The sequence below is a fragment of the Pantoea sp. Taur genome (assembly GCF_009830025.1).
Lineage (GTDB): Bacteria > Pseudomonadota > Gammaproteobacteria > Enterobacterales > Enterobacteriaceae > Pantoea > Pantoea communis.
Genome location: NZ_SZZZ01000021.1, coordinates 1 through 57,513, shown reverse-complemented (window position 1 = coordinate 57,513; position 57,513 = coordinate 1). Strand labels below are relative to the sequence as shown.

The following is a 57,513-nucleotide window of genomic DNA, read 5'->3' as shown; positions in this document are numbered from 1 at the left end:
AATGCGACTATGCCGCAGCAGATGTCGCTTATCTTCTGCCGATTGCCCATCAGTTAGTTGAGCAGACGCAAGCCGCAGGCAACATGGCTGCCGCGCTGAGCGAATGCGATAATCTTTGCCAGCGTCGTCTTGACGTTTTACAGCCAGAGGATGCATGGCGCGACATCACCAACGCATGGCAGTTGCGACCGCGCCAGTTGGCAGCGCTGCAACGCCTGGCGGCATGGCGTTTGAACATCGCCCGTCAGAAAGACATGGCCGTGAATTTTGTGGTGCGTGAAGAGAATCTTTGGAAAGTGGCGCGCTTTATGCCGGGTAGCCTGGGGGAACTCGATCATCTGGGTCTGAACGGTCACGAGATTCGCTTCCACGGGAAAGCGATGGTGGCGCTGGTGGCGGAAGCGCAGGCACAGGATGAAGCGACCTTGCCACAACCGTTGCCCAATCTGATTGACCATCCGCATTACAAACAGGCATTTAAAGCAATCAAAGCGCTGGTGTTACAGGTAAGCGAAGAGACGGGTTTCAGTCAGGAGCTATTGGCTTCACGTCGCCAAATCAATCAGGTGTTAAGCGTATACTGGGGCTTGAAAAGCGGATGCCGTACACCAGAATTACTGACTGGCTGGCGTGGTGAATTGCTGCAAAAGCGAATCGACGAGATCCTGCAGGCGCTATAAGCGGAATGTTTTCCCCTGCGCACAACGCAGGGGAAAATCAGGAACCCGCTACAATCATTTAGGAACGTCTTCCGTCTCCGTCTCCGGCAGTGTGACGTTGAGTTCCAGGATGGAGATATCGTCCCCTTTCTGATCCAGCTGAACGGTCACCATATCCGGGTCAATTTTCACGTACTTACAGATCACTTCCAAAATATCGCGCTTCAGTTGCGGCAGATAATGGGGCTCACTGTCGCCCCTTCTGCGCTCGGCTACGATAATTTGCAGCCTTTCCTTGGCTATGTTGGCTGTGTTCTTCTTACGGGATAAAAAGAAATCTAATAATGCCATTGGTTATCCCCCGAACAGGCGTTTCAGGAAACCCTTCTTCTCTTCTTCAATAAAGCGGAAGGGGCGTTCTTCGCCAAGCAGGCGATCTACGGTATCAGCGTAAGCTTTACCGGCGTCAGAGTTAGCGTCGAGAATGACCGGCTCACCCTGGTTAGAAGCACGAAGTACTGACTGATCTTCCGGGATCACACCCACCAGTGGTATACGCAGAATCTCCAGCACGTCTTCCATGCTCAGCATGTCGCCACGCGTCACGCGGCCTGGATTGTAACGTGTCAGCAGCAGATGCTCTTTCACCGGGTCCTGGCTATTTTCAGCACGACGCGATTTAGAAGAGATAATGCCGAGGATGCGGTCGGAGTCACGCACGGAAGAGACTTCCGGGTTGGTGGTGATAATCGCTTCATCCGCAAAGTACAGTGCCATCAACGCACCGGTTTCGATCCCCGCAGGGGAATCGCATACGATGAAGTCGAACTCCATCGCGGCCAGGTCGTTTAATACTTTTTCCACGCCTTCGCGGGTCAGCGCATCTTTATCACGTGTTTGTGAAGCAGGCAGGATATAGAGTTGCTCCGTGCGCTTGTCACGAATCAGTGCCTGGTTCAAGGTTGCATCGCCCTGGATGACGTTGACGAAGTCATAAACCACACGGCGTTCACAGCCCATGATCAGGTCGAGGTTACGCAGACCGATATCAAAATCGATCACGACAGTTTTTTTGCCTTTCTGCGCTAGACCGGTTGCGATGGCCGCGCTTGACGTGGTCTTGCCAACGCCCCCTTTACCCGATGTAACTACAATGATGCGTGCCATAAATGTTGATTTCCTTAACGAAAGAAAAGGGGCCTAATAAAGTGTCTGAATGGTGAGCGCGCCCTCTTTAAGGCACAGGCGCGCGGCTTTACCAAAGAATTCCGCCGGAATCTGATCCATGATCCAGTATTCCCCGGCAATAGAGACCAACTCGGCTGCGAGGTTGGTACAAAAAATCTGGCTGTCACGTTCGCCACTGGCACCCGCCAGCGCACGACCGCGCATCATGCCGTAAATATGAATATTGCCGTCCGCCACCAGTTCGGCACCGGCGCTGACGCTGTTGGTGACGATAAGGTCGGCATTCCGTGCGTAAATTTGTTGGCCTGAGCGCACTGGCGTATTGATGATGCGGGTTTTGCTGGCGGTTTCAGCGACCGGCGCCAGAATAGGCGGGGCTTCTTCAACCACTGGCGCTTCCGCACGCTTGCGATTCTCTTTGCCTTCTGACAACACCGGCAAGCCTGCACGGGCAATCATCTTTTTCAGGGCTTCATCTTTACAACCGCTGACACCGACAATGCGTAAACCGGTGGCGATGACCGCCTGCTGCATCTGTTTCCAGTTGATGTCACCGTTCAGCGCTGACACGTTGAGCACCACCGGCGCATTCTGCAAAAACGCAGGTGCCTGGTCGATTTTGTCCTGCAGCGCCTGACGAATCACCTCGGGTTGTGAATGGTGCAGATGAACCACTGACAGGGTAAAACTGCTTCCCTTGAATTCGATTGGCGTTTGCGACATCTGTCCTGACTCAGTCCTGTTTTACGACCCTAAGATGTACGCCGATAAAATCGTCATTAACATCAAACGGTCAATATTCGAAGTTCTGCAAGCATGTTATAGTTACTGCTATATTCAGGCAAGTGACGCCACAGGTTAATTCGAGTAAAAAATATGTTTTGTGTGATCTATAGAAGCCCGCAACGTGAACAAACTTATCTTTATGTTGAAAAAAAAGACGATTTTTCGCGCGTTCCGGAAGAACTGCTGCGTGGCTTTGGTAAACCCCAGCTAGCAATGGTGCTATCACTGGACAAACGCGACAAACTGGCTAATGCAGATATCAATAAAGTTAAGCAAGGTTTGAGCGATCAAGGCTATTATTTACAGATCCCACCACCGGTTGAAAGTCTGCTCAACATTCATCTTGATAAGAGTAAAAAAGTTTAATTCGGATTCATCTGTAAATATTCCCTGTAGAAATCCTCAGTGTTATTTGCATTAATTATTCGCCCGCTTTAAAGCATTATTGCGGGCAATAATTCCAGGTTGTGATCCTGTTTGTTGCGTATGATTAACGACTTTTGACAATTTCCGCCACGTCTGCTGCCATAAAACCGCTAATATAATCCTCCTCAGCTTGCCGCGTTCCGGCACTGAACCTGACCTATCCGCCAGTCAGACTGGCATCAAACACAACTAATGCAGGGGAACAGCATGTATCAGCATCGTAACTGGCAGGGCGCTTTGTTGGATTATCCCGTCAGCAAAGTGGTTTGCGTGGGCAGCAACTATGCGAAGCACATCAAGGAAATGGGCAGTGCCACGCCGACAGAACCGGTGGTGTTTATCAAACCGGAAACGGCGGTGTGCGATCTGCATCAGCCGCTTTCAATTCCAGCCAACTTCGGCGAAGTGCATCACGAAGTGGAACTGGCGGTGTTGATTGGCTCAACGCTGAAACAGGCAACGGAAGAGCATGTGGTCAAAGCGATTGCCGGATATGGTGTGGCCCTGGACCTGACGCTGCGTGATGTGCAGGCGGGGCTGAAAAAAGCCGGTCAGCCGTGGGAAAAATCCAAAGGGTTCGATAACTCTTGCCCGCTGTCAGGTTTCATTCCAGTTTCTGAATTCAGCGGCGACCCGCAGGATACTGAACTGAAGCTGGTGGTGAATGGCGAAGTGCGCCAGCATGGCAGCACGGCGGATATGATTCACAAAATCCTGCCGCTGATTGCTTACATGAGCCAGTACTTTACGCTGCGCGCCGGTGACGTGATCCTGACGGGCACCCCGGAAGGTGTCGGGCCAATGCGATCTGGCGATAGACTCGAAATCTCGCTGGCCGGTCACGGAATTACCACCCGCGTACTGTAAAACTTGCATCACCGCACCTAACCCTTTATAAGGTGCGGTCTTATTGCACAACCCGGACCGCGATCATGACTGAACAACCTTTCTGGCAGACAAAACGCCTTGACCAAATGGACGATGCAGAGTGGGAATCACTGTGCGACGGCTGCGGCCAGTGCTGCCTGAATAAGTTGCAGGATGCGGACACCGACGAAATCTACTTCACCAATGTGGCTTGCAATCAGCTGAACATCAAAACCTGCCAGTGCCGTAACTACGAGCGCCGGTTTGAATTTGAAGAGGACTGTATCAAGCTCACGCGTGAAAACCTCACCACCTTTAACTGGTTGCCGCGCACCTGCGCCTATCGTCTGTTAGGCGAAGGCGGCACATTGCCTGCCTGGCATCCATTGGTGGCTGGTTCGAAAAAAGCGATGCATGCGCAGCGTATCTCGGTGCGTTATATCGCGGTACGGGAAAGCGAAGTGCGCGACTGGGAAGATCACATTATCGACCGGCCCGATCGTAACGGTTGACGTGATAACAGGCAGCGAGAGCTGCCTGTTTCGTTTTGATTAGCGGCTAAACAGATCGCGGCGTTTTGGCTTAAACGGCTGGGCAATCAGCACCAGTGCTCCAACCAGCAGATACGCGGCAAAGATGACGATCATCCATTGCGGCATACTCCAGGTCAGGAATGTCCAGCTGCGTTCGGCACAATCACCGCTGGCGACAAATACCGATGGCAGCCATTTATCCAACGGCAGCCAGGTCGGGAAGCGTGCGGCAAAGTCACAAGTGACAAACGGATTCGGGTGCAGCTGAATATTCGTATGTTCAATCGAAAGCATTAATCCCTTATAAGCGCTGTAAAGCCAAATCAGGATAGAGGCCCAGCGCAGTGGCAGGGATTTCGGGGCGAACGCGCCAACGATACCTGCGCCCATGACGCCAAACAGCGCACAACGTTCGTAGATACACATCACGCAGGGCTTCAGTCCCATGATGTGTTGAAAAAAGAGTGCAGTCAGTTCAAAAGCCAGTGCCGTCAGAGCCAGCAATAACCATGCCCCGCGTCCTCGTGAGCATTGATTCAAATATCGCAACATATTGCTTATCCTGTAACCATTAATGCTTCGCAGTGTAAACCAAAAGCGTAACCGTGCCAGCCAGGTAAGGGGAAAAAATCATGTACAAAAATGACTTAAGCCTGATCCAGGCCATATAAAGCGCATTTACTGATCAAGCGGAGGTGGCAGAAGGTCCATACCACGCAAACGAGTGCGTTGCCGTCTGACCGGTTAAAAACACCGCTGAATTTTGCGCCAGCGCGCGCTTTTAATCGGTTGTCAGTCTATTTCCGCTATAGCCGCTCTGGTATGATGAGTGCCATTACGACTAAGAAAGCAATGAGAAATAAATGCTATGGTGATTAAGGCGCAAAGCCCCGCAGGATTTGCTGAAGAGTATATTATTGAAAGCATCTGGAACAGTCGCTTTCCGCCGGGGTCTATTCTGCCTGCTGAACGTGAGCTTTCTGAACTGATTGGTGTCACGCGCACCACGCTGCGTGAAGTTTTACAGCGTCTGGCACGCGATGGATGGTTAACCATTCAACATGGTAAACCCACGCGCGTGAATGATTTCTGGGAAACCTCCGGTCTAAACATTCTCGAAACGCTTGCCCGCCTCGATCACGATAGCGTACCGCAGTTGATTGATAATCTGCTGTCGGTGCGTACCAATATCGCGTCGATTTTTATCAGCCGCGCACTGCGCCATCATCCGGACAAAGCGCGCGAGGTGCTGGAAACTGCACTGAGCGAAGAGGATAAAGCAGAAGCCTACACCGAACTGGATTATCGCGTGTTCCGTGGTTTGGCCTTTGCCTCCGGTAACCCGATTTATGGTTTGATCCTGAACGGTTTAAAAGGGCTGTACACCCGCGTGGGGCGCCACTACTTCTCTAATCCCGAGGCGCGTCAGCAGGCTCGTAGCTTCTATCGTCAACTGGCGGATTTGTGCAGTGCGAATCCCACGCAGGACCAGATTGTCGATACGGTACGTGAGTATGGTCGTCGCAGTGGCGAGATCTGGCATAGCATGCAAAAAAGCATGCCCGATGATTTAGCCAGCAAGCGCTAAAAGAAAACCGGACTTTAACAGTCCGGTTTTTTTATGTTTACAGTGCGGGTCCACGTGAAGGCGACCGGTCCAGCAGCTCAACGCTGCCATCTTCGTTCTGTTGTTCCAGAATCACATCGAAACCCCACAACCGATGCACATGCTTCAGCACTTCGCGGCGGCTTTTATCCAGCGGCGCACGTTGCTGTGGCACGTAGCGTAAGGTCAGCGAACGGTCACCGCGCAGATCCACATTATAGACCTGAATGTTAGGCTCCAGATTACTCAGGTTGTACTGTGCTGACAATTGCTGGCGGATGGCGCGATAGCCTGCCTCATCGTGGATCGCGGCAATTTCCAGGAAGTTATTGCGATCGTCATCCATTACCGTAAACAGGCGGAAGTCTCGCATCACTTTGGGTGACAGGAACTGGCTGATGAAACTCTCATCTTTAAACTCGCGCATGGCAAAGTGCAGCGTTTTCAGCCAGTCGGAACCCGCAATATCCGGGAACCAGTAGCGATCCTCTTCCGTCGGTGACTGGCAGATACGCTTGATATCCTGGAACATGGCGAAACCCAAAGCATAAGGGTTTATGCCGTTATACCACTGGCTGTTATACGGTGGTTGATACACCACATTGGTGTGGCTGTGCAGGAACTCCATCATAAAGCGTTCCGACACTTTCCCTTCGTCGTAGAGATGGTTGAGGATGGTGTAATGCCAGAACGTCGCCCATCCTTCGTTCATCACCTGTGTCTGTTTCTGCGGGTAGAAATACTGGCTGACCTTACGCACGATGCGCAGCACCTCACGTTGCCAGGACTCCAGCAGCGGGGCGTTTTTTTCCATAAAGTAGAGTAGGTTTTCCTGCGGTTCTGAAGGATAGCGCGCCGCTTCCACGTGCACAGACTCCTTCTCTTTACGCGGCAGGGTGCGCCATAGGGTGTTTACCTGGCTCTGCAGGTACTCTTCACGGCTTTTTTGCCGCGCTTTCTCTTCCTGCAGCGAGATCTTTTGCGGACGTTTATAGCGATCCACACCGTAGTTCATCAGTGCATGACAAGAGTCGAGCAGGCGTTCCACTTCTTCCACGCCATAACGCTCTTCACAATCGGTGATGTAATTACGCGCGAATAACAGGTAATCGACGATGGAGCTGGCATCGGTCCAACTGCGGAATAAATAGTTATTTTTAAAGAAAGAGTTGTGCCCATAGCACGCGTGCGCCATCACCAGCGCCTGCATGGTCATGGTGTTCTCTTCCATTAGATAGGCAATACAAGGATTGGAGTTGATGACGATCTCGTACGCTAAGCCCTGCTGGCCATGTTTATAGCGTTGTTCGGTTTCAATGAATTTTTTACCGAACGACCAGTGGGCATAGTTAATCGGCATACCCACGCTGGAGTAGGCATCCATCATTTGTTCGGAGGTGATGACTTCGATTTGATGCGGATAGGTATCAAGCCCGTAGCTTTTCGCTACACGGTCAATTTCTGCCAGATAAACATCAAGCAGTTCAAAGGTCCAGTCGGGTCCATCACTGAGTCGTTTACTGCTCCGGGTTGGCTCGTCAAAGATTGTCGTCATAGCGCACCTCTGTTTTGCAAGCGGCAGGCAACGGAGTGTCACCTGTCACGATCGTTTAAGGCTTCATCCTGAGAAAGACAGCCCAATAAAACTGAGCGAACACTTCAATGATAGTCCACTGTCGCTTATCCGAAACCGGAACTCAATCGAATTCTTTTGGCAGAAAATCATTCAAAAATCGTCGCTTAAGTCATTACTGATGACAACTGTTGGTTTTTATCTAAGTTACAGAATAAAGTTCTGTTTATAAGTGCATTGTATGACTGCGGCGCTTTCTCCTGAAAAAAGAGGAAAGCACTCCCTTGCGCATAATAAATTGCTGATTAATGGTTTTATGGCATAAAAAATCCTGATTTTTGCACTACCTCATGATTTCTGTGTGCAGGAAGGTGAAAAACATGTGAAATATGTCTGTCGAATGTAAGATAAGAAGTGCTGTCTGGTTATGCTGATTCGGGCAGCATTCATAGTTGATTATGCTTTTGCCGCGGCGAGGGGCTTATGCGCGTAGTGATTCTTGGAAGTGGTGTCGTGGGAGTGGCGAGTGCCTGGTATTTGGCGCAAGCTGGACATGAGGTGACGGTCATCGATCGCCAGCCGGGGGCCGCGCTGGAAACCAGTGCCGGTAACGCTGGCCAGATCTCTCCAGGTTATGCGGCGCCCTGGGCGGCACCGGGCGTGCCACTGAAAGCGATAAAATGGATGTTCCAGCGTCACGCGCCATTGGCCGTTCGCCTCGACGGCAGCAAATTCCAGCTGGAGTGGATGTGGAACATGCTGCGTAACTGCGACATGCGCCATTATCAGGAAAACAAAGGGCGCATGGTGCGTATTGCGGAATACAGCCGTGATTGCCTGAAAGTATTGCGCGCCTCGACCGGTATTGCCTATGAAGGCCGTCAGGGCGGTACTTTGCAACTGTTCCGTACCCAGCAGCAGTTTGAGAGCGCCAGCAAAGATATCGCCGTGCTGAAAGAAGCAGGCGTGCCTTATGAACTGCTTGAAGCACATCAGCTTCACAGCGTTGAACCGGCGCTGGCCACGACCGCGCACAAGCTGACGGGCGGGCTGCGTTTACCGAACGATGAGACCGGAGACTGCCAGCTGTTTACTCAACGTCTGGCTGAGATGGCGGCGGCTGCGGGCGTCACCTTCCGCTATGACACTCAGGTTGATCAACTGCTGCGTGAAGGCAATCGCATTTACGGTGTGAAGTGTGGTGATGAGGTGGTTAAAGCGGATGCCTATGTGGTGGCCTTTGGTTCCTACTCGACCGCGTTGCTGAAAGATATCGTCTCAATTCCGGTTTATCCGCTAAAAGGCTATTCCCTCACCATTCCGATTAAGAATCCCGACGCTGCGCCGGTGTCCACCATCCTCGATGAGACCTACAAAGTGGCGGTCACGCGCTTTGACGATCGCATTCGCGTGGGAGGCATGGCGGAAATTGTTGGTTTTAACTCCAAACTGACACCTGCACGACGTGAAACGCTGGAGATGGTGGTCAGCGATCTCTATCCTGAAGGCGGTTTTGTTGAACAGGCCACGTTCTGGACAGGATTGCGTCCGATGACGCCGGACGGCACGCCGATTGTCGGGCGTACGCCGCTGTCCAATCTCTATCTCAACACCGGTCACGGAACGCTGGGATGGACCATGGCCTGTGGTTCCGGTCAGCTATTGGCTGATTTGATTTCCGGTCAGAAACCGGCGATTGCCGCAGACGATTTGTCAGTACTGCGCTACCTGCCGGGTTTCGAACCCCATTCGTCGCCGTTGCGTAACGCTAACGCGGCGCGTTGAGACCTCAGGGAGAGCACAAGCATGTCACGTCCTACTGGCGCCACCATTAACCAACAGGCGCTGCGCCACAATCTGGCGATTGTACGGCAGGCGGCACCGCAGTCGCGGGTTTGGTCAGTGGTCAAAGCCAATGCATACGGGCACGGTATCGCGCGTGTCTGGCAAAGTCTGGCAGAGACCGATGGTTTCGCGCTGTTGAATATGGAAGAAGCGATTCTGTTGCGTGAGCAGGGTTGGAAAAAACCGATTCTGTTGCTGGAAGGTTTCTTCCATGCTGAAGATTTAACGTTGATCGATCGTTATCGCTTGACCACCAGCGTGCACAGCAACTGGCAGATTCAGGCGCTGGCCAAAGCTTCACTTTCTGCACCGGTTGATATCTATGTGAAGATGAACAGCGGCATGAATCGGCTGGGTTTCCGTCCTAAACAGGTTCAGGCGGCGTGGCAGAAACTGCGTGCGCTCCCTAACGTCGGTGAGATGACGCTGATGGCGCATTTTGCGGACGCGGAAAACCCGGCAGGACTTATCGAACCGATGAAGCGTGTTGAACTGGCCGCCGAGGGTTTGGATTGCCCACGCTCGCTCTCCAACTCTGCTGCCACCTTGTGGCATCCGGAAGCGCACTTTGACTGGGTGCGTCCGGGGATCATTCTCTATGGCGCATCGCCGAGTGGGAATTGGCAGGATATTGCCAGCAGCGGCTTGCAGCCTGTGATGACGCTGAACAGTGAAATCATTGGTGTGCAGCAGCTCAGTGCCGGTGACGGTGTGGGCTATGGCTATCGCTATCATGCATCAGGCGCACAGCGCATTGGTATTGTGGCCTGCGGCTATGCCGACGGCTATCCGCGTCATGCGCCAACCGGCACGCCAGTGAGCGTCGACGGCATTCGCACCCAGACGCTGGGCGCGATCTCCATGGATATGATGATGATTGACCTCGAACCTTGTCCGCAGGCCGGGATTGGTTCCAAAGTGGAACTGTGGGGCAATCAAGTGAAAATCGATGAGGTGGCGAAAGCCGCCGGCACGGTGGGCTACGAGCTGATGTGTGCACTCGCGCCCCGCGTACCGGTTGAGATTATTTAAGCGCGGTCACGCTGCCGTGCATCTTCTTACTGCAGCGCCAGGCAATCAGGGCCAGCGCTGCACCTAAAAGCATCATCAAAGCCAGTGCTGATTTTTCTGCAACCGGCAATGCCACAATCATCAGGCTGCCACCCGCGCCGCACGCCATCTGAATAAACCCCTGCAATGCCGCGGCAACGCCTGCCTGCTGCTGATACGGTTCTAACGCGTAGCTGGTGGCCGGGCCAACGGTAAAGGCCAGCCCTGCAACCGATACCGCCACCGGAATCATATATAGCGCCCAGTGTGTCTGCCATACGGCAGGCAACAGCGTCATTCCCGCCAGCAGCAGAATGGCACCTAACAGCATAGTGACAAAGCCCATCGCCAGGCAGAAAGGGCGTCCGGCTTTACGGATAGTCTTATTCACAAACGCACTGACCAGCATGATCCAAAAGCCGTTGGCACCAAAGGCAAATGAGAATTGCAGAGGCGTCAGACCCCCTTCCGTCATCAGCACGTGGGGTGCCAGTGACACATAAGTCAGCACCATGCCGAGCGCACCCGCATTGGCAAAGGCGAAGGCAAGAAAACGCGGTTCACGTGCAATCGCCGCGTACTGCGCCAGCGGCAATCCTTTAACTCGCAGCGTATCGGCAGGACGGGTTTCCGGCAGGCAGAACACCACAATCAAACCAATCACGGCAGCATAGCCACACAGGAACCAGAAGGGCGCACGCCAGCCGTAGGCTTCAGCAAGGATACCGCCAAGCAGTGGCGCCAGTGCCGGCACAATATTCAGTGCACCATTCAGGAAACCATAGGCGCGTGCGGCTTCATCACCGCTTAAACGATCGCGCACGCCACTGAAGGCCACCACAGCACTGCAACAGACCGCGCAGCCCTGAATCAAACGGGCGAGGAAGAACACCGGCCATACGGTGGCGGTCGCAGCCACAGCGCTACCAACGATGTAGAGTGCCAGGCCAATCAGCGCAATCGGCTTACGGCCAAAATTATCCACCAATGGTCCGGTCACCAGCTGGCCGATGCCCATCACCAGTAAGAACAACGGAATGGTGATCTGAATCAAACTGACCGGGCTGTTCAGGCCTTCAGCGATTTGCGGCAGAGTGGGAAGGTAAAGATCGATGCCGAGCGGTGCCAGCAGCACCAGGCTTAAAAGCAGCAGGGTAAATTTTTGCATCTGAAACCAGAAACGTCCTGTTAAACAAGCGGGAAGGGTAATGACTTAGCCGGGAAAAAGAAAGGAATAAAAAAGCGATGTCTGCTGGACCAACACAGACATCGCGTCGAGGGTAGGATTAGTAAGCGCCGTCACGGCGTAACACTACGCCTGCGGTTTTGAACAGAATGGCAATATCGGTCCACAACGCCCAGTTCTTCACATACCAGGAATCGAAATAGACGCGGGTGTCGTAGTCGATGTCGTTACGACCACTCACCTGCCAAAGACCCGTCATGCCCGGTTTGGCCATCAGGTAATAATCGACATCCCCTGCGTAGCGTTCCAGCTCAGCTTCGATAACCGGACGTGGTCCCACCAGACTCATCTCACCACGAATCACATTCCACAACTGCGGCAATTCGTCGAGACTGGTTTTACGCAGGAAGCCGCCAATTTTGGTGATGCGTGGATCGTTCTTCAGTTTGAAATCACGATCCCACTCGGCACGCGCTTCTTCACTGGTAGCCAGCAGGTTTTGCAACACTTCCTGCGAGTTAGTGACCATCGAACGGAACTTCAGGCATTTAAACTTCACACCGTCTTGCCCAACGCGTTCATGTCCATAAATGGCATTGCCGCCATCACGTTTCACCATCGCACACAGCAGACCAAATACCGGGGCAAGGAACAGCAGCAACAGTGATGCCACCACGATATCGAAAGTACGCTTGAGGAAGCGGGATGAGCGTTTCGCCAGATTGTTGCTGACGCGCAGGATCATCACTTCGTGGCTGAAGATGAATGACATATCCGTACCGTAAAGCGGCACGCCGCGCAGGGTTGGGATCACGGAGATCGAGCGGCACTTCATTTTGGACAGGAACTTCAGCCATTTATCGCGCACCACCTGCTGTTCAAACTCAGTGGCGACGATAAATTGCGTGTTGTCGCGATCCATCGTTTGCCAGTTGATGTCTTTCCAGGTGATCACGGGTACACCATTCACGTTCTCAGGGTGGTGCTCATCTTCCAGTGAGATAAAAGCCTGGACGTTGTAGCCGAGGATTTCCTCACTCTGCAGGGCTGCATAAGCTTCCATGGCATTCTTGCCTGAACCAATGATGATGGTCTCTTTCTGCCACTGACCTGCGCGGTTAATGGCACGCTTGACCACCGCACGCATCAGCGGCAGCAGTAGCAGTGCGTAAGTCCAGCTAAACACCCAAACCATGCGCGAAAAATCCCACTTGGAGAAGGCAATCAGCGCCAAATCCAGCAGCGAGAAGACGAACAGGGTTTTAACAATCTCTTTTAACTCGAACCAGAACGGTTTGCGGTAAGTGTAATGACGCATGCGCACCCAAAACCACGCGGTGCAAAGTACAGAAAGCCCTAATTGAGCGATGAAGCGGTACTCAATCTGCTGCGGCGGAATAAAGGTGTCCAGTTCTCCCCAAATACCCTGAACGGTTGCTGCAGATAAAAACAAAGCCAGATTCAGAGCAATTAAATCCGAAAAGCTTAAAGCGACTTTTGCGATGAGATTTTTACGCAATCCGCTCCACGAGCGGGTTGCATCATTCATTACCAATGTACTTGCCATAAAACCTGCTCTCTTTTCTTAAGTAAAAGATGGCCTGACCAGAATCAAGTACGCGCTCAGGAGTTGTCCACCGAAAATAAAAAGAAATGATTTTTCAGTGCGATATAAGTCAATGCTGCCATAAGCGCTGCATGGAAAGGGCCGTTTGAGACGTGATGTACGTCACGAAAAGCTGCAGCAACGTTTAAGAGTATGCAGGAGTTATTTGACAGAGTTAATATGGAAATAGTCTTAAAAGGAAATAAATGCTGCGTGAAATAGTGAGTTAGCTAATTGAAATGCAAGGTTAAAACCAAAAAAAACACAGATAGAACGCTTTATTTTAAGACTGCTTTTAGGAATGACCGCCATACGAAGCGGATGGCGGCGGGGGTACATCAGGCGGGTTTTTTTAATACCCAGCGGTCTTGTTGCTTGTCATAATGTCCGATCTGCAGATCGACGGGCTCGCCATCAATCCACGCCGGCACGCTGGTTTCATGATCCCAGCCATCGAGTTGGTAACTCAGGCCGGGGTTGGTATTGCAGGGAATGCTGATGGTATCGAGCTTTTCAGCATTCAGTTCTGCATCAACGATCTCGTAACGACCAATCTTTACCACGTGTCCCATGCGCTTCTCCCGTTTGTGCTGGGTGGAACAGTGATCATAGTCGCTCACGCGCAGTTTTGGCGTATTCGCGGTTAGGATTACTCCTTGTCTTCCATGACACGTACGCCAATTTTAACGATTTGGTTGTCCTCTTTCTCTGCCACGGTCCAGGTCAATTGGTTCCACTCCACCTGATCGCCCACCACCGGTGTACTGCCCAGCAGGCCCATCACCAGTTGACCGAGGGATTGCTGATCGTTGGTGGTTTCATCGAGTTCCAGCCCATAAATTTGCGCCACATCGCGTAAACGTGCCTCGGCATCCAGAATGAAGTCACCAAAGAAGCGTTGATCGAGCGCGACGGGTGGAGACTGACTGAACATTTTACCCAAAGCGGGCAAATCACGTTCACGTCCAATCACACATAGCACATCGCCCTCTTTAAGGCGCGTGCTACCGTTGGGATGCATCAGCGCGTTATCGCGGAACAGGGCCGCGATGCGCGTTTCGCGTGGCATCTGCAAATCACGCAGCGCGGCTCCGATACACCATTTATCAGCACTAAGTTGGTAAACAAACTGCTCCCAGGGGTTTTCAGGGTGGATGTCCAGTCCGACGCGGCTGATAGGTGATGCAGTAGGGGGAACCACAACTTTGGCGCGTTTGGCCGCATAGCCCAGTGAGGTGCCCTGCAGCATCAACGACACGAGAACCACGAAGAAGGCGATGTTGAAGTAGAGCTTGGCGTTTTCCAGCCCGGCCATCATCGGGAATACCGCGAGGATGATGGGTACTGCGCCACGCAGGCCAACCCAACTGATAAAGATGCGTTCGCGGCCGGTAAAACCTTTAAATGGCAACAGGCCCACCAGAATTGAAAGCGGACGCGCCACCAAAATCAGCCAGAGAGATAAAATCATGGCAGGAACGGCGATATGCCACAAATCAGATGGCGTCACCAGTAAGCCGAGCACGATAAACATGCCGATCTGACTCAACCACGCCATACCATCGAAGGTTTGCAGAATACCGTGACGGTTGCGGATCGGGCTGTTACCCAGCAGATAACCACATAGGTAAACGGCCAGTATGCCGCTGCCTTCCATCACCGTGGTCAGTGCAAACACAATGATGCCGCCGCTTAACGCTAACAGGGGATAGAGACCTTGCGCCAGATTGATACGGTTAATCAGTTGCTGTAGTGCCCAGCCGCCGCCCAGCCCCAGTACAATACCGAGACCGAACTGTTGCACCAGATGTACCACAAACATCCAGCTTAAGCCTGACTGGCCTTGCTGGATCATGTCAATCAGCGTGATGGTCAGGAATACCGCCATGGGATCGTTACTGCCGGATTCAATTTCCAGCGTGGAGCTGACACGTTCGTTAAGCCCTTTATCCCCCAACAGCGAGAATACGGCGGCGGCATCGGTGGAACCGATAATAGCGCCAATCAGGAAACCTTGCATCAAATCGAGTTTAAAGAGCCAGGCCGCAGCCAAACCGGTCAAACCGGCGGTTATCATCACACCGACCGTGGCGAGTGATAATGCGGGCCCCAGTGCCACCTTGAATGAGCTGGCTTTGGTGCGCATGCCGCCATCCAGCAAAATAATCGCCAGCGCGAGGTTAGAAACCAGATACGCCACCGGGTAGTTGTCAAAAGCGATGCCGCCAATCCCATCAACGCCGGTCAACATGCCTAACGCAAGGAAGATTACCAGAATAGGGATGCCAAGCCGTGACGAGAATGAACTCAGAAGAATACTTGCTGCGACCAGCACGGAACCAATAATAAACAAACTGTAAATCATGCTGGCATTCAACGGCGTTCTCCTGCGGTACGAGCGAAAATGACAAACTGCGGGGAATTCACACAGACAAGGTGAAAAGATAATGCCTTATCAATAGCTTGTCAGCGCTTAATTGCATATTTTTTCAATCTGCGGAGCGCTATCCCATAGATCGTTAAAATTGTGTGAAAAATCAGCGGGAATTTCAGGCGAATGAGCGGTGGCGCGGAAAAGAAAAAGCCGGTCAATGACCGGCTTGATGTTCAGGCTTCTGCTACCTGTTTGTGGAAAAGTTCTCTAAATACCGGATAAATGTCTTCTGGCTCGCGGATGTGCTGAATCGCGAAGTTATCAAACATAGCCTGCAGATGTTCATACTCACGCCACAGCGTCTGGTGCGCACGGCGCGTGATTTCGATGTAGCTGTAATAACGTACAACCGGCAAAATATGTTTGGCCAGAATTTCGTGACACAACGGGGAGTCATCCGCCCAGTTGTCGCCATCAGAGGCTTGTGCCGCATAAATATTCCACTGCGCAGGGTCATAGCGCTCTTTAACCACTTCATCCATTAACTTCAATGCGCTAGACACAATGGTGCCGCCGGTTTCCTGCGAGTAGAAGAACTCCTGCTCATCGACTTCTTTCGCCTGCGTATGGTGACGGATATACACCACCTCCACATTTTTATAGGTCCGGCTCAGGAACAGATAGAGCAGAATATAAAAACGCTTCGCCATGTCTTTCGTGGCTTGATCCATGGAACCAGACACATCCATCAGGCAGAACATCACCGCCTGGCTGGAAGGCTCAGGGCGCTTCTCAAAGTTTTTGTAGCGTAAGTCGAAGGTATCAATAAAGGGTACGCGTTCGATGCGTGCCCGCAGTTCGGCAATCTCTTTGCGCAGCCGCTCTTCTTCCAGCAACTGAGCCGGTTCACTGTTCTCCACTTCCGTCAGCGTGGCTTCCAGTTCGTGCAGCATACGGCGCTTGCCAGCGGTCATGGCAGTACGACGCGCCAGTGAATTTTGTAGCGAACGCACCACACTGATGTTGGCCGGCACCCCATTAGAGGTAAAGCCCGCACGGTGCGTTTTATATTCGTTCAATTGTCGATGCTGATTTTTACGCAGATTTGGCAGGGCAAGATCTTCAAACAGCAAATCAAGATATTCATCTTTCGATATCTGGAAGACAAACTCATCCTGACCTTCACCGTCCTGACTGGCGTTGCCCTGACCGCTGCCACCGCCACCACCGCCCCCTTGTGGGCGCTCAATGCGGTCGTTCTGGACGAAATGATCGTTCCCCGGATGCACGCGATGGCGACTGCCGCCGCGTCCCTGATGGAAAATGGGCTCATTGATGTCATCGATAGGAATCGAGACAGATTCTCCGCTCTCCACGTCGGTGACCGAACGCTTATTGATGGCCTCGGAGATCGACTGCTTGATTTGCGACTTGTAACGGCGCAGGAAACGCTGCCGATTGACCGCGCTCTTGTTTTTACCGTTCAGACGCCGATCGATAAAATAGGCCATACATATCCCCCAAACTACAGTGCAAGCCAGGCCGGAACCACTCCGGCCTCCTGTTGCGGCGTCGCGGCGCCGCGTAGCTTACAGGTAACGATTAAGACGATTTACGCACGCGCAGATACCATTCGCACAACAGGCGCACCTGTTTGCGGGTATAGCCTTTCTCCATCATGCGATCGACAAAATCATCGTGTTTTTTCTGTTCGTCCGTTGAGGTCTTGGTATTAAACGAAATCACCGGCAGCAACTCCTCGGTATTGGAGAACATTTTCTTCTCAATGACCGTGCGCAGTTTTTCGTAGCTGGTCCAGTTAGGATTACGTCCGCTATTTTGCGCCCGGGCACGCAGCACAAAGTTGACGATCTCGTTACGGAAATCTTTCGGGTTACTGATCCCGGCAGGTTTCTCGATTTTTTCCAGCTCGGCATTCAGTGATTCGCGATCAAACAGCTGTCCGGTATCCGGGTCGCGGTATTCCTGATCCTGAATCCAGAAGTCGGCGTAAGTAACATAGCGGTCGAAGATGTTCTGACCGTATTCTGAATAAGATTCCAGATAGGCGGTCTGAATCTCTTTGCCAATAAACTCCGCGTATTTCGGAATCAGATAGCCTTTCAGGTGCTCAAGGTATTTCTCTGCCAGATCCTGCGGGAACTGTTCGCGTTCAATTTGTTGCTCCAGTACGTAGAACAGATGTACCGGGTTGGCCGCCACTTCGGCATGGTCAAAGTTGAACACGCGCGACAGAATCTTGAACGCGAAGCGGGTCGAAAGGCCGTTCATGCCCTCATCCACGCCAGCGTAGTCATGATACTCCTGCCATGATTTCGCTTTTGGATCGGTATCTTTCAGGCTTTCACCATCATAGACGCGCATTTTTGAATAGATGCTGGAGTTTTCCGGCTCTTTCAAACGCGACAGGATAGAGAAGCGCGCTAAGGTTTCCAGCGTGCCTGGTGCACATGGCGCCGTCGTCAGCTCACTGTGATTAAGCAGTTTGTCGTAGATTTTGATCTCTTCCGACACTCGCAGGCAGTAAGGCACTTTGACGATGTAAACACGGTCCAGGAACGCTTCGTTGTTCTTATTGTTACGGAAAGTCACCCATTCTGACTCGTTGGAGTGCGCCAGAATGATGCCGTTAAACGGCAGGGCAGAGATCCCTTCAGTACCGTTGTAGTTACCTTCCTGAGTGGCGGTCAGCAATGGATGCAGCACTTTAATCGGTGCCTTAAACATCTCGACGAATTCCATGATGCCCTGGTTCGCGCGGCAGAGTGCGCCCGAGTAACCGTAAGCGTCGGGATCGTTCTGCGCGTGGTTTTCCAGTTTGCGGATATCCACCTTACCGACCAATGCAGAGATATCCTGGTTGTTCTCATCACCCGGTTCCGTTTTGGCGATGGCCACTTGCTCCAGGATGGAAGGCCAGACTTTAACCACTTTAAAGCGGGTAATATCGCCGCCGAAGTCATGCAGGCGTTTTGCTGCCCACGGCGACATGATGGTGCCCAGGTAACGCCGCGGCACGCCATACTCTTTCTCAAGAATGTTGGCGTCTTCCTGCGGGTTGAACAGGCACAGAGGATGATCGTTGACCGGGCTGCGTTCGCCATCAGCGCTCAGCACGTAGATCGGTACGCGTTGCATCAGGGCTTTCAAACGCTCAGCAAGTGACGATTTACCGCCACCGACCGGCCCCAGCAAGTAGAGAATCTGTTTCTTCTCTTCCAGGCCTTGCGCAGCGTGTTTCAGGTAGGAGACGATCTGCTCAATCGCTTCCTCCATACCATAAAACTCTTCGAAGGCGGGATAGCGTCCCATGACGCGGTTAGAGAAGATTCTGGAAAGGCGTGGCTCCTGCGCCGTGTCAACCATCACCGGCTCACCGATAGCCATCAATAGTCGCTCTGCAGCGTTGGCGTATGCACTGCGATCCTGCTTACAGATTGCGAGAAATTCCTGCAGTGTGAACTCTTCGTCCTTGGCAGCTTCATAACGCTGACGATAGTGATCGAATATATTCATAGCGATGCCCGTCCTTTCGTTTTTAGCACAGGTAAAGGAGCGAAATTAGATACGTTTGCAGCTCCCGGAAGATATTCTTTATTGAGTACAGCAACCCTTATGCCAACCTGACGTTTTTTTATCGGGATACACAATTCTTATGGTTACTCTGCTCGTACAAAAAGTCTCGGCTTACTTTTAACTGTAGAAGGCATTCAGAAAATCTGCAGCCACTTTTCTCCTTATTTAGCGATATATCAATAACAAAGTCTCATAAGCACTAAGGCATTCCGTTTGCATGTCTACCACTGCAACCTGCTTCAGACTATTCCGCATGGGTGATAAACATCCCTGATTTAACGTTAACCCAGCGCGAAAATTTAGTTAGACTCTGCGTGTGATTGTTATATTAATGGACTGATTAAATTGTGAACCAATTCAAACTTAAAGCGCTTGCTTGTGTTGTTCCTTGTTATTTTGCGGCGTTCAGCACTCATGCAGAACCCTTATCTCTCGGGGCTTCGGTTATTTATGCCCAGTCACTTTATCGCGGCGGACAGGACCGATACATCCCCATCCCGGTCATCAATTATGAAGGCGAAAACTTCTGGTTCCGTAGCTTGCAAGGCGGCTACTACCTGTGGAAAGACCAGCAGGATCAACTGTCATTAACCTTGCTGGGTTCACCGCAACAGTATGATCCCAAGGATAACGATCTGGGTGACATGAAGGCACTGGATAAGCGCCGGATGACCCTGATGGCCGGTGCAACCTACCGCCATGTTGCGGATTGGGGTATCGTGCGTACCGCTCTGCTAGGCGATGTGCTCAACAACAGTAATGGCATCATCTGGGATCTTACCTATCTGTATCGCTTCGATTTTGGCGCGTTCAGCCTGACGCCAGGCATCGGTGCAATGTGGAACAGCGCCAATCAAAACCGCTACTACTATGGCGTGTCTTCGCACGAAAGCGCGCGGACAGGTATTGCTGAATATCAACCGGACGACAGCTGGTCTCCTTATGTGGAAATGAATGCCAGCTACCAGATTAGCGATAGCTGGAACGCCAGTTTGTCCGGGCGTTACACCCGCTTTGATAGCGAAATCAAAGACAGTCCGATGGTGGACAAAAGTGGTCAGTTCACCCTCTGGACCGGCATCAGCTACAGCTTCTAATGGTTTTACATGGCGCCTCGTAATGGGGCGTTTTTATTACATTGCACCAATAACGCGCCCCATCATGGCGCATCAGGAGGCGTAATGAAGACGATTCAATTCCGTGGAGAATCAGCTTTACCCGCTATTGGGCAAGGAACCTGGTATATGGGGGAGAATGCAGCGCTGCGTCGTCAGGAAGTCTCGGCGTTACAGGCTGGATTGGATCTGGGGCTGAGACTGATTGATACCGCAGAAATGTACGCCGAAGGCGGGGCGGAAGAGGTGGTGGGCGAAGCACTACGCGGACGCCGCCATCAGGCCTGGCTGGTGTCAAAAGTCTATCCGTGGAATGCCGGGGAAGTGGATGCGATAGAGGCCTGCGAGCGCAGCTTACAGCGCTTAGAGACCGATTATCTTGATCTTTATTTACTGCACTGGCGTGGCAATGTGCCACTGGAAGAGACCATTCGCGCCATGGAAACCTTACAGCAGCAGGGAAAAATTCGGCATTGGGGGGTATCCAATTTCGACACGGACGATCTGCATGAACTGTGGAGTGAGACGGGCGGTGAAAACTGCGCTACCAATCAGGTGCTGTATCACCTGGCATCACGAGGAATCGAATACGATTTGTTAGCGGCATGCCAGCAACGTGATATGCCGATCATGGCGTATTGCCCTCTGGCGCAGGCGGGACGTTTACGTCAGTCACTGTTTGAAGATCCCCATTTGCACCAAATTGCACAACAGAAGAGCATCAGCGTGGCGCAATTGCTGCTCGCGTGGGTGATTCGTCGGCCAGGCGTGATCGCCATTCCCAAGGCCAGCAGCCAAAAACACGTGGCGGAAAATGCGGCTGCGTTAGACCTGCATTTGAGTGTTGAAGAGTTGGCGGTCATTGACCGGGCGTTTCCAGCACCGCAACATAAAACGGGCTTAGACGTGGTATAGCGGCGCATCTGCGCCGCAAACCTACTTATTGCGCACGCGCAGGGTGGTACCGAGGCGAGCAGGGGATTCACCGGCACTTTTCATCGGCTTGTTGATGCGAGCCGTTTCCACGCAGACCATAGTTTTGTAACCCTCATTAGGCATATCCGCCATGCTGCAGGACAATTCTGGACCTGGATTCCATGTGACAACGTCACTTTGATAGTGATGGTACACTTCAATCTGACGTTTTCCTGCGATGTCGTGAATCACGCTGCAATCTTCGGCAGCGGTGTGAATCCGATCGACGCGGTCAGGGTAGGTTTGTTTGCCATCAGCCGAACTGCCCACCGCGTTCGCATTCACCTTATCGATATAGCTGTTACCTAACCCACTCACTTCAACCTGTGCAATATCGGCGATCTGGAAGTAGGTGTGTAAGGCAGCGGTAGCTTCATAATCGCCCCAGGCTTCGAGCTCAATTTCACAATGCTCGGCGATACGGAAACGGGCAAGCAGGGTGAAATCATGTGGCCACAGCTTCTTCGTTTGTGCGTTGCTTTCCAGTGTGAACGTCAGCATCACTGCATCTTCGTTCTCATCGTGTGCGGTCAGTGTCCAGGGCTGATTACGGGCGAAACCATGCGCGGGTTCACCTGCAGGTCCAAACCATGGCCAGCAAATCGGCACACCACCACGAATCGCTTTACCTGTGGCAAACGGCGTTTTATCGCTCAACCAGATCACCGGCTGCTGGCCGCTGGGTTGCCAGGAGAGCAGATGCGCGCCTTGCAGCGCGATCGCCGCACGAACTTTAGGGTGGCTCACAACCACGATTGGCAAATCGCCCATCTGGCGCTGAGACAGGTAAGGGGTGATCTGATTCACCACCGGTAAACTATAAAGCGTATCTTGCATCGTCAGACCTTCTCTTCTTCCAAATGAAAAAAAGGGGCGACCGAAGTCACCCCTTGTCTGTTTCGCCAGTCGCTTACTTAGAAGCAACCAGTGCAATCAGATCCAGAACTTTGTGTGAGTAGCCAGTTTCGTTGTCGTACCATGAAACCAGTTTCACGAAGTTGTCGTTCAGTGCGATACCGGCTTTAGCATCGAATACTGAAGTCAGGGTTTCGCCATTGAAGTCGGTTGATACAACGTCGTCTTCGATGTAGCCCAGAACGCCTTTCATCTTGCCTTCAGATTCAGCTTTGATCACGGCACAGATTTCTTTGTAAGTGGCTGGTTTTTCCAGACGTACAGTCAGGTCAACAACAGACACGTTCGGGGTAGGAACGCGGAACGCCATACCGGTCAGTTTACCGTTCAGCTCTGGCAGAACCACGCCCACTGCTTTAGCAGCACCGGTAGAAGATGGGATGATGTTCTGAGCTGCGCCGCGGCCGCCGCGCCAGTCTTTGTGAGACGGGCCATCAACGGTTTTCTGCGTAGCGGTGGTGGCGTGAACAGTGGTCATCAGACCTTCAACGATACCGAAGTGGTCGTTGATCACTTTAGCCAGTGGTGCCAGGCAGTTAGTGGTGCAAGAGGCGTTAGAAACGATATCCTGGCCAGCATATTTTTCAAAGTTAGCGCCACGAACGAACATTGGGGTCGCATCTTTAGAAGGACCGGTCAGAACCACTTTCTTCGCACCAGCCTGAATGTGTTTGCGAGCGGTTTCGTCGGTCAGGAAGATACCGGTTGCTTCTGCAACAACGTCAACACCCACTTCGTCCCATTTCAGGTTAGCCGGGTCTTTCTCAGCGGTAACACGGATTTTCTTACCGTTAACAATCAGCGCGCCGTCTTTCACTTCTACGGTGCCGTCGAAACGACCGTGCGTAGAGTCATACTTCAGCATGTAAGCCATGTAATCGGCGTCGAGCAGGTCGTTGATCGCGACGATTTCGATGTCAGAACGCTGCTGTGCAGCACGGAAAACGATGCGACCGATACGGCCAAAACCGTTGATACCTACTTTGATAGTCATATATTCCACCAGCTATTTGTTAGTGAATAAAAGGTTGGCTGTAAAATTACAAAAACCTTACCAGGCGTCAAGCGGAATCGTGTCAATTGTTGCGACAGGTCAATTCCAACGCCAGGAATAATTGGTTGCGCAATCGCTTACGCAGCACCCTTATTGCGCGCCTATGTTACGCCGAATACCGACCGAAAAGGGATGACTTTTGCAAAGGGTGATCGACGTCACAATTTTGCGCTGTGGCAGTCGTGGCGAACGGGTTCGCACGAAAAAAGACCATGAAGATGTTGTTCGTTTGTTAGAATACTAGTCGATTTTTACAGAATGACACTCCGGAACTCAAAATGGCTAAAGACACCGCACCCGAGGCAAAAATCGCGCAGCTTTCTGAGATGCAGCGCTATGTCACACAGCATCGCGGCACGGAACCTCCTTTCAGTGGCGCACTACTGCACAACAAGCAGGAGGGCATCTACCACTGTTTAGTGTGCAATTCACCGCTGTTCCTCTCCGACTCTAAATATGATTCAGGCTGCGGCTGGCCGAGCTTTTACCAGCCTTTCAGCGACGAAGCGATTCGTTATCTGGAAGATGATTCCCACGGCATGCACCGCGTGGAAATTCGCTGTGGCAATTGCGATGCGCATCTCGGCCACGTCTTCCCGGATGGCCCGCAGCCTACCGGTGAGCGCTACTGCGTTAACTCTGCCTCATTGAGCTTTACCGATGAGCAGGGCAAGCAACAAGAGGGCTGAGCATGAAGCAAGAACTCGAAGCCATGCTGGCGGCGATGACGCCGGAAGTCTACGAGCGGCTCGCCACCGCAGTGGAAATCGGTAAATGGCCGGACGGTGTCGCGCTGACTCAAGAGCAGCGCGATAATTGCCTGCAGCTGGTGATGCTGTGGCAGGCGCGTCACAACGACGACCCGCAGCATATGACCATTGGCAAAGGAGGGGAGATGGTGATGAAGTCGAAAAAGCAGCTTAAGGAAGAGTTCGGTATCGAGCCGGACATCACGCGCATTAACCTGCACTAAAACGCAAAAGGGCTGGTTTTCACCAGCCCTCATTTTCAGATTATTACCGCACCCTGAGCTTGCATCTGTTCGATGGCAATATCACTATCATCAGGATTCAGGTTGACGCCGCGGCAACCCTCTTTCACCACTTCAACGTTGTAGCCCAACTCCAGCGCATCCAGCACGCTGTATTTGACGCAATAGTCGGTAGCGAGCCCCAGCATCACCAGGTCGCTGATGTCGCGTTCACGCAGCCAACTGTCTAGCTCCGTTTTGCGGCGATGGCCGTTATCGAAGAAAGCACTGTAGCTGTCCACATCCGCGTCGCCCCCCTTATGGAACACCGCATCAATCAGTGTGCGGTCCAGTTCTGGGTGGAAATCCGCCCCCACTGAGTTCTCGACTCCATGATCGGGCCACCAAATCTGCGCCAGACCGTTCAATTCACCCAGGGTATATACTGGTTCGCCAGAAACGGAGGCGAAGCTGCCATGATCTGCCGGATGCCAGTCTTGCAATGCCACTACACATTCTCCCCGATCGCGGAACTCGCGTGCGTAGCGATTGGCAACGGCAACCGTTTGGTCGCCTTCGCGCACCGCCATTGGGCCGCCGGGGCAAAAATCGTTCTGAATATCGATGATTATCAATGCCCGCTTCATTACATCTCGCTCCGTATCAGTCGTCGGTCAGTTCGCCGCGTAAATTCTGTTGCATTCTGGCACGAATTTCCGGGTTGGTGAGGTTTTGGCTCAACAAAAAGTGCAGTTTTGTTAATGTAGCCTCAACGGTAAGGTCAAAACCGCTGATCACCCCCGCATGCTCCAGCGCATTACCGGTGGCATAGCCCCCCATATTCACTTTTCCGGACATGCATTGCGTCAGATTCACCACCACAATCCCACGTTCGCTCGCCTGCTGCAGTTCAGCCAGGAATTCTGCATTTTGCGGCGCGTTGCCGACACCATAAGAGCGCAGAATCAGTGCTTTCACCGGCTGGCGCAAGAAGTTACGCACCACATCGGCAGAGATCCCGGGGTAAATGGTAACCACGCCAATCGGTTGTGGGGTAATCGGATGCACAATCAACTCGCCGCGGCCCTGTGGTGCCGGCGGCGTATTGAGTTTACGAATGTGAATACCGGCTTCCAGCAAAGGAGGGAGATTCGGTGAAGCGAAGGCGTTGAAGCCGTCGGCATGTGCTTTGGTGGTGCGATTGCCACGGAACAGCGTGTTGTTAAAGAACAACGCCACTTCATTGATCGGATAATTAGCGGCCACGTACAACGAATTGAGTAAATTCTGCTGACCATCTGAGCGCAATTCTGCCAAAGGAATTTGCGAGCCGGTTACGATGACAGGCTTCGCCAGGTTTTCCAGCATGAATGACAGCGCCGAGGCAGTGAATGCCATGGTGTCGGTGCCGTGCAGAATGACAAAACCATCATAGCTGTCGTAATTCTGTTTAATGTCATCAGCAATCGATTGCCAATCCAATGGCGTCATGTCTGACGAATCCATCAGAGGCTGATATTCGTGGATGGTGAAATTCGGCATCTCAGGCCGATGGAACTCTGGCATGTTGGCCAGTTGCTGCTGCAGGTGGCCGGAAACCGGAATGTAGCCGTGCGCGGAGCGCTGCATACCGATGGTACCGCCCGTGTAGGCTACATAGATATTTTTCTTTTGCATGGAAGAACTCAGACTTGCCGTAAAACGCGCAGTATAAGGGGATTAACAGCGAAAAGCAGCCCGACCAGCGGCCGGGCTGTAAAGATTAGCGTACGTTGCCGCAGTTCAGGCAGAAGGCGTAGCGATTTTGCGGATCATTAAGATTGTTCATCAGGCCAGGCTGATCTTTCACTGCACTCATTACGTCCAGCATCGGCGCGGGCAGCCACACCTTCAGTGCTGCTGGCAGCATCGCTTGTGCAGAGGCATTCATCTGATTTAGCAGCAGGTCAATCATGCCGGGGTCGTCCTGATACCAGCTAAGCTGCGGCTTGGCGACTTTTGCCAACTCAGCCGCTTTCGCCACGGCATCGTCAAAATCACCCAACGCATCCACCAGGCCATTGGCTTTAGCATCACTGCCGGTCCAGACATGGCCCTGAGCGATATCATTGATCTGTTCTGGCGTTTTATGACGCGACTTCGCGACCAGTCCGACAAAGTTACGATAGCCGTTTTCGATGGTCAGTTGCATCAATTGCTGCACTTCCGTCGGCAGGGCTTTGGTGGTGGCAACGTCAGCCAGCGGAGACGTGGCCACGCCATCCGTGTGCACACCAATACTGTTCAGACTCTTTTCAACCGTGTTAATCACGCCGAAAATACCGATTGAACCGGTCAAGGTGCTGGGTGCGGCCACAATGTAGTCTGCTGGCGTCGAGATCCAGTAGCCGCCCGAAGCCGCCATGCCGCCCATTGAGACCACCACTGGCTTGCCGGCATCATGGGCTGCGGCTAACTCTTCACGAATCGCTTCCGATGCCGACACGCTGCCACCTGGGCTGTTGACGCGCAGTACAATCGCTTTGATTTTCGGATCGAGACGCGCATCGCGAATCTGCGAAGCGGTGGTATCGCCACCCACGTTTCCGGCGGTTTCCTCACCGTCCATGATCGCACCGCTGGCGAAGATCACCGCAATATTGCCATCCTGATCCTGCTGAGGCTGCTTCACGGTGTAATCGTAAATGCTGACGTTGCGATAATCGTTATTGGCTTTATCCCAGCCAAAGGTTTTCACCAGTTCCTGATCAGCAGCCGCACGGCTGTCCAGCACATCAACCAATTTACTGTCCAGCGCATATTTTGCGGTATCGCCGTCAACAGCCTGCAATCCGCTGATGACGCCGGCTGCTCCCGGGAACAGTTGATCCGGGGTAATCTGGCGATTTGCGGAAACGGTGTTCAGGTAGTTCTGCCACAGCTGGCCGATCCAGCGACTATCCGCATCACGTGCTTCCGGAGACATATCGTCACGCAGGAAAGGCTCGACGGCAGATTTGTAGGTGCCCACACGGAACACATGAGAATTGACTTTGAGCTTCTCTAACAGGGATTTGTAATACAACCCATTGGTAGCAAAGCCATGCAGATCAACAGTGCCCTGCGGTGACAGATAAATTTTGGTGGCATAGCTGGCGATGTAGTATTGCGCCTGGCTATAGCTATCACCAATGGCGTATATCGGTTTGCCCGCATCACGGAACTCACGCAGCGATTTGCCCAGATATTGTAATGAAGGCTGATCGCCGCCAGCAAAATCACGCAAATCAAGCACGATCCCGGTGATGTTTTTGTCAGTTTTCGCCTGACGAACCGCATCCACCACGTCGAACAATGAATTCTCTTGCAGGCGATCGCTGCTCGCGCCCAGCAACTCACGGCTGATGCGACTCAGGCGATTACTGACGGAAGGTTTATCCACTAATACACCGCTTAAATCCACTTTGAGTGCACCCTGTTGCACCGGTTCGCTGCTGTTGGCGCTGGAAAGCTGTAACCAGATACCGACACCGGCGAGGATTAAGACGATGAGGAATAAATTAAGAATGAATTCCCGAATAAAATTCAACACCCGCCAGCTCCAGCGGAACAGGCCAGCAATAATTCGCCACAATGTGCGCATAAACTCTCCATATTCACGTAACAGGGCAGTCGCCACGCGGTCTGCCCCGATGTCGGGTTCATCCTAAAGAGCAGCGTGCGAAATGTCAGCAGGAAATCGCGCCAGACTGTTACAAAAGATCTTGCTGTGCCAGGATTAGCCCACGCTTTTTATTCACGGGAGAATAATGATGGATGCACTGGATTTATTAATTAACCGCCGTTCGGCTTCGCGTCTGGCAGAACCGGCACCAGCGGGCGAAGTCTTGCAGAACATTTTGCACGCAGGCTTACGTGCACCGGATCATGGTACGTTGCTGCCGTGGCGCTTTATCATTGTAGAGAATGAAGGGCGTGAGCGTTTTGGTAAATTGCTTGAACAAGCGGCGCGTGACAGCAACCTCGATGAAAAGGCGATTGAAAAATCCGCCACCGCACCGTTTCGAGCGCCGATGATTATCACTGTTGTGGCGCACTGTGAAGAGCATGCCAAAGTCCCGCATTGGGAACAGTTGGTTTCAGCAGGTTGTGCCGTGATGGCGATGCAAATGGCCGCGGTGGCGCAGGGCTTTAACGGTATCTGGCGCAGCGGTCCATGGACTGACCATCCTTCAGTGCGCGAAGCCTTTGGTTGCCGCGAGCAGGATGCGATTGTCGGATTCCTGTATCTCGGTACACCGCAGCTTAAAGCGAATACCACGGTAGTTGCACCGGACACCGCGCAATTTGTCAGTTATTTCTGACAGACATCGGCGGGTTTCTTCGGCAGGGTGAGGCGTGTTGCAAAGATTGCACACCGCGTGTGCGAAAGATCGAGCTTAAACCGCGCAACACTTACCACCGGTTGACAGCCAGGCTAACATACAGCCTTCTGTTCAGCGCATAAGGAACCCGCCATGAGTGAACCTCTTCGTCTGACGCAATACAGCCATGGAGCTGGCTGCGGCTGCAAAATTTCGCCGCAGGTACTGGAAATCATTCTTCATAGTGAGCTGACCCCTTTTCATGACCCCCAGTTGCTGGTGGGCAACGAAACACGTGACGATGCTGCCGTATACGATCTTGGCAACGGCACAGCGGTAGTCAGCACCACCGACTTCTTCATGCCGATTGTTGATGATCCCCATACCTTTGGCCGTATCGCCGCCACCAACGCTATCAGTGATATTTATGCCATGGGCGGCAAACCGATTATGGCGATTGCCATCCTGGGTTGGCCGGTCAACGTGCTGAGCCCAGAAGTGGCTCAGCAGGTCATTGAAGGCGGTCGTGCGGCCTGTCAGGCTGCTGGTATTGCGCTGGCGGGTGGGCATTCGATCGATGCGCCGGAGCCGATTTTTGGCCTGGCCGTCACGGGAATTGTTGATGTGGCGCGGGTGAAAAAGAACAGCGCCGCGCAGGTGGGAAGCCAGCTGTTTCTCACCAAGCCGCTGGGAATTGGCATCCTGACCACCGCCGAGAAAAAAGGCCTTCTGCTGCCAGAACACCAGTCATTAGCGGCGGAGGTGATGTGTCAGTTGAATAAAGCCGGTGCCGAGTTCGCCAAACTGGATGGCGTCAGCGCCATGACCGATGTCACCGGTTTTGGCTTGCTGGGACATCTGAGTGAGATTTGCCAGGGATCAGGTTTGCGTGCGGAAATCCAAGCCACACAGGTTCCGCGCTTACCGGGTGTCGATGAGTATATCGCCAAAGGTGCCGTGCCCGGCGGCACTCAGCGCAATTTTGCCAGCTATGGCGCCCTGATTTCCGCGATGGACGATGCAACACGCGCGTTACTGTGCGATCCGCAAACCTCGGGTGGTTTACTGGTGGCGGTGCAACCCAGCGAGGTCGAAGCCTTCCAGCGCTGCGCAATATTGGCCGGCGTGCAGGCGACGGCGGTGGGTGAACTCTTCGCTGCCGATCCTTCCTGTCCATTAATTACCGTCGTGAATTGACGTAGAAGGAACGACGCCAGACATGCGTTTGTTTATTGCTGAAAAACCCAGCCTGGCGCGTGCCATTGCTGATGTACTGCCGAAACCGCATCGACGCGGTGACGGTTTTATTGCCTGTGGCAACGATCAGATGGTCACCTGGTGTGTCGGGCATTTGCTGGAACAGGCGCAGCCGGACAGCTATGACAGCCGCTATGCGCGCTGGAATCTTGCCGACCTGCCGATCATTCCGGAAAAGTGGCGTTTACAGCCACGTCCGTCGGTGGCTAAGCAACTCAAAGTGATTGAGGGTTTGCTGCAACAGGCGAGTGAAGTGGTGCACGCCGGTGACCCGGATCGAGAAGGTCAGCTGTTGGTGGATGAAGTGCTGGACTACCTGCAACTCGCGCCGGAAAAGCGGCAGAAAGTGCAGCGCTGTCTCATTAACGATCTCAACCCCTCCGCCGTGGAGCGAGCAGTCAGCCGTTTACGTGAGAATCGCGAGTTTATCCCGCTGTGCGTCTCCGCATTGGCCCGCGCCCGCGCAGATTGGCTCTACGGCATCAATATGACCCGTGCCTGGACGCTATTAGGCCGCAATGCCGGTTATGATGGCGTGCTGTCGGTCGGACGCGTACAAACGCCGGTGCTCGGCCTGGTGGTGCGTCGCGATGAAGAGATCGAAAACTTCATTCCTAAAGATTACTTCGAAGTGAAAGCGCACATTGTGACGCCGAAGGATGAGCGTTTTGTTGCCAGCTGGATACCCAGCGACGCCTGCGAACCCTGGCAGGATGAGGAAGGTCGCCTGTTACACCGTTCGCTGGCCGATCATGTCTTAGAGCGCATCAACGGTAAGCCGGCGATAGTGACAGGCTATAACGACAAACGGGAATCTGATACCGCACCATTGCCGTTTTCGCTCTCCAGCCTGCAGATCGAGGCGGCAAAGCGTTTCGGCCTGAGTGCGCAAAACGTACTGGACTGCTGCCAGCGTCTGTATGAAACCCATAAGTTGATTACCTATCCGCGTTCAGACAGCCGGTATTTGCCGGATGAACATTTTGCCGGACGGCATGCGGTGCTGAATGCGATACAGGCGCACCAACCCAATCTGACACCGCCTACGGATTTTAACCCTGATCAGAAGAACCGCTGCTGGGATGATAAAAAGGTGGATGCGCACCACGCGATCATCCCTACCGCCCGCGCCAGTAAAGTGAACCTCACGGAGAATGAAGCCAATATTTACGGCCTGGTGGCACGTCAGTATCTGATGCAATTTTGCCCAGACGCGGTGTTTCGCAAATGTGTTATCGATCTCGAGATTGGCGGGGGTAAGTTTGTTGCCAAAGCGCGTTTTCTGGCAGAAGCGGGCTGGCGTGCCTTACTCGGCAGTAAAGAACGCGATGAAGAGAACGATGGCACGCCTTTACCGGTGGTGGCAAAGGGCGATGAGCTGCTGTGTGAGCGCGGTGAGGTGCTTGCCAAGCAGACGCAGCCGCCGCGCCCGTTTACCGATGCCACCCTGTTATCCGCCATGACCGGCATCGCGCGCTTTGTTCAGGATAAAGAATTAAAGAAAGTGCTGCGTGCGACCGATGGTTTAGGGACGGAAGCGACGCGAGCCGGCATTATTGAATTATTGTTCCGCCGGACATTCCTCGTGAAGAAAGGCCGCTATATTCATTCTACGGACGCGGGCAGGGCGCTGATCCATGCGTTACCAGAAATGGCGGCCCGACCAGATATGACGGCTCAATGGGAATCGACATTAACACGCATCAGTGAAAAGGCCTGCCGCTACGATGAGTTTATGCAGCCGCTGGTTGCCACGCTGATCGGGTTAATTGGCGAAGCGCGTCAGCGACCCTCGTTGCAATCATTTAGAGGCATTGCCGCACCGGCCGCTAAACGTAAAGCAAAACCGAAATCGACCCGGCGTAGAACCAAGGAGACAGAGTGATGCGTTATATCCTATTAGCGCTTAGCGGGCTGCTGTTGTGCATGAATTCGGCGCTGGCGAACCGCCAGCCGGAAAACAGTCGCACGGGCAATACGGATGTGGTGGTGGATATGCCACCGGAAGTCTGGACACAGGGACAGAATAATCAGCAGAGCAACTGTCTGCAGTGCTGCACTTATGAGAATCGCAGTTACTCTGAAGGGGCGGTCGTGAAAGCGGAAGGCGTGCTGCTGCAGTGTGGGCGTGATGAGAAAGTGATGGGCACTAACCCGCTTATCTGGAAAATCATCAAGTAAAGGTGCGTGGCGTTCTCACGCCACGCAGTTTACTTATTTTTCCAGATTGAACGTCGACCAGACAGGTGCATGATCCGATGGTTTTTCCATGCTGCGGATCTCGTAATCAATGCCACTTTCAATGCAACGCGCTGCCAGCGGTTGACTGGCCAGCAACAGGTCGATACGCAGACCACGGTTATCATCAAAACCTTTTGAACGGTAGTCGAACCAGGAGAAACGGTCAGCCGTTTCCGGGTATTTCGCGCGCCAGGTATCGACCAGACCCCAATGCAACAGGCGATCCATCCACTCACGCTCTTCTGGCAGGAATGAGCATTTACCGGTGCGCAGCCAGCGCTTGCGGTTATCTTCGCCAATGCCGATATCAAGATCGGTACTGCTGATATTCATGTCACCCATGATCAGCACCGGCTTATCAACCGCCAACTGCTGTTCCAGATAATCCTGTAAATCACGGTAGAACTTCTCTTTCGCCGGGAATTTAGTTGGATGGTCACGGCTTTCACCCTGCGGGAAGTAACCGTTAATCACGGTGATGTCGCCAATCGGGCTGGGGATTTCCGCCATGATTAGGCGGCGTTGTGAATCTTCATCATCACCGGGAAAACCACGACGTACCGAAACAGGCTGCGCTTTGGTCAGCAGCGCGACGCCGTAGTGGCCTTTTTGACCATGATAAAACACGTTGTAACCCAACTTGCTGACATCTTCGAGCGGGAACATGTCATCGTGAACTTTGGTTTCCTGCAGGCCGATGACGTCTGGCTGATGCTGTTCGACGAGGGCTTCAAGTTGATGAGGGCGTGCGCGCAAGCCATTGATGTTGAAAGAGATGAATTTCATTTCGCTGCCATTCTTATCCGCAAAAGTATGCCGGGATGGTAACGAGTTTTCGTTAGAATGTCATGGATTGAATCGGGAGGAAATGACGATGTAAGCAATTGGAAAAGCGATGGTGGCGGGAGAAGGATTCGAACCTTCGAAGTCGATGACGGCAGATTTACAGTCTGCTCCCTTTGGCCGCTCGGGAATCCCGCCAGGGATATAAAGCTCTTAGTGATTCAGGCGAGGAGATTATTCAGATGGTGGCGGGAGAAGGATTCGAACCTTCGAAGTCGATGACGGCAGATTTACAGTCTGCTCCCTTTGGCCGCTCGGGAATCCCGCCACTGGCCTGAATAATGTGCCTGAAAGCGGGGCGCATGATACCAAATGCGTTCTGACTGTAAAGCGCTGAAAACAAAAATATGAATCGTTTGCCCACTTTTCATCCGTGGCGCTGAAGAGTTGCACAATTCAGCGCCAGGACGCTTACAGAATGATGGTGCGGTTACCGTAAACGAACACGCGCTGACCCAGCACTTTATACAGCGCGCGGCTCAGGACATTCTTCTCGACATCACGACCGGCACGCATCATCTCTTCTGCGGTGTAGCTGTGATCGACGTTGATCACGTCCTGCATGATGATCGGACCTTCATCGAGGTTATCATTCACGTAGTGCGCGGTAGCACCGATAATTTTCACACCACGCTCGTAAGCCTGATGGTAAGGACGCGCGCCGATGAAGGCAGGCAGGAACGAGTGGTGAATATTGATGATCTGATTCGGGTAACGCTGCACAAAAGCAGGCGTCAGCACGCGCATATATTTGGCCAGCACCACGTAATCCGGCTGGTAGCGATCAATTTCATCGCCCATGCGGTTGTCATGCTCTTCACGCGTCAGGCCTTCATGGCTGACCAGAACAAACGGAATATCGAAACGTTCAACCAGCGAGCGCAGCGTTTCATGGTTACCAATGACGGCGGCAATCTCCATATCGAGACCACCAAACGCGCATTTCATCAGCAGATCGCCCAGGCAATGCGCCTCTTTGGTCACCAGAATCACCACACGACGACGGCCAGCGCTCTGCAGTTCCCGCACCGAACCTACCGGTAACGCGCTGTCGAGATCCGCCAGCAGGGTATTGTCGTTGAAAATCCCTTCCAGCTCTGTGCGCATGAAAAAGCGCCCGGTACGGTGATCGACAAACTCATTGTTTTGCACAATGTTGAGTTCATGCTTGTAGCAAATGTTGGTGATCTTGGCGATCAGACCTTTCGCATCAGGGCAAATGGTCCGTAAAACTTTTCGTTGCGTGTTTTGCGCTTGCATCTCGATCAGAGTCCTGTCAAAGCGATGAATGGTAAAGCCGTTGTGCATCTGTCCAGATTAACCACAACATTTTTTGTATTTTTTATCGGAGCCACAAGGACAGCGATCGTTGCGCCCCAGCTCGGGCACCGTTCCGTCGATATAGTACCAGCGTTGATCCTCACAGAGAAAGCGTGAACATTCATAGATGGCCGAAGTGCGCTCTTTTTCGCGGTAACGCGCAAAAAAGGTCACAAAGGCTTCATTCTCGTGGCTTCCATGATTACAACGGGTTACATTCAAGCCCAGCCACTCAGTGCCGGAAAAACTTTCAGATAATAACGTCTCAAGGTCGGCCACACGCTTACTGGAGTGCCAGGTCGCAGCCAGATAATCCGCGTTCTTTTCAACATAAGCGGTGTAGCGTGAACGCATTAATTGTTCAGCGCTGGCAGGGAATGCCTGACCGCTCAGAAAGGGCTGGCAACATAAGCTATACTGCTTTCCGCTGCAGCAGGGGCACTTTTCAGACACGTCATCTCCTGTGAGTGATTAAAGTTAATTAAAGTGTGCGCTATGGTAGCCGACTGCTGAGCGGGATGCTACGTACCAGACTAATCACGAGGTGCGATGAGAAAGGTGAGGATCGGGCTGGCCCTGGGTTCAGGTGCCGCCAAAGGTTGGGCGCACATTGGTGTGATTAATGCGCTGGAGCGTGCCGGCATTGAAATTGATGTGGTTGCAGGCTGCTCTGTCGGCGCGTTGGTGGGATCGGCATACGTCAATGGGCGGCTGGGCGTAATGGAAAAGTGGGTGAGCGCATTTCGCTATTGGGACGTGATCCGGCTCATGGATCTGTCGTGGCAGCGTGGTGGTTTGCTGCGCGGTGACCGCGTGTTCAGCCACATCCGTCAGTTGATCCCCAATGAATTGATTGAGGGGTGCAATAAACCCTTTGGCGTGGTGGCCTCGAATTTAAGTACCGGCCGTGAGTTGTGGTTAACCGAAGGCGATTTGCATCAGGCAGTACGTGCGTCCTGTAGTATGCCAGGCTTATTACCACCTGTTGGCTACAATGGTTACTGGCTGGTGGATGGTGCCGTGGTCAATCCGGTGCCGATATCTCTGACACGAGCCCTTGGCGCCGACATTGTCATCGCGGTGGACTTACAGCATGACGCGCATTTAATGCAGCAGGATTTATTATCGGTGACACCACAGAGCGGTGAAGAAGAGGCCGCGGCTGAGGCATTAAGCTGGGGCAAAAAATTGCGCCAGCGCATACTGGGTCTGACGCACCGCCGGGCCAATCAAACGCCGGGCGCCATGGAGATCATGTCCACATCCATCCAGATTCTGGAAAACCGCCTTAAACGTAATCGTATGGCGGGCGATCCACCGGATGTGCTGATTCAACCGTTTTGTCCGCAGATATCCACACTGGATTTTCATCGTGCAGAAGAAGCCATTGCGGCAGGTAAAGCCGCCGTCGAGAAAAAAATGGATGAACTATTACCGCTGGTCCGTGGCAGATAATCAGGTTGTTCATTCACAGGCAGTGCGACTTCAGTCAATTCTGAAAGGCGCAACTGCGTTTTATGAACCACTATTGAAATATCTGGTACGCAGGGGGAGAGAATGGAAAAACCACTAATCGGCAAAAAGATACTCATTGTCGAAGATGAGGTCGTTTTCCGTTCGATGTTAGACACTATGTTGGTGGGGCTGGGAGCCAGCACGCTGGAAGCGGGAGATGGCCTCGATGGCTTAACCTTGCTGTCGGCTCAAGCCGTGGATCTGGTGATTTGCGATCTGGAGATGCCGCGCATGGGGGGGCTTCAGTTCGTCGAACGTATTCGCAGCCGCGGTAATAGCGTGCCAATCTTGATCATCTCCGCCACGCAGAACATGGCCGATATTGCGCATGTCCTGCGCCTTGGGGTTCAGGATGTTCTGCTTAAGCCGCTCAGAAACCTCGAACGTTTTCGTGAAGCTGTTTATGAGTGCCTTTATCCTTCGATGTTCACTTCCAAAGTTGAGGAAGATGAACAGCTGTTTCAGGATTGGGATGCACTGGTTCGCGATCCTTTAGCTGCGTCTAAGTTACTGAAGCAGTTGCAACCTCCGGTTCAGCAAACCATTGCCAATTGCCGCATTAACTATCGCCAACTGACCATGGCTGAACAGCCAGGGTTGGTGCTCGATATTGCCGCGTTGTCCGACAAGGATCTGGCCTTCTACTGTCTTGATGTGACCAGAGCAGGGGATAATGGCGTGTTGGCCGCCTTACTGTTGCGCGCGCTGTTTAATGGTCTGTTACAGGAACAACTTTCCGGACAGAAGCAGCGCTTGCCGGAGTTAAACGGCCTGCTGCGCCAGGTCAACATGCTGTTACGCCAGGCCAATCTCAGTGGCCAGTTCCCCTTGCTGGTGGGGTACTACCATCGTCAGTTGAAAAACCTGATTCTGGTCTCCGCTGGCCTCAACGCCACATTGCACATTAACACCCATCAGATTCAACTCAGTAATGGCGTGCCGCTTGGTACTATGGGCAGTACGCACCTCAATCAGATCAGTCAACGCGCTGATGCCTGGCAGTGCCATGTGTGGGGCGCGGGTGGCAGGCTACGGCTGATGTTATCGGCTGAAGAATAAGCGATTGGATTTATATTTTTTGCGGGCTGGAGACAGGGCCAGGGGTAAGCTTTACACTTGGGTAATAGTCTTAAATTCCGCGGATTAGCTCCATCCAGGATAAATCCGTCTGATAGTAACTGATATACTCATTTCGTTTTTAAACCGACATATCAAGTATTAACTTGAACGGCCTATTAAGAGAGGTATTTAGATGTCTGCCTATAAGTCTAAAGTAAAAAAAGCGGTAATCCCGGTTGCAGGTCTGGGTACGCGTATGCTGCCTGCTACTAAAGCTATTCCAAAAGAGATGTTACCGCTGGTCGATAAGCCGCTGATCCAATATGTCGTGAATGAGTGTATCGCTGCGGGCATTAACGAAATCGTGTTGGTTACGCACTCTTCTAAAAACGCCATCGAAAACCATTTTGATACCAGTTTTGAGCTGGAATCCATGCTGGAAAAACGCGTTAAGCGTCAGCTGCTGGACGAAATCCAGTCTATCTGTCCTCCACACGTGACCATCATGCAGGTGCGTCAGGGTATTGCGAAAGGCCTTGGCCACGCAGTGATGTGTGCACATCCGCTGGTCGGTGATGAGCCGGTTGCCGTGATTCTGCCAGATGTGATCATCGATGAGTACGAATCTGACCCAACCAAAGACAACCTGGCAGAAATGCTGGCGCGTTACGAAGAAAGCGGCCGCAGCCAGATCATGGTAGAGCCGGTTGCTGATGTGACCGCTTACGGTGTCGTTGACTGCAAAGGTGCTGACCTGGCGCCAGGCCAGAGCGCGCCAATGGTGGGTGTGGTTGAAAAGCCTAAAGCTTCTGAAGCGCCTTCTAACCTCGCAGTTGTGGGTCGTTACGTGCTGTCTGCTGATATCTGGCCACTGCTGGCGAAAACCCCTCCAGGTGCTGGCGGCGAAGTTCAGCTGACTGACTCCATCGCCATGCTGATGGAAAAAGAGACCGTTGAAGCCTATCACCTGACCGGTGTAAGCCATGACTGCGGTAACAAACTGGGTTATATGCAGGCTTTCGTTGAGTATGGCGTTCGTCATCCAGTACTGGGTAAAGACTTTACTCAATGGCTGGAAGGCGCTGTAGGCAACAAAAAGTAATTCATTAAACACAGGATAATTCAATGAAAGTCACTGTATTTGGTATCGGCTATGTCGGTCTGGTTCAGGCTGCGGTGTTAGCCGAAGTCGGACATGACGTTCTCTGTATTGATGTCGATGAAAAGAAAGTCGAAAACCTGAAAAAAGGCCATATTCCGATTTTCGAACCGGGTTTGACGCCGCTGGTGATGTCTAACTATGAAGCGGGTCGCCTGAAGTTCAGCACCAATGCAGAAGAGGGTGTTAACCACGGTGTCATGCAATTTATTGCTGTGGGTACGCCGCCGGATGAAGACGGTTCTGCCGATCTGAAATATGTGACTGCGGTTGCGCGGACAATTGCAGCGCACATGAACGATCATAAAGTGGTGATCGATAAATCTACCGTCCCTGTCGGAACGGCTGATCGTGTGCGTGCAGTAATGGCCGAGACGCTGCAAAAACGTGATGTGAACATCCCGTTTGATGTGGTTTCTAACCCTGAATTCCTCAAGGAAGGGGCTGCAGTAAACGACTGCATGCGTCCTGAGCGCATCGTGGTGGGCACTGATAACGACGACGTGGTTGAGTTGTTGCGTGAGCTTTATGAGCCATTCAACCGCAATCACGATCGCATGATTCTGATGGATATCCGCAGTGCAGAGCTGACCAAGTACGCAGCGAACTGCATGCTGGCGACCAAAATCAGCTTCATGAACGAAATCTCTAACCTGGCAGAACGTCTGGGAGCCGACGTTGAGAAAGTCCGCCAGGGGATTGGTTCAGATTCTCGCATTGGTTATCACTTCATCTACCCTGGCTGTGGCTACGGTGGTTCGTGCTTCCCGAAAGACGTGCAGGCGCTGATTCGTACTGCTGAGTCGATTGGTTACACACCGCGTCTGTTGCAGGCGGTAGAAGATGTGAATGATTCACAGAAGAACAAATTGCCGAGCTTCATCAAGCGTCATTTTGGCGACGATCTGCGTGGCAAAACCTTTGCTCTCTGGGGCCTTGCGTTCAAACCTAACACCGACGATATGCGTGAAGCCTCCAGCCGTGTGCTGATGGAAACGCTATGGGAAGCGGGTGCGACCATTCAGGCATTTGACCCGGAAGCAATGGAAGAAGCGCAGCGTATTTATGGCCACCGCGACGACCTGAAGCTGACCGGTACCAAAGAAGCGGCGTTGCAGGGTGCTGATGGCCTGGTGATTTGTACTGAATGGCAGAACTTCCGTGCGCCAGATTTCGACGTTATCAAAACCGCGTTAAAACAACCCGTGATTTTTGATGGTCGTAACCTGTATGATCCGGAGCGTATCAGCAAACGCGGCTTTACGTATTACGCTATCGGCCGCGGAGCATCAATTCAAATTGTGTAATAAATGAGGGATGTATGAAGTTTTTGGTTACCGGTGCGGCAGGTTTTATTGGATTTCACGTGAGTCAGCGTTTGCTGGCCGCCGGTCACCAGGTCGTCGGTATCGATAACCTGAATGACTATTACGATGTCAGCCTAAAACAAGCGCGCTTGGACCAAATCCTTCAGTATCCCGAGTTTATTTTCCTGAAAATGGACCTGGCAGATCGCCAGGCCATTTCTTCTTTATTCGCAGAGCATGCGTTTGATCGCGTGATTCATCTGGGTGCACAAGCGGGCGTTCGTTATTCAATTGACAACCCACACGCTTATGCCGATGCCAATCTTATTGGCCACCTCAATATTCTTGAAGGTTGCCGCCATCATAAAATCGGCCACCTGCTGTATGCGTCATCCAGCTCGGTATATGGGCTGAATCGCAAAATGCCTTTCTCAACGGATGACTCTGTTGATCATCCTATTTCTCTGTATGCGGCCACGAAAAAAGCCAACGAATTGATGTCGCATACTTATTCCCATTTGTACCAGTTGCCCACCACCGGTCTGCGCTTCTTTACTGTTTACGGTCCGTGGGGACGTCCGGATATGGCGTTATTCAAATTCACCCGCGCAATGCTGGCCGGTGAGCAAATTGACGTCTATAACCGTGGGCAAATGACCCGAGATTTTACTTACATTGATGATATTGCAGAAGCTATCGTGCGTATGCAGGATGTGATTCCGCAGGCTGATGAAAACTGGACCGTGGAAGCGGGATCGCCGGCCACCAGTTCTGCGCCATACCGGGTTTACAATATCGGCAACAGCCAGCCGACCAGCCTGATGACCTATATCGAGTCACTGGAAAAAGCGTTGGGCATTGAAGCGAAGAAAAATATGCTGCCGATGCAACCGGGAGATGTGCTCAATACCAGTGCGGATACCCAGCCATTATATGATGCGATTCAGTTCCGTCCGCAAACCAGGGTTGAGCAGGGCGTGCAGAACTTTGTTGATTGGTATCGTCGCTTTTATCAGCAATAAAGACGCATTAAAAAAGGAAGCCAGCGGCTTCCTTTTTCTTACCCGGTGTAAAGTGAACTCACGTTAGCGCTATTCACAATTCGAAGCACTGGAAAATTACAGCAGGAAATCGTCCAGTTGTTTACCTTGTTCTTCAATCGCTTTTTTAATCACGGCTGGTGTACGACCCTGACCAGTCCAGGTACGGTTTTCACCATTTTCATCAACGTAAGAATACTTGGCAGGACGTGCAGCACGCTTGGTTTTTCCCGGTGCTTTGGTCTCAGAAAGTGCCTGTAACAATTCGTTTGGATCGATACCATCTGCAATCAGCATCTCACGGTATTGTTCAAGTTTGCGGTTACGTTCAGCATTTTCAGCCTGCGCGTGAGTTTCTTCTTCACGACGCTCATTGACGACAACCTCGAGTTTTTCCAGCATCTCTTCCAGTGTTTCCAGAGTGCATTCCCGAGCTTGCGCGCGCAATGTACGGATATTATTAAGAATTTTAAGTGCTTCGCTCATTGTCCTAATCTCAAAATATAATAAATGGGAGTTGTTCTGCCGACTCATAATAGTGGGGCTAAAAAATAACTGCAATAGTCAGATTAAAAAGTAAAACGTTAAGTAAAAACCAGAAATCACATTGTATTACGGTTTACAAATATATTTACCGTTAGCGCTTAGATCTGAAGCCTTGATTATCCGCGTTTGCCACCGTGACGTTGTGCTAATCCTTACACTTTGGCAGTAATAATGCTGAATAAATTCTCAGCATAGATTGTTCTTTGCCAAAAAGTGCTGTTTTAACATCGATGATGAATCACGTACCTGCCATTGTCGTTAATTTGAGCAAATGATAAAAATAATGCATCGCTACAGGTTTACTTGTTTATGGTAGACTGCGCGCCATCAGATTTGTGCTGCGATGAGATTCTGCATATGGCCCAACTTTATTTTTATTACTCCGCGATGAACGCGGGTAAATCCACTGCTTTGCTTCAGTCCTCCTATAACTATCAGGAGCGCGGCATGCGCACTCTGGTGTATACCGCCGAGATTGATGACCGCTTTGGTGCGGGCAAGGTAAGCTCGAGGATTGGTCTTTCGTCTCCTGCATTTTTATATAACGCTGCGACACAATTAAATCAGGAAATAGCCAGGGAGCATGCGAAGCAACCGGTTCATTGTGTGCTGGTGGATGAGAGTCAGTTCCTGACACGTGAGCAAGTCAGGGCGTTATCGGATGTGGTCGACAATATGGATATTCCCGTATTGTGTTATGGATTACGCACTGATTTTCGCGGCGAGCTCTTTACCGGTAGTCAATATTTACTGGCATGGGCAGATAAACTGGTTGAGCTCAAAACCATCTGCCATTGCGGTCGTAAAGCCAGCATGGTATTGCGCCTTGATGCCAACGGTAAACCGTTCAGCGAAGGAGAGCAGGTGGTGATTGGCGGCAATGAGCGATATATTTCTGTCTGCCGTAAACACTATAAACAGGCGATTGATGAAGGATCGTTAAAAGCTATCTATGGTGCGCAATCTCCGCAAGCTTGATTATTTAGCGATAAAAAAACCCGCCGCAGCGGGTTTTTGTTTTTAGCCGGTTAGGCTTTTTTGGTTTTTTTCTCGATTTTCACCGTTTTATCATCGGCGGCTTCAGCCACTGGGCCTTCAGCTTCAGAGAATTCGCGGCCATAGAAGGTATCCAGCATGATTTGCTTCAATTCGGCAATCAGCGGATAACGCGGATTCGCACCGGTACACTGGTCATCAAACGCGTCGTCTGCCAGCTTATCGACTTTCGCCAGGAAATCGGCTTCTTGCACGCCAGCTTCTCGGATTGAGGTTGGGATACCCAGTTGAGTTTTCATCTCTTCCAGCCATGCCAGCAGTTTTTCAATTTTCTGGGCAGTGCGGTCACCCTGTGCACTCAATCCAAGATGGTCGGCAATTTCAGCGTAGCGACGACGTGCCTGTGGGCGATCGTACTGACTGAAAGCGGTCTGCTTGGTTGGGTTGTCATTCGCGTTGTAACGGATGACGTTGCAAATCAGCAGGGCGTTGGCCAAACCGTGCGGAATGTGGAACTCCGAGCCCAGCTTATGCGCCATGGAGTGACACACTCCGAGGAAGGCGTTGGCGAACGCGATACCGGCGATTGTGGCCGCATTATGCACACGTTCACGCGCTACTGGATTCTTCGCCCCCTCACGATAGCTGGCCGGCAGGTTCTCTTTCAGCAGTTTCAGCGCCTGCAGCGCCTGGCCATCAGAGTACTCATTTGCAAGTACAGAGACATAGGCTTCCAGCGAGTGAGTTACCGCATCCAGACCACCAAACGCACAGAGTGAGCGAGGCATATCCATCACCAGATTGGCATCCACAATCGCCATATCAGGCGTCAGTGCATAGTCCGCTAACGGATATTTCTGGCCTGTGGCATCGTCAGTCACTACCGCAAACGGTGTAACTTCAGAACCGGTACCGGAAGTGGTGGTGATGGCCACCATGCGCGCTTTCACGCCCATTTTCGGGAACTTGTAGATACGTTTACGGATATCCATGAAACGCAGCGCCAGTTCTTCGAAGTGGGTTTCAGGATGTTCGTACATCACCCACATGATTTTCGCGGCATCCATCGGGGAACCGCCGCCCAGGGCGATAATCACATCGGGTTTGAAGCTGTTCATCTGCTCAGCACCTTTACGTACGATGCTGAGTGTTGGGTCCGCTTCCACCTCAAAGAACACTTCAGTTTCGATGCCGTGCGCTTTTAACACGCGAGTGACTTGATCGGCATAGCCATTGTTAAACAGGAAGCGGTCAGTGACGATAAAGGCGCGTTTAGCACCGTCGGTCGCGACTTCTTCCAGGGCAATCGGCAGTGAACCACGACGGAAGTAGATAGACTTCGGAAGTTTATGCCACAACATATTTTCAGCTCGCTTGGCCACGGTTTTCTTGTTGATCAGGTGTTTAGGTCCGACGTTCTCAGAAATTGAGTTACCGCCCCAGGAACCACAGCCCAGCGTCAACGATGGCGCAAGTTTGAAGTTATAGAGGTCGCCAATACCGCCTTGCGAAGCTGGTGTGTTAATCAGAATACGGGCGGTCTTCATTTTGTCGCCAAAGAAGTGCACGCGCTCGTGTTGGTTATCCTGGTCAGTGTACAGGCAAGAGGTATGGCCGATACCGCCCATAGCCACCAGTTTTTCTGCTTTATCTACCGCGTCGTAATAATCTTTTGCGCGATACATCGCCAGGGTTGGCGACAGTTTTTCGTGGGCAAACGGTTCAGACTCATCCACCAGCTTCACTTCACCGATGAGAATTTTAGTGGTCGCAGGGACGCTGAGGCCGGCCAGTTCAGCAATTTTTGCCGCAGGTTGGCCGACGATAGCGGCATTCAATGCACCATTTTTCAGAATGATATCCTGAATGGCTTTCAACTCTTTGCCCTGCAGCAGATAGCCGCCATGGCTGGCGAAACGCTCGCGAACCGCATCGTAGACCGAGTCCACCACGATGACAGACTGCTCTGATGCACAAATGACGCCGTTATCGAAGGTTTTCGACATCAGGATAGAAGCGACTGCGCGTTTGATATCGGCGGTTTCATCAATAACGACAGGCGTATTACCGGCACCGACACCAATCGCCGGTTTACCGGAACTGTATGCGGCTTTTACCATGCCTGGGCCACCGGTGGCCAGAATCAGGTTGATATCAGGATGATGCATTAACTGGTTAGACAGTTCTACTGACGGGACATCGATCCAGCCAATAATGTCTTTCGGTGCACCGGCCGCAATGGCGGCTTGCAACACAATGTCGGCTGCTTTGTTGGTGGCATCTTTGGCGCGTGGATGTGGTGAGAAGATGATACCGTTACGGGTTTTAAGGCTGATCAAGGCTTTAAAGATGGCGGTTGAGGTCGGGTTAGTGGTCGGGACGATACCGCAAATCAGGCCAATTGGTTCAGCGATGGTGATAGTACCGAAGGTGTCATCTGTATCCAGCACACCACAGGTTTTCTCATCTTTATAGGCGTTGTAGATATATTCAGAAGCGAAGTGGTTTTTGATCACTTTATCTTCAACGATACCCATGCCCGATTCGGCGACGGCCATTTTGGCGAGGGGGATACGGGCATCAGCAGCGGCGAGTGCAGCAGCGCGGAAAATGGTATCAACTTGTTCCTGACTAAAGTTGGCGTATTCACGCTGTGCCTTTTTAACACGCTCTACCAGTGCATTAAGTTCGGCAACATTTGTAACGGCCATAGTGCTCTCCTGAAGGAAGTTAAACTCTTTTAGTAAGCAAGCCTGAGTCGGAAAGTATAGTCGCGCTATGCTTATACGTTGTTCAGAGTGGCGAGTAGATTGCCGTTGCTTACTAAAAGGGTTTCCAGGATAAGATGCTGACGCCTGTATCAATAGTTTCGATGGGTTAAGATTACCCCTGATGAGGTAGGCAAATTTTGATGTGGATCAATCTGGCGCCAAGCTGACACCTTTCAGCATCGACTTTAGCAACTAAAGTAACTCATTAAGCGGTTTTAGTTGATGGAGATGACGTGAGGTGGGCGACGAGCCATTGTTCGCAGAGGAATAAACTGGAAGTAAGGGGAAATAGCAGCATATATTTCCGCTTAACCTACTGGTTTTCCCTCCGGCTTATGCACTACATTAAGCGCGATTTGAAACACTACCTTCGTGGAGCTCACCGTGAACCCCGTGCTACTTGATTTTTCCGGCTACGTTAAGTTTTTTGTCGGCTTATTTGCCCTGGTCAATCCCGTGGGGATCATCCCCGTGTTTATCAGCATGACCAGCTATCAGGCGGTCGCTGAGCGGAATAAAACCAACTTTACGGCAAATCTTGCTGTGGCGATCATACTCTGGACCTCATTGTTCCTGGGGGATGCCATTCTCCATTTGTTTGGTATCTCAATTGATTCATTCCGTATCGCCGGGGGGATTCTGGTGGTAACCATCGCGATGTCGATGATCAGCGGCAAGTTGGGCGAGGATAAGCAAAACAAGCAGGAAAAGTCAGAGACCGCGATTCGTGAAAGTATTGGTGTGGTGCCTCTGGCCTTGCCCTTGATGGCCGGCCCGGGTGCGATCAGTTCGACTATCGTCTGGAGCACGCGTTACCACAGCTGGATAAACCTGCTCGGTTTCACTATTGCCATTGCGATTTTCGCGCTCTGCTGTTGGTTATTGTTTAGAGCTGCCCCTTTAATGGTGCGCGTTTTAGGACAAACAGGCATTAACGTGATTACCCGAATCATGGGATTGCTTCTAATGGCACTGGGGATTGAGTTTGTTGTCACCGGGATGAAGGCGATATTTCCGGGTTTGCTGAATTAATTTGTCGGTGTTTTCAGTTAAAAAATAACTTTTGTGATCCATATTGGTGCAATGGGCCAGTATTTTGCACCAATAGGGTGAGTTTATTCGCCTGGCTTAATATGATCTGACTATCATCACTTTTGCTACTACTTTTCCTTCCCGCGCCAGTTCATCAACAAATATATGTGATAATTATCACAGTATATTTCACTGCCATATTCATTTTAATCAGTAACTATTCGGAAGTTTTATCATCTCAAATAACGTTTCATATTGTTAGCTGAGAGTTTGGCAGCGTTAACAGTAAAATAGCGGATTACAGGGCTTTATTGGCGATAAAATCAGCGGAATATTGACTTATTGCTTATAAAACATATGGTTGAATAATATTTCAGGATGAAAATTAACACTTCTCCTGTCGCGGTCTACATGATAAAAGAGAATTAGCTAACATTTTTGCTGTTTAGCTTTGGCGTGCGGGCATCGGTTCTGATAATTTTCGGCTCATCACAAATTTTTTCCCTGTTCGCGACAAATGTGTACGCTTCTTGCTTACTCGCTATCAGGTTTTTATTTAAGGTTGATATTTGTTGATGAAGAGCATGGTAGCGAAAAAAGTTGCGCGCACGTCTCTGGTACTTTGTCTGGCAGGTTTTATCTCTCATAGTCAGGCGGCTGACATCCCGGCAGGGACGCAGTTATCTGCAACACAGCGCATTGTCATCAATAACGGTAGTGAAGTGTCCTCGCTCGATCCGCAAAAAACGGAAGGGGTTCCCGAATCTAATGTCATCCGCAATTTGTTAGAGGGGCTGGTCGAGACCGATAACAATGGTCAGATTGTGCCTGGCGTTGCAAAGCAGTGGAGCAACCAGCAGGGGCGTATCTGGACCTTCACCCTGCGTGAAGATGCGCGCTGGAGCAACGGTGAACCCGTCACCGCGCAAGATTTCGTTTACAGCTGGCAGCGTCTGGCCGATCCGAAAACAGCTTCACCCTATGCCAGTTATCTGCAAGCTGCCCATATCGCCAACATCGACGCCATATTGGCGGGCAAAGCCTCGCCGGATTCACTGGGCGTGAAAGCAATTGATGCGCATCACCTCGAAGTGACACTCACTGAGCCTGTTCCCTATTTTGTCGACATGCTGGCCCATACCGCGATGAAGCCGGTGTATCGCTCGGCGATTGAAAAATTCGGCGAGCAGTGGACCCAACCGCAGAACTATGTGGGAAATGGTGCCTACACACTGGCTGACTGGGTGGTGAATGAAAAGATTGTCCTGAAGCGTAACCCGCAATATTGGGATAACGCGCACAGTGTGATTGATGAGGGCGTTTTTCTGCCGCTCTCTTCCGAAAACAGTGACATCAACCGCTATCGCAGTGGTGGTACGGATATGACCAACAGCGTGGTGCCACCGGATTTATTCAAGAAGTTGCAGCAGGATTTAGGTAACCAGGTCAAAGTCAGCCCTGTGCTCTGCACTTTCTACTATGAAATGAATAACAAGAAAGCACCGTTTGATGATGCAAGAGTTCGTACAGCGCTGAAGCTGACGCTCGATCGTGACATCATCGCCGACAAGATCATGGGGCAAGGTCAGATCCCCGCCTATGCGCTGACGCCGCCATTTACGCATGGCATCTCGCCTGAAGCCCCTGCCTGGTCGAAGCAAACTCAGGCCGAACGTAACGCCAGTGCCAAACAACTGCTGGCCGATGCCGGTTTTAATGATCAGCATCCGCTGCGTTTCACGTTGTTGTATAACACCTCTGAGCAGAATAAACGACAGGCTATCGCCGCCGCCTCGATGTGGCAAAAGAACCTCGGTGCCGAGGTGACGCTACAAAATCAGGAGTGGAAAACGCTGCTGGAGACGCGTCATCAGGCACAATACGATGTGGTGCGCGCTACCTGGTGCTCGGACTATAACGAGCCCTCAACTTTCCTCAATATGCTGCTGAGTGGTTCCTCGATCAACACCGCGTTCTATCACAGCGATGCTTTCGATAAATTGATGGCGCAAACCCTGACGGTTGCCGATAACACTCAGCGTGCCGCATTGTATCAGCAGGCGGAAGCGCAACTGGATAAGGACTCGCCTATCGTGCCGGTTTACTATCGCGTCAGCGTGCGCCTGGTGAAGCCCTGGGTAGGCGGTTTTACCGGTAAAGATCCGCAGGATATGCTGGCATTGAAATACTATTACATAAAGAAACATTGAGTAATGTGTTGAACCGGCGCTACAGTCGGACGGCACATTAACGTGGTAAACCCTGAAGGGTGGTAGTGGTCTCTGTTCAGACAGGCAGAGATCTCCCGGAAACGGGGTACGCCGGGCGGTTAACTGACCCGGTGACGATAATAAAACTGGAGCTAAGTAATGAACAACATCACGAAAAAAAGCCTGATTGCCGCAGGCGTTCTTGCAGCAATCGGCGCACTGGCAGGGAATGCCGCTTTGGCCGCAGTGCCAGCAGGCGTTGAATTGGCAGCAAAACAGGAGCTGGTACGTGGTAATGGCGATGAAGTGCAATCGCTTGACCCGCATAAAATTGAAGGCGTGCCGGAAGACAACATCGCACGCGATCTGTACGAAGGTCTGATCATCAGCGACAGCGATGGCAAACCGATTCCGGGCGTGGCAGAAAGCTGGGAAAACAAAGATTTTAAAGTCTGGACTTTCCATCTGCGCAAAAATGCCAAATGGTCCAATGGCGAGCCAGTCACGGCACAAGATTTCGTCTATAGCTGGGAGCGTTTAGTTGATCCTAAAACCGCTTCTCCTTACGCCAGCTATCCGCAATACGGCCACATCCTGAATGTCGATGACATCATCGCCGGTAAAAAACCGATCACCGATCTGGGTGTGAAAGCCATTGATGACCATACGCTGGAAGTGACCCTCAGCGAGCCGGTTCCTTATTTCTACAAGCTGCTGATCAACTCCGTGATGTCACCGGTGTATAAGCCAGCTATCGATAAGTTTGGCGATCAGTGGACGCAGCCACAAAACTGGGTGGGCAACGGTGCTTTTAAACTGGAATCACACGTCATCAACGAACGTGTCACCATCGTACGTAACCCGGAATATTGGGATAACGCGCACACCGTACTGAACAAAGTGACCTTCCTGCCGATCAACTCAGAAGTCAGTGACGTGAACCGTTACTTCTCTGAGAACGGCAGTGACATCACTTATAACAACATGCCGATCGAGCTGTTCAAAAAACTGCAGCGCGACAATGGCAAAGAGTTGATGGTGAAACCGTATCTCTGCACCTACTACTATGAAATCAACAACCAGAAAGCGCCATTCACCGATCCGCGCGTGCGTACTGCGCTGAAACTGGGTCTGGATCGCGACATCATGGTGAATAAGGTGCTGGCGCAGGGTCAGTTACCGGCGTACAGCTTTACCCCGCCAGCCACCGACGGCATGGAATTGCTACCGCCAGACTGGTTCAAATGGGATCAGAACAAGCGTAACGAAGAAGCGAAAAAACTGCTGGCTGAGGCAGGTTACACGGCTGATAAGCCACTGACTTTCAACCTGCTGTACAACACCTCAGATCTGCATAAGAAACTGGCTATCGCCGCTTCTTCGATCTGGAAAAAGAACATTGGCGTGAACATCAAGCTGGAGAACCAGGAGTGGAAAACCTTCCTGGATACCCGTCATCAGGGTAACTTTGATGTTTCTCGTGCGGCCTGGTGTGCAGACTATAACGAGCCAACCTCGTTCCTGAACATCATGCTGTCAGACAGCAGCAGTAACACCTCGCACTATAAGAGCGCAGACTTCGATAAAGTGATCCACGATGCGGTGAAAGCGGTAGACGATAAAGCCCGTGTCGCGGATTACCAGAAAGCTGAGCAGATTCTGGATAAAGACAGCACCATTGTCCCGGTTTACTACTACGTCAACGCGCGTCTGGTTAAGCCGTACGTGGGTGGTTACACCGGTAACGATCCGCTGGATAAAACCCTCGATAAAAACCTGTATATCATTAAACATTAATAGCACTCAGGCTATCGACAGTGGCGGCGCTGTAGCGCCGCCTTTTTGACTTTGTGAAGCAACAGCCTGGTAGGTACGGCAATGTTAAAATTCATCCTGCGTCGGCTTCTGGAAGCGATCCCGACGCTCTTCATCCTGATCACCATCTCCTTCTTTATGATGCGACTGGCACCCGGCAGTCCGTTTACCGGCGAGCGCACGCTCTCGCCTGAAGTGATGGCGAACATCGAAGCCAAATATCACCTGAACGATCCGATCGGCAAACAGTACGTCAGCTACTTAGTGCAGCTGGCGCACGGCGATTTTGGTCCATCGTTCAAGTACAAAGATTACTCCGTGAACTATCTGGTCGGCCACGCCTTCCCGGTTTCGGCCAAACTCGGCCTCGCAGCCTTCTTCCTTGCGGTGATCCTCGGCGTGACGGCAGGGGTTATTGCCGCGCTCAAACAGAACAGTTTGTGGGATTACGCGGTGATGGGGGTCGCCATGACGGGCGTCGTGATACCCAGCTTTGTCGTCGCACCGCTGCTGGTGCTGATCTTTGCGATTACCTTGCGCTGGCTGCCGGGCGGTGGCTGGAACGGTGGGCAGTGGAATTACATGCTGCTGCCGATGGTGGCGCTGTCTCTGGCCTATATCGCCAGCATCGCGCGTATTACGCGTGGTTCGATGATTGAAGTGATGCACTCCAACTTTATTCGCACCGCGCGCGCCAAAGGGTTGCCGCTGCGCCGTATCGTACTGCGCCATGCATTGAAACCTGCCATGTTACCCGTGCTCTCGTATATGGGGCCGGCATTCGTCGGCATCATCACCGGTTCAATGGTGATCGAATCGATTTACGGTCTGCCGGGTATTGGCCAGCTGTTTGTTAACGGTGCCCTGAACCGTGACTATTCTTTGGTGATGAGTCTGACCATTTTGGTCGGCGTGCTGACCATTCTGTTCAATGCGATCGTGGATGTGCTGTATGCCGTCATCGATCCGAAAATCCGTTACTGATGGTGGAGTTCGCCCATGATGTTAAGTAAGAAAAACAGCGAAGCTCTGGATGCCTTCAGTGAAAAACTGGAAGTCGAAGGGCGCAGCCTGTGGCAGGATGCGCGTCGCCGCTTCATCCATAACCGCGCTGCGCTGATCAGTTTGCTGGTGCTGTTAGCGATTACCCTGTTCGTGATATTAGCGCCGGTGTTGTCGCAGTTTAAATATGATGATACCGACTGGGCCATGATGTCAGCCGCTCCGGATACGGTATCAGGCCACTGGTTTGGTACCGACTCATCGGGACGTGACTTGCTGGTGCGCGTGGCGATTGGCGGTCGTATCTCGTTGATGGTCGGCATTGCCTCCGCGTTGATCGCGGTGCTGGTGGGCACGCTGTATGGTTCACTGGCGGGCTATCTCGGCGGTAAAATCGACTCCGTGATGATGCGTATCCTGGAAATCCTCAACTCCTTCCCGTTCATGTTCTTCGTGATCCTGCTGGTGACCTTCTTCGGTCGTAACATCCTGCTGATCTTTGTGGCGATCGGCATGGTGTCGTGGCTGGATATGGCGCGTATCGTGCGTGGCCAGACGCTGGGCCTGAAGCGCAAAGAGTTTATTGAAGCGGCTCAGGTGGGTGGGGTGTCAACCTTCAACATCGTGCTGCGTCACATCGTGCCAAACGTGCTGGGTGTGGTGGTGGTATATGCCTCATTGCTGGTGCCCAGCATGATTCTGTTTGAATCCTTCCTCAGTTTCCTCGGGTTGGGTACGCAAGAGCCACTGAGCAGTTGGGGCGCACTCCTGAGTGACGGCGCCAACTCCATGGAAGTCTCGCCCTGGTTGTTGATGTTCCCGGCGGGTTTCCTCGTGGTCACGCTGTTCTGTTTCAACTTTATCGGCGATGGCCTGCGTGATGCCCTCGACCCGAAAGATCGTTAAGGAGTTTCCCGATGACCATACATGAATTTCAGCCAGCAATGGCTGCACGTGCGGGAAACAGTAACCTGCTGCTGGACGTTAAAGACCTGCGCGTCACCTTTGGCACCCACGATGGTGATGTCACCGCAGTCAACGATCTTAACTTTTCACTTCGTGCCGGCGAAACCCTGGGTATCGTCGGCGAATCGGGATCGGGCAAGTCGCAAACCGCTTTCGCCCTGATGGGCCTGCTGGCAAAAAACGGTCGCATTGGCGGTTCGGCAAAATTCAACGGTGAAGAGATCCTTAACCTGCCGGAGAACAAACTGAACAAGCTGCGCGCAGAGCAGATTGCGATGATTTTCCAGGACCCGATGACCTCGCTCAATCCGTACATGCGCGTCGGCGAGCAGCTGATGGAAGTGCTGAAGCTGCACAAAGGCATGAGCAGCGCGCAGGCGTTTGAAGAATCCGTGCGTATGCTGGATGCGGTGAAAATGCCGGAAGCGCGCAAGCGCATGAAGATGTTCCCGCATGAATTCTCTGGCGGCATGCGTCAGCGTGTGATGATCGCCATGGCGCTGCTGTGTCGTCCTAAATTGCTGATTGCTGATGAACCGACCACGGCACTGGATGTGACGGTGCAGGCGCAGATCATGACGCTGCTGAACGAGCTGAAACGCGAGTTCAATACCGCGATCATCATGATCACCCACGATCTCGGCGTGGTTGCGGGTATCTGTGACAAAGTGCTGGTGATGTACGCCGGGCGTACCATGGAGTATGGCCGTGCACGCGATGTGTTTTATCAGCCTGCGCATCCTTACTCCATTGGCCTGCTGAGTGCGGTGCCGCGTCTGGATGCGGAAGAGGGTGAGTCACTCACCACCATTCCTGGCAACCCGCCTAACCTGTTGCGCTTGCCACAGGGCTGTCCGTTCCAGCCACGTTGCGCCTTTGCGATGGACGTTTGTGCCAAGTCACCACCGCTGGAGCCTTTCGCGGAAGGGCGTCTGCGTGCCTGCTTCAAACCGGTGGAGGAATTAGCATGAGCACCGTCATCGAAGAGAAGAAAGTCTTACTGGAAATCGCCGATCTTAAGGTGCATTTCGATATTAAAGACGGCAAACAGTGGTTCTGGCAGCCGCCAAAAACACTGAAAGCAGTGGATGGCGTCAGCCTGCGCTTGTATGAGGGGGAAACCCTCGGCGTAGTGGGCGAATCGGGCTGTGGTAAATCAACCCTGGCACGCGCCATCATCGGCCTGGTGAAAGCCACCGACGGTCGTGTGGCCTGGCTGGGACGTGATTTATTGGGGCAGAGTCAGGATGAGTGGCGCCAGGCGCGCAGCGATATCCAGATGATTTTCCAGGATCCGCTGGCCTCGCTGAACCCGCGCATGACCATTGGCGACATCATTGCCGAGCCGCTGCGCACCTATTACCCGAAGATGCCGAAGCAGGAAGTGAAGGATAAGGTAAAAAACATGATGATGAAGGTTGGGCTGTTGCCTAACCTCATCAACCGCTATCCACACGAATTTTCCGGTGGTCAGTGTCAGCGTATCGGCATTGCGCGAGCGCTTATCCTCGAACCCAAGCTGATTATTTGCGATGAACCGGTTTCGGCGCTGGATGTGTCGATTCAGGCGCAGGTAGTGAATTTGCTGCAGCAGCTGCAACGTGAAATGGGATTATCGCTCATTTTCATTGCGCATGACCTTGCGGTGGTGAAGCACATCTCTGATCGTGTACTGGTGATGTATCTCGGTCATGCGGTTGAGTTGGGCACTTATGACTCGGTGTACAACAATCCACAGCATCCTTACACCCGTGCACTGATGTCTGCGGTACCCATTCCGGATCCGGATCTGGAAAAAAACAAACAGATCCAGCTGCTGGAGGGTGAACTGCCTTCACCAATTAATCCGCCTTCGGGCTGCGTATTCCGCACTCGCTGTCCGATTGCCGGACCTGAGTGTGCGAAAACGCGTCCGTTGCTGGAGGGCAGTTTCCGCCACGCAGTATCCTGTCTGAAGGTCGACCCCTTATAAGGTCGAAAAGAAAACGCCGGGCAATTGCCCGGCGTTGTTTTATGCGTCAGCGATTATTCACGCCAGAGAATGTGGCACAGCTTATGGTCTTTCTCGCGGCACAGCAGCACGCGGGCAAACACATCGGTAATCGGCTCGCCGTCCGCTTCACCCAAACCAATCACCACTTCCGCAAAGAAGTCCGGGTTGAGATCGAAATCGACGTGCTCCTGCCAGTCTTCCGACGGGTCAAACAACTCCGCACCGCCGCGCTCTTCAAACTGCAGATTGAACAGAATGATGTCTGCCGGATCGAGGTTATCACCGGCCAGTTCTAGAAAAATGTCGTAGGCCTGTTCCAGCGTTTCATCTTCGGTAAGGCGATTATTTAAATCCATGGTCATTCCTGCTTACTCTGAGGCGGTAATCTTGTCGCTCGTTTTACAGTAAAGGGCTAAAGAAGTAAAACAGTCGTTCAACGATGCGTTGCCACCACGCACGTTTAGCCCAGCGCGCACCATCCAGTAAGCGTGAGCGGGCGATATAGTCATCCTGCACCGTGGCCAAATCGCTGCCAAATCCATCATCATCCACCACCAGCGTGATTTCAAAATTAAGCCACAAGCTGCGCATATCAAGGTTTACGGTACCGACCAGACTCAGCTGTCCATCGACCAGCACGCTTTTGGTATGCAGCAAACCGTCTTCAAATTGATAAATTTTTACGCCTGCTTCCAGCAACTCGGTAAAGAACGCGCGGCTGGCCCAGCCCACCAACAGCGAATCATTGTGGCGTGGCACCACAATGCTGACTTCAACACCGCGTTGCGCAGCGGTGCAGATGGCGTGCAGCAGGTCGTCACTGGGGACGAAATAGGGCGTCGTCATGATCAGCTGTTCGCGTGCGGAATAGACCGCCGTCAACAACGCCTGATGAATCATATCTTCCGGGAAGCCCGGCCCCGAAGCGATCACCTGGATGATATGACCGCTTTCCTGCTCAAAAGGCATGATGTTGGCATCCGGCGCGGGCGGCAGAATGCGTTTGCCGGTTTCAATCTCCCAGTCACAGGCGTAAACGATGCCCATCGTGGTCGCGACCGGCCCTTCCATACGCGCCATCAAATCGATCCATTGGCCCACGCCTGCATCCTGCTTGAAGTAGCGAGGATCGACCAGGTTCATGCTGCCGGTGTAGGCAATATAGTTATCGATGAGCACCACTTTACGATGCTGTCGCAAATCCATACGGCGCAGGAACACACGCAGCAGGCTCACTTGTAACGCCTCAACCACGTCGATACCGGCATTGCGCATCATATTCGCCCATGGGCTGCGGAAAAATGCCACGCTGCCCGCAGAGTCCAGCATCAGGCGGCAATGTACACCCCGGCGTGAAGCCGCCATCAGTGACTCCGCAACCTCATCCGCCAGGCCGCCCGGATGCCAGATGTAAAACACCATCTCGATGTTGTGACGAGCCAGTTGGATATCACGAATCAACGCGTGCATCACATCATCAGAGTTAGTGAGCAGCTGTAGCTGATTACCTTTGACACCCGCAATGCCCTGACGATGGTGACAGAGTTCAAATAATGAACGTGCCACGTCACTGTGTTCGGTGGCAAAGATATGGCGGCACTGTTTGAGGTCGTTAAGCCACTTGGCGGTGGAGGGCCACATGGTGCGTGCGCGCTCAGCCCGGCGTTTGCCCAGATGAAGTTCACCAAACGACAGATACGCGATAATACCCACCAGCGGCAGAATATAGATGATCAGCAACCAGGCCATGGCGGACGTCACTGCGCGGCGTTTCATCAGGATACGCAGCGTGACACCCGCAATCAGCAACCAGTAGCCGAACAGCAGCAACCAACTGATTAGGGTATAAAATGTAGTCATTAAGTGGACATCCTGTTCGCGCTTTGATGAGGAAAGTTTACGTGCTGAATAGCACTAGTGAAACCTTTAATCGTGAATGACAGTTCAATGAAGCTTTCGATTTGGCATTTTCAATCAGATCTTTATAATGCCTGGCGAGTTTAGCCTGTCTGATGAGGATGTGATGAGACGAAGCAGAAATGAAGTGGCCCGCTGGAGAATGTTACGTCAGGTACACCGCCGTCGTGCACGTTGGCTGGAAGGGCAGTCACGTCGCTATAAACGTATCCATGCCATTCGTCATCAGGTGGCGCAGCAGCATCGCCGATCTATCCTGTTCATCACGCAGAATATGTAAATGGCTTACGCGGCCGTTAAGCGCCGCGTAACACCAGAGAGACATTGACGATCTGTAATGCGGCCGCCAGCACGACTAACATCACAATGTGCTGCCGGGCCTGGCGCCAGCCTTGCTGACGCCAAATCCAGAGTGCTCTGCCAATCAGCGTTAACACCGCTACCAGCAGTAAAACAGACTGCCACATCGATTAAAATACGCGCTTGAACGGTTTGACCGCCACTTTCTCATACACGCCAGCGGCAATGTACGGGTCGTCATTAGCCCAGGATTGTGCGGTTTCCAGCGAGGAAAACTCGGCAATGATCACTGAACCGGTAAAGCCTGCCGGACCCGGATCGTTGCTATCGACAGCAGGCATTGGGCCAGCGGCGATCAGCCGACCTTCATCCTGCAGTAACTGCAAGCGCGCGAGATGCGCCGGGCGTACGGAGTTGCGTTTTTCCAGTGAATCTGCGGTATCTTCCGCATAAATGACGTAAAGCACGATGGGGTACTCCCGTTAGACTTGCCGAAATTGCGAGACACGTTAAGTGATCGTTAATCAGAGTGCAAATGAAAGATAAATCCACCGTCATATAGCGCAATCTCCGCTAAAAAACGCCTTTCTGCGAGTGGCTTACACATCGCTTATTGAAACTGATTGCTATTTGCATTTAAAATCTGCGCTTCACTCAATGAATATGACTGATATGACGACGTTGACTACGCCTCTTCCTACACGTACCCCCGTAGCTATGATCTTGTCCGTGGTACTCCACGGCTCTCTGATTGCGGGCATTCTCTATGCATCGTTTCATCAGACCATTGAGGTTCCGAAAGCATCCCAGCCAATCAGCGTGACCATGGTGGCACCTGAAGTGCAGCCAGAACCGGCCCCCGCGGTGGTGACGCCGCCGCCAGAGCCCGAACCTGAGCCGGAAGTTGCACCCGAGCCGCCTAAAGTCGAGCCGGTGCCGATTCCGAAACCTGAACCAAAGCCCAAGCCAAAACCTAAGCCGAAGGTAGAGAAAAAGGTCGAGCCGAAGCCACGTAAGGAAGTGAAGCCGCAGGAGAATCCGGTCAAGCAGGATATCCCGACCACTCAGACGCGTCCGACCACGGCACCGAAGAGTAACCCAGCGCCAACGCAAACCGTCTCTGACGGGCCTAAGGCGATGAACGTGAGCAAACCTGCCTATCCGGCGCGTGCGTTTGCGTTACGCGTGGAAGGCCGTGTACGCGTGCAGTTTGATGTGGATAGCGACGGTCGTGTCGATAATGTGGAGATTCTTTCTGCCGAACCGCGCAACATGTTCGAGCGTGAAGTGAAGCAGGCCATGAAGAAGTGGCGTTATCAGCCGGGTCGCCCTGGCAAAGGCTTGACCATGAACATTGTTTTCCGCATTAACGGCGGCGCTAACATTGAGTAAGCCTGAGTTGAAGGCAAAGAAAAAGCGGTCATTGACCTAATGCTTGTCAGTTAAGATCTTAATGGAGGCCGCAGCGGATAACGTTGCGGCTTCTTTTTTACCGCCCTTGGGTAATGCCGCACTCTTCTTTCCGGCAGCACCAGCCCTGGCGCCATCGCCATTAT

General features: G+C 52.3%; 55 protein-coding genes, 2 tRNA genes and 1 pseudogene (1 of these 58 only partly in view). 30 read left to right on the top strand and 28 right to left on the bottom strand.

What is annotated here, in order from left to right:
* A protein-coding gene (gene rnd, locus FD744_RS21455; protein WP_038650065.1) for a ribonuclease D crosses the window boundary here: on the top strand, nt 1-680 show its 3' portion. It extends 442 nt beyond the left edge of the window; the window shows 680 of its 1,122 coding nt (coding positions 443-1,122); its start codon lies beyond the left edge, outside the window; the stop codon is at nt 678-680.
* Between the two features lie 54 nt (nt 681-734).
* Here the strand turns inward: rnd and minE are convergent, their stop codons facing one another.
* From minE to minC, 3 genes are read right to left on the bottom strand one after another with little or no spacing between them, the layout of a single operon-like run.
* The gene (minE, locus tag FD744_RS21450; RefSeq protein WP_034828741.1) at nt 735-1,010 is read right to left on the bottom strand and encodes a cell division topological specificity factor MinE; all 276 of its coding nucleotides are present in this window, start codon (nt 1,008-1,010) and stop codon (nt 735-737) included.
* A 3-nt stretch (nt 1,011-1,013) separates the two neighbouring features.
* Nucleotides 1,014-1,826, bottom strand: coding sequence for a septum site-determining protein MinD (gene minD, locus FD744_RS21445; RefSeq protein ID WP_034828743.1), 813 nt, complete (start codon nt 1,824-1,826; stop codon nt 1,014-1,016).
* 33 nt (nt 1,827-1,859) lie between these two features.
* Nucleotides 1,860-2,570: a septum site-determining protein MinC gene (gene minC, locus FD744_RS21440; RefSeq protein WP_034828744.1), complete on the bottom strand. Its 711-nt coding sequence runs from the start codon at nt 2,568-2,570 to the stop codon at nt 1,860-1,862.
* A gap of 153 nt (nt 2,571-2,723) precedes the next feature.
* On the opposite strand from minC, the gene FD744_RS21435 reads away from it, so the two are divergent.
* The 3 genes from FD744_RS21435 to FD744_RS21425 all read left to right on the top strand — a co-directional run bounded on the left by FD744_RS21435 (nt 2,724) and on the right by FD744_RS21425 (nt 4,438).
* A complete protein-coding gene (locus FD744_RS21435) occupies nt 2,724-2,999 on the top strand; it encodes a YcgL domain-containing protein (protein ID WP_160869313.1) in 276 nt (91 codons plus the stop codon).
* Nucleotides 3,000-3,266: 267 nt separating this feature from the next.
* Complete coding sequence (locus tag FD744_RS21430; RefSeq protein WP_160869311.1) at nt 3,267-3,926, top strand: fumarylacetoacetate hydrolase family protein; 660 nt, start codon at nt 3,267-3,269, stop codon at nt 3,924-3,926.
* Nucleotides 3,927-3,991: 65 nt separating this feature from the next.
* Nucleotides 3,992-4,438 carry a YcgN family cysteine cluster protein gene (locus FD744_RS21425; protein WP_038646609.1) on the top strand — a complete coding sequence of 149 codons (447 nt, stop codon included), beginning with the start codon at nt 3,992-3,994 and terminating at the stop codon, nt 4,436-4,438.
* A 39-nt stretch (nt 4,439-4,477) separates the two neighbouring features.
* Here the strand turns inward: FD744_RS21425 and dsbB are convergent, their stop codons facing one another.
* Nucleotides 4,478-5,011 carry a disulfide bond formation protein DsbB gene (dsbB, locus tag FD744_RS21420; protein ID WP_160869309.1) on the bottom strand — a complete coding sequence of 178 codons (534 nt, stop codon included), beginning with the start codon at nt 5,009-5,011 and terminating at the stop codon, nt 4,478-4,480.
* A 316-nt stretch (nt 5,012-5,327) separates the two neighbouring features.
* On the opposite strand from dsbB, the gene fadR reads away from it, so the two are divergent.
* The gene (gene fadR / locus FD744_RS21415; protein ID WP_034828755.1) at nt 5,328-6,047 is read left to right on the top strand and encodes a fatty acid metabolism transcriptional regulator FadR; all 720 of its coding nucleotides are present in this window, start codon (nt 5,328-5,330) and stop codon (nt 6,045-6,047) included.
* Nucleotides 6,048-6,084: 37 nt separating this feature from the next.
* Here fadR and FD744_RS21410 read toward each other — a convergent pair whose 3' ends face one another.
* On the bottom strand, nt 6,085-7,620 hold the full coding sequence (locus FD744_RS21410) for a SpoVR family protein (RefSeq protein ID WP_034828757.1): 1,536 nt from the start codon (nt 7,618-7,620) through the stop codon (nt 6,085-6,087).
* Between the two features lie 501 nt (nt 7,621-8,121).
* On the opposite strand from FD744_RS21410, the gene FD744_RS21405 reads away from it, so the two are divergent.
* Both FD744_RS21405 and dadX read left to right on the top strand, forming a co-directional pair.
* The gene (locus tag FD744_RS21405; RefSeq protein ID WP_160869307.1) at nt 8,122-9,423 is read left to right on the top strand and encodes a D-amino acid dehydrogenase; all 1,302 of its coding nucleotides are present in this window, start codon (nt 8,122-8,124) and stop codon (nt 9,421-9,423) included.
* Nucleotides 9,424-9,444: 21 nt separating this feature from the next.
* Nucleotides 9,445-10,515: a catabolic alanine racemase DadX gene (gene dadX / locus FD744_RS21400; protein ID WP_160869305.1), complete on the top strand. Its 1,071-nt coding sequence runs from the start codon at nt 9,445-9,447 to the stop codon at nt 10,513-10,515.
* Here dadX and FD744_RS21395 read toward each other — a convergent pair.
* The 6 genes from FD744_RS21395 to yeaG form a co-directional block, all read right to left on the bottom strand.
* The gene (locus FD744_RS21395) at nt 10,508-11,701 is read right to left on the bottom strand and encodes a multidrug effflux MFS transporter (protein WP_034828762.1); all 1,194 of its coding nucleotides are present in this window, start codon (nt 11,699-11,701) and stop codon (nt 10,508-10,510) included. The two genes, dadX and FD744_RS21395, sit on opposite strands and share 8 nt — an antisense overlap.
* Nucleotides 11,702-11,819: 118 nt before the next feature.
* The gene (wbaP, locus tag FD744_RS21390) at nt 11,820-13,286 is read right to left on the bottom strand and encodes an undecaprenyl-phosphate galactose phosphotransferase WbaP (protein WP_058959838.1); all 1,467 of its coding nucleotides are present in this window, start codon (nt 13,284-13,286) and stop codon (nt 11,820-11,822) included.
* A 377-nt stretch (nt 13,287-13,663) separates the two neighbouring features.
* The gene (locus tag FD744_RS21385) at nt 13,664-13,897 is read right to left on the bottom strand and encodes a DUF1480 family protein (RefSeq protein ID WP_034828766.1); all 234 of its coding nucleotides are present in this window, start codon (nt 13,895-13,897) and stop codon (nt 13,664-13,666) included.
* A gap of 77 nt (nt 13,898-13,974) precedes the next feature.
* Nucleotides 13,975-15,702, bottom strand: a complete 1,728-nt coding sequence (locus FD744_RS21380; protein ID WP_038646621.1) for a potassium/proton antiporter — start codon at nt 15,700-15,702, stop codon at nt 13,975-13,977.
* Between the two features lie 230 nt (nt 15,703-15,932).
* Nucleotides 15,933-17,210, bottom strand: a complete 1,278-nt coding sequence (locus FD744_RS21375) for a YeaH/YhbH family protein (RefSeq protein ID WP_034828771.1) — start codon at nt 17,208-17,210, stop codon at nt 15,933-15,935.
* Nucleotides 17,211-17,301: 91 nt separating this feature from the next.
* A complete protein-coding gene (yeaG, locus tag FD744_RS21370; protein WP_034828773.1) occupies nt 17,302-19,236 on the bottom strand; it encodes a protein kinase YeaG in 1,935 nt (644 codons plus the stop codon).
* Between the two features lie 407 nt (nt 19,237-19,643).
* Here yeaG and FD744_RS21365 point away from each other — a divergent pair, with 407 nt between their 5' ends.
* Together FD744_RS21365 and FD744_RS21360 are read left to right on the top strand one after the other, a co-directional pair.
* On the top strand, nt 19,644-20,393 hold the full coding sequence (locus FD744_RS21365; RefSeq protein WP_160869303.1) for a MipA/OmpV family protein: 750 nt from the start codon (nt 19,644-19,646) through the stop codon (nt 20,391-20,393).
* 84 nt (nt 20,394-20,477) lie between these two features.
* Nucleotides 20,478-21,326, top strand: a complete 849-nt coding sequence (locus FD744_RS21360; protein ID WP_160869301.1) for an aldo/keto reductase — start codon at nt 20,478-20,480, stop codon at nt 21,324-21,326.
* A 21-nt stretch (nt 21,327-21,347) separates the two neighbouring features.
* Here the strand turns inward: FD744_RS21360 and FD744_RS21355 are convergent, their stop codons facing one another.
* Together FD744_RS21355 and gapA are read right to left on the bottom strand one after the other, a co-directional pair.
* Complete coding sequence (locus FD744_RS21355; protein ID WP_034828786.1) at nt 21,348-22,223, bottom strand: D-hexose-6-phosphate mutarotase; 876 nt, start codon at nt 22,221-22,223, stop codon at nt 21,348-21,350.
* 73 nt (nt 22,224-22,296) lie between these two features.
* A complete protein-coding gene (gene gapA / locus FD744_RS21350; RefSeq protein WP_034828788.1) occupies nt 22,297-23,295 on the bottom strand; it encodes a glyceraldehyde-3-phosphate dehydrogenase in 999 nt (332 codons plus the stop codon).
* A 338-nt stretch (nt 23,296-23,633) separates the two neighbouring features.
* On the opposite strand from gapA, the gene msrB reads away from it, so the two are divergent.
* Both msrB and FD744_RS21340 read left to right on the top strand, forming a co-directional pair.
* Nucleotides 23,634-24,044 (top strand): peptide-methionine (R)-S-oxide reductase MsrB, encoded by a 411-nt coding sequence (msrB, locus tag FD744_RS21345; protein WP_160869299.1) that lies wholly within the window; start codon nt 23,634-23,636, stop codon nt 24,042-24,044.
* A 2-nt stretch (nt 24,045-24,046) separates the two neighbouring features.
* Nucleotides 24,047-24,328 (top strand): YeaC family protein, encoded by a 282-nt coding sequence (locus FD744_RS21340; RefSeq protein ID WP_160833623.1) that lies wholly within the window; start codon nt 24,047-24,049, stop codon nt 24,326-24,328.
* A gap of 35 nt (nt 24,329-24,363) precedes the next feature.
* Here the strand turns inward: FD744_RS21340 and pncA are convergent, their stop codons facing one another.
* From pncA to sppA, 3 genes are all read right to left on the bottom strand, one after another.
* On the bottom strand, nt 24,364-24,972 hold the full coding sequence (gene pncA, locus FD744_RS21335) for a bifunctional nicotinamidase/pyrazinamidase (protein WP_034828795.1): 609 nt from the start codon (nt 24,970-24,972) through the stop codon (nt 24,364-24,366).
* Between the two features lie 16 nt (nt 24,973-24,988).
* Nucleotides 24,989-26,002: an asparaginase gene (gene ansA, locus FD744_RS21330; RefSeq protein WP_034828797.1), complete on the bottom strand. Its 1,014-nt coding sequence runs from the start codon at nt 26,000-26,002 to the stop codon at nt 24,989-24,991.
* An 85-nt stretch (nt 26,003-26,087) separates the two neighbouring features.
* Nucleotides 26,088-27,947, bottom strand: a complete 1,860-nt coding sequence (gene sppA / locus FD744_RS21325; RefSeq protein ID WP_160869297.1) for a signal peptide peptidase SppA — start codon at nt 27,945-27,947, stop codon at nt 26,088-26,090.
* 169 nt (nt 27,948-28,116) lie between these two features.
* On the opposite strand from sppA, the gene FD744_RS21320 reads away from it, so the two are divergent.
* Nucleotides 28,117-28,668: an NAD(P)H nitroreductase gene (locus tag FD744_RS21320; RefSeq protein ID WP_160869331.1), complete on the top strand. Its 552-nt coding sequence runs from the start codon at nt 28,117-28,119 to the stop codon at nt 28,666-28,668.
* Between the two features lie 9 nt (nt 28,669-28,677).
* On the opposite strand, the pseudogene FD744_RS25995 reads toward FD744_RS21320, so the two are convergent.
* Nucleotides 28,678-28,731: pseudogene (locus FD744_RS25995) on the bottom strand (hypothetical protein); the annotation flags it as partial.
* A gap of 90 nt (nt 28,732-28,821) precedes the next feature.
* Between FD744_RS25995 and selD the strand changes: the two are divergent.
* The 3 genes from selD to FD744_RS21305 are packed head-to-tail and all read left to right on the top strand — an operon-like array spanning nt 28,822 to nt 32,106.
* Nucleotides 28,822-29,865 (top strand): selenide, water dikinase SelD, encoded by a 1,044-nt coding sequence (gene selD / locus FD744_RS21315; RefSeq protein ID WP_160869295.1) that lies wholly within the window; start codon nt 28,822-28,824, stop codon nt 29,863-29,865.
* 22 nt (nt 29,866-29,887) lie between these two features.
* Nucleotides 29,888-31,810 carry a DNA topoisomerase III gene (locus FD744_RS21310; RefSeq protein WP_160869293.1) on the top strand — a complete coding sequence of 641 codons (1,923 nt, stop codon included), beginning with the start codon at nt 29,888-29,890 and terminating at the stop codon, nt 31,808-31,810.
* Nucleotides 31,811-31,851: 41 nt separating this feature from the next.
* Nucleotides 31,852-32,106: a YnjH family protein gene (locus FD744_RS21305; protein ID WP_236699723.1), complete on the top strand. Its 255-nt coding sequence runs from the start codon at nt 31,852-31,854 to the stop codon at nt 32,104-32,106.
* 33 nt (nt 32,107-32,139) lie between these two features.
* Here FD744_RS21305 and xthA read toward each other — a convergent pair whose 3' ends face one another.
* From xthA to FD744_RS21280, 5 genes are all read right to left on the bottom strand, one after another.
* Nucleotides 32,140-32,952 carry an exodeoxyribonuclease III gene (xthA, locus tag FD744_RS21300; RefSeq protein WP_034828809.1) on the bottom strand — a complete coding sequence of 271 codons (813 nt, stop codon included), beginning with the start codon at nt 32,950-32,952 and terminating at the stop codon, nt 32,140-32,142.
* 110 nt (nt 32,953-33,062) lie between these two features.
* Nucleotides 33,063-33,147: transfer RNA gene (locus tag FD744_RS21295), tRNA-Tyr, on the bottom strand.
* A 45-nt stretch (nt 33,148-33,192) separates the two neighbouring features.
* Nucleotides 33,193-33,277, bottom strand: a tRNA-Tyr gene (locus tag FD744_RS21290).
* Between the two features lie 143 nt (nt 33,278-33,420).
* A complete protein-coding gene (gene purU / locus FD744_RS21285; protein WP_034828882.1) occupies nt 33,421-34,269 on the bottom strand; it encodes a formyltetrahydrofolate deformylase in 849 nt (282 codons plus the stop codon).
* Nucleotides 34,270-34,326: 57 nt separating this feature from the next.
* On the bottom strand, nt 34,327-34,782 hold the full coding sequence (locus FD744_RS21280) for a YchJ family protein (protein ID WP_160869291.1): 456 nt from the start codon (nt 34,780-34,782) through the stop codon (nt 34,327-34,329).
* A gap of 96 nt (nt 34,783-34,878) precedes the next feature.
* Here FD744_RS21280 and rssA point away from each other — a divergent pair, with 96 nt between their 5' ends.
* The 5 genes from rssA to FD744_RS21255 all read left to right on the top strand — a co-directional run bounded on the left by rssA (nt 34,879) and on the right by FD744_RS21255 (nt 40,391).
* A complete protein-coding gene (gene rssA, locus FD744_RS21275; protein ID WP_058959825.1) occupies nt 34,879-35,784 on the top strand; it encodes a patatin-like phospholipase RssA in 906 nt (301 codons plus the stop codon).
* Between the two features lie 102 nt (nt 35,785-35,886).
* A complete protein-coding gene (rssB, locus tag FD744_RS21270; RefSeq protein WP_034828815.1) occupies nt 35,887-36,903 on the top strand; it encodes a two-component system response regulator RssB in 1,017 nt (338 codons plus the stop codon).
* 193 nt (nt 36,904-37,096) lie between these two features.
* Nucleotides 37,097-38,005, top strand: coding sequence for a UTP--glucose-1-phosphate uridylyltransferase GalU (gene galU / locus FD744_RS21265; RefSeq protein WP_034828817.1), 909 nt, complete (start codon nt 37,097-37,099; stop codon nt 38,003-38,005).
* 23 nt (nt 38,006-38,028) lie between these two features.
* A complete protein-coding gene (locus FD744_RS21260; protein WP_034828819.1) occupies nt 38,029-39,369 on the top strand; it encodes a UDP-glucose/GDP-mannose dehydrogenase family protein in 1,341 nt (446 codons plus the stop codon).
* Between the two features lie 14 nt (nt 39,370-39,383).
* Entirely contained in the window at nt 39,384-40,391 is a 1,008-nt protein-coding gene (locus FD744_RS21255; RefSeq protein WP_160869289.1) for an NAD-dependent epimerase, read from the top strand.
* 96 nt (nt 40,392-40,487) lie between these two features.
* Here the strand turns inward: FD744_RS21255 and hns are convergent, their stop codons facing one another.
* A complete protein-coding gene (hns, locus tag FD744_RS21250) occupies nt 40,488-40,895 on the bottom strand; it encodes a histone-like nucleoid-structuring protein H-NS (RefSeq protein ID WP_034828823.1) in 408 nt (135 codons plus the stop codon).
* Between the two features lie 417 nt (nt 40,896-41,312).
* Here hns and tdk point away from each other — a divergent pair, with 417 nt between their 5' ends.
* Entirely contained in the window at nt 41,313-41,933 is a 621-nt protein-coding gene (gene tdk, locus FD744_RS21245) for a thymidine kinase (RefSeq protein WP_038650068.1), read from the top strand.
* Nucleotides 41,934-41,983: 50 nt separating this feature from the next.
* On the opposite strand, the gene adhE is transcribed toward tdk, so the two are convergent.
* Nucleotides 41,984-44,662, bottom strand: coding sequence for a bifunctional acetaldehyde-CoA/alcohol dehydrogenase (gene adhE, locus FD744_RS21240; RefSeq protein ID WP_160869287.1), 2,679 nt, complete (start codon nt 44,660-44,662; stop codon nt 41,984-41,986).
* A gap of 444 nt (nt 44,663-45,106) precedes the next feature.
* Between adhE and FD744_RS21235 the strand changes: the two genes are divergently transcribed.
* The 7 genes from FD744_RS21235 (at nt 45,107) to oppF (ending at nt 53,719) form a co-directional block, all read left to right on the top strand.
* Complete coding sequence (locus FD744_RS21235; protein ID WP_058959822.1) at nt 45,107-45,754, top strand: YchE family NAAT transporter; 648 nt, start codon at nt 45,107-45,109, stop codon at nt 45,752-45,754.
* A 575-nt stretch (nt 45,755-46,329) separates the two neighbouring features.
* Nucleotides 46,330-47,964, top strand: a complete 1,635-nt coding sequence (locus tag FD744_RS21230; RefSeq protein WP_160869285.1) for an ABC transporter substrate-binding protein — start codon at nt 46,330-46,332, stop codon at nt 47,962-47,964.
* A gap of 159 nt (nt 47,965-48,123) precedes the next feature.
* On the top strand, nt 48,124-49,761 hold the full coding sequence (oppA, locus tag FD744_RS21225; protein WP_034828830.1) for an oligopeptide ABC transporter substrate-binding protein OppA: 1,638 nt from the start codon (nt 48,124-48,126) through the stop codon (nt 49,759-49,761).
* Nucleotides 49,762-49,842: 81 nt separating this feature from the next.
* Nucleotides 49,843-50,763 carry an oligopeptide ABC transporter permease OppB gene (gene oppB, locus FD744_RS21220; protein WP_034828832.1) on the top strand — a complete coding sequence of 307 codons (921 nt, stop codon included), beginning with the start codon at nt 49,843-49,845 and terminating at the stop codon, nt 50,761-50,763.
* Nucleotides 50,764-50,778: 15 nt separating this feature from the next.
* The gene (gene oppC, locus FD744_RS21215) at nt 50,779-51,687 is read left to right on the top strand and encodes an oligopeptide ABC transporter permease OppC (protein WP_034828835.1); all 909 of its coding nucleotides are present in this window, start codon (nt 50,779-50,781) and stop codon (nt 51,685-51,687) included.
* 11 nt (nt 51,688-51,698) lie between these two features.
* Nucleotides 51,699-52,718, top strand: a complete 1,020-nt coding sequence (locus tag FD744_RS21210; protein WP_097116989.1) for an ABC transporter ATP-binding protein — start codon at nt 51,699-51,701, stop codon at nt 52,716-52,718.
* A complete protein-coding gene (gene oppF / locus FD744_RS21205; RefSeq protein ID WP_034828839.1) occupies nt 52,715-53,719 on the top strand; it encodes a murein tripeptide/oligopeptide ABC transporter ATP binding protein OppF in 1,005 nt (334 codons plus the stop codon). Before FD744_RS21210 ends, oppF begins: the two co-directional genes overlap by 4 nt.
* 53 nt (nt 53,720-53,772) lie before the next feature.
* On the opposite strand, the gene FD744_RS21200 is transcribed toward oppF, so the two are convergent.
* Both FD744_RS21200 and cls read right to left on the bottom strand, forming a co-directional pair.
* Nucleotides 53,773-54,102, bottom strand: a complete 330-nt coding sequence (locus tag FD744_RS21200) for an HI1450 family dsDNA-mimic protein (RefSeq protein ID WP_196250121.1) — start codon at nt 54,100-54,102, stop codon at nt 53,773-53,775.
* 37 nt (nt 54,103-54,139) lie between these two features.
* Nucleotides 54,140-55,600, bottom strand: coding sequence for a cardiolipin synthase (gene cls, locus FD744_RS21195; protein WP_034828843.1), 1,461 nt, complete (start codon nt 55,598-55,600; stop codon nt 54,140-54,142).
* A gap of 163 nt (nt 55,601-55,763) precedes the next feature.
* Between cls and FD744_RS21190 the strand changes: the two genes are divergently transcribed.
* Entirely contained in the window at nt 55,764-55,937 is a 174-nt protein-coding gene (locus FD744_RS21190) for a YciY family protein (RefSeq protein WP_097117257.1), read from the top strand.
* A gap of 16 nt (nt 55,938-55,953) precedes the next feature.
* Here FD744_RS21190 and FD744_RS25405 read toward each other — a convergent pair whose 3' ends face one another.
* Together FD744_RS25405 and FD744_RS21185 are read right to left on the bottom strand one after the other, a co-directional pair.
* On the bottom strand, nt 55,954-56,124 hold the full coding sequence (locus tag FD744_RS25405; protein WP_166936081.1) for a hypothetical protein: 171 nt from the start codon (nt 56,122-56,124) through the stop codon (nt 55,954-55,956).
* A 3-nt stretch (nt 56,125-56,127) separates the two neighbouring features.
* Complete coding sequence (locus FD744_RS21185; protein ID WP_034828845.1) at nt 56,128-56,424, bottom strand: YciI family protein; 297 nt, start codon at nt 56,422-56,424, stop codon at nt 56,128-56,130.
* 205 nt (nt 56,425-56,629) lie between these two features.
* Between FD744_RS21185 and tonB the strand changes: the two genes are divergently transcribed.
* Complete coding sequence (tonB, locus tag FD744_RS21180; protein WP_202403655.1) at nt 56,630-57,349, top strand: TonB system transport protein TonB; 720 nt, start codon at nt 56,630-56,632, stop codon at nt 57,347-57,349.
* Nucleotides 57,350-57,513 lie beyond the last annotated feature (164 nt).

Coding starts and splice junctions, on each gene's coding strand:
- FD744_RS21375 (WP_034828771.1), bottom strand. CDS start 17,210: ATGGCCTATTTTATCGATCGGCGTCTGAACGGTAAAAACAAGAGCGCG.
- purU (WP_034828882.1), bottom strand. CDS start 34,269: ATGCAAGCGCAAAACACGCAACGAAAAGTTTTACGGACCATTTGCCCT.
- oppB (WP_034828832.1), top strand. CDS start 49,843: ATGTTAAAATTCATCCTGCGTCGGCTTCTGGAAGCGATCCCGACGCTC.
- FD744_RS21255 (WP_160869289.1), top strand. CDS start 39,384: ATGAAGTTTTTGGTTACCGGTGCGGCAGGTTTTATTGGATTTCACGTG.
- tdk (WP_038650068.1), top strand. CDS start 41,313: ATGGCCCAACTTTATTTTTATTACTCCGCGATGAACGCGGGTAAATCC.
- FD744_RS21340 (WP_160833623.1), top strand. CDS start 24,047: ATGAAGCAAGAACTCGAAGCCATGCTGGCGGCGATGACGCCGGAAGTC.
- FD744_RS21355 (WP_034828786.1), bottom strand. CDS start 22,223: ATGCAAGATACGCTTTATAGTTTACCGGTGGTGAATCAGATCACCCCT.
- FD744_RS25405 (WP_166936081.1), bottom strand. CDS start 56,124: ATGTGGCAGTCTGTTTTACTGCTGGTAGCGGTGTTAACGCTGATTGGC.
- FD744_RS21310 (WP_160869293.1), top strand. CDS start 29,888: ATGCGTTTGTTTATTGCTGAAAAACCCAGCCTGGCGCGTGCCATTGCT.
- FD744_RS21395 (WP_034828762.1), bottom strand. CDS start 11,701: ATGCAAAAATTTACCCTGCTGCTTTTAAGCCTGGTGCTGCTGGCACCG.
- fadR (WP_034828755.1), top strand. CDS start 5,328: ATGGTGATTAAGGCGCAAAGCCCCGCAGGATTTGCTGAAGAGTATATT.
- FD744_RS21200 (WP_196250121.1), bottom strand. CDS start 54,102: ATGACCATGGATTTAAATAATCGCCTTACCGAAGATGAAACGCTGGAA.
- wbaP (WP_058959838.1), bottom strand. CDS start 13,286: ATGGCAAGTACATTGGTAATGAATGATGCAACCCGCTCGTGGAGCGGA.
- selD (WP_160869295.1), top strand. CDS start 28,822: ATGAGTGAACCTCTTCGTCTGACGCAATACAGCCATGGAGCTGGCTGC.
- FD744_RS21305 (WP_236699723.1), top strand. CDS start 31,852: ATGAATTCGGCGCTGGCGAACCGCCAGCCGGAAAACAGTCGCACGGGC.
- minE (WP_034828741.1), bottom strand. CDS start 1,010: ATGGCATTATTAGATTTCTTTTTATCCCGTAAGAAGAACACAGCCAAC.
- FD744_RS21405 (WP_160869307.1), top strand. CDS start 8,122: ATGCGCGTAGTGATTCTTGGAAGTGGTGTCGTGGGAGTGGCGAGTGCC.
- FD744_RS21230 (WP_160869285.1), top strand. CDS start 46,330: ATGAAGAGCATGGTAGCGAAAAAAGTTGCGCGCACGTCTCTGGTACTT.
- ansA (WP_034828797.1), bottom strand. CDS start 26,002: ATGCAAAAGAAAAATATCTATGTAGCCTACACGGGCGGTACCATCGGT.
- FD744_RS21385 (WP_034828766.1), bottom strand. CDS start 13,897: ATGGGACACGTGGTAAAGATTGGTCGTTACGAGATCGTTGATGCAGAA.
- rssA (WP_058959825.1), top strand. CDS start 34,879: ATGAGAAAGGTGAGGATCGGGCTGGCCCTGGGTTCAGGTGCCGCCAAA.
- FD744_RS21410 (WP_034828757.1), bottom strand. CDS start 7,620: ATGACGACAATCTTTGACGAGCCAACCCGGAGCAGTAAACGACTCAGT.
- oppC (WP_034828835.1), top strand. CDS start 50,779: ATGATGTTAAGTAAGAAAAACAGCGAAGCTCTGGATGCCTTCAGTGAA.
- msrB (WP_160869299.1), top strand. CDS start 23,634: ATGGCTAAAGACACCGCACCCGAGGCAAAAATCGCGCAGCTTTCTGAG.
- FD744_RS21260 (WP_034828819.1), top strand. CDS start 38,029: ATGAAAGTCACTGTATTTGGTATCGGCTATGTCGGTCTGGTTCAGGCT.
- yeaG (WP_034828773.1), bottom strand. CDS start 19,236: ATGAATATATTCGATCACTATCGTCAGCGTTATGAAGCTGCCAAGGAC.
- dsbB (WP_160869309.1), bottom strand. CDS start 5,011: ATGTTGCGATATTTGAATCAATGCTCACGAGGACGCGGGGCATGGTTA.
- pncA (WP_034828795.1), bottom strand. CDS start 24,972: ATGAAGCGGGCATTGATAATCATCGATATTCAGAACGATTTTTGCCCC.
- galU (WP_034828817.1), top strand. CDS start 37,097: ATGTCTGCCTATAAGTCTAAAGTAAAAAAAGCGGTAATCCCGGTTGCA.
- cls (WP_034828843.1), bottom strand. CDS start 55,600: ATGACTACATTTTATACCCTAATCAGTTGGTTGCTGCTGTTCGGCTAC.
- FD744_RS21435 (WP_160869313.1), top strand. CDS start 2,724: ATGTTTTGTGTGATCTATAGAAGCCCGCAACGTGAACAAACTTATCTT.
- oppA (WP_034828830.1), top strand. CDS start 48,124: ATGAACAACATCACGAAAAAAAGCCTGATTGCCGCAGGCGTTCTTGCA.
- adhE (WP_160869287.1), bottom strand. CDS start 44,662: ATGGCCGTTACAAATGTTGCCGAACTTAATGCACTGGTAGAGCGTGTT.
- dadX (WP_160869305.1), top strand. CDS start 9,445: ATGTCACGTCCTACTGGCGCCACCATTAACCAACAGGCGCTGCGCCAC.
- gapA (WP_034828788.1), bottom strand. CDS start 23,295: ATGACTATCAAAGTAGGTATCAACGGTTTTGGCCGTATCGGTCGCATC.
- xthA (WP_034828809.1), bottom strand. CDS start 32,952: ATGAAATTCATCTCTTTCAACATCAATGGCTTGCGCGCACGCCCTCAT.
- FD744_RS21430 (WP_160869311.1), top strand. CDS start 3,267: ATGTATCAGCATCGTAACTGGCAGGGCGCTTTGTTGGATTATCCCGTC.
- FD744_RS21360 (WP_160869301.1), top strand. CDS start 20,478: ATGAAGACGATTCAATTCCGTGGAGAATCAGCTTTACCCGCTATTGGG.
- FD744_RS21190 (WP_097117257.1), top strand. CDS start 55,764: ATGAGACGAAGCAGAAATGAAGTGGCCCGCTGGAGAATGTTACGTCAG.
- minC (WP_034828744.1), bottom strand. CDS start 2,570: ATGTCGCAAACGCCAATCGAATTCAAGGGAAGCAGTTTTACCCTGTCA.
- FD744_RS21425 (WP_038646609.1), top strand. CDS start 3,992: ATGACTGAACAACCTTTCTGGCAGACAAAACGCCTTGACCAAATGGAC.
- rssB (WP_034828815.1), top strand. CDS start 35,887: ATGGAAAAACCACTAATCGGCAAAAAGATACTCATTGTCGAAGATGAG.
- oppF (WP_034828839.1), top strand. CDS start 52,715: ATGAGCACCGTCATCGAAGAGAAGAAAGTCTTACTGGAAATCGCCGAT.
- FD744_RS21210 (WP_097116989.1), top strand. CDS start 51,699: ATGACCATACATGAATTTCAGCCAGCAATGGCTGCACGTGCGGGAAAC.
- minD (WP_034828743.1), bottom strand. CDS start 1,826: ATGGCACGCATCATTGTAGTTACATCGGGTAAAGGGGGCGTTGGCAAG.
- FD744_RS21320 (WP_160869331.1), top strand. CDS start 28,117: ATGGATGCACTGGATTTATTAATTAACCGCCGTTCGGCTTCGCGTCTG.
- tonB (WP_202403655.1), top strand. CDS start 56,630: ATGACGACGTTGACTACGCCTCTTCCTACACGTACCCCCGTAGCTATG.
- hns (WP_034828823.1), bottom strand. CDS start 40,895: ATGAGCGAAGCACTTAAAATTCTTAATAATATCCGTACATTGCGCGCG.
- sppA (WP_160869297.1), bottom strand. CDS start 27,947: ATGCGCACATTGTGGCGAATTATTGCTGGCCTGTTCCGCTGGAGCTGG.